Source organism: Streptomyces sp. NPDC107581 (genome assembly GCF_055657175.1).
In genome coordinates, this window is sequence record NZ_JBVKBH010000010.1 from 1 (window position 1) to 55,464 (window position 55,464).

51 protein-coding genes and 5 pseudogenes (1 of these 56 only partly in view) are annotated in these 55,464 nt (G+C 70.6%); 22 read left to right on the plus strand and 34 right to left on the minus strand.

The genetic code is table 11. The features are described from left to right. Positions 1-195 (plus strand): annotated as a pseudogene (locus ACZ7P3_RS25015) (hypothetical protein); the annotation flags it as partial. 9 nt (positions 196-204) lie between these two features. On the opposite strand, the gene ACZ7P3_RS25020 reads toward ACZ7P3_RS25015, so the two are convergent. Then, the gene (locus ACZ7P3_RS25020; RefSeq protein ID WP_472085245.1) at positions 205-1,083 is read right to left on the minus strand and encodes a helix-turn-helix transcriptional regulator; all 879 of its coding nucleotides are present in this window, start codon (positions 1,081-1,083) and stop codon (positions 205-207) included. A gap of 151 nt (positions 1,084-1,234) precedes the next feature. On the opposite strand from ACZ7P3_RS25020, the gene ACZ7P3_RS25025 reads away from it, so the two are divergent. The 4 genes from ACZ7P3_RS25025 to ACZ7P3_RS25040 all read left to right on the plus strand — a co-directional run bounded on the left by ACZ7P3_RS25025 (position 1,235) and on the right by ACZ7P3_RS25040 (position 4,521). Beyond that, positions 1,235-2,629 carry a DHA2 family efflux MFS transporter permease subunit gene (locus tag ACZ7P3_RS25025; RefSeq protein WP_472085247.1) on the plus strand — a complete coding sequence of 465 codons (1,395 nt, stop codon included), beginning with the start codon at positions 1,235-1,237 and terminating at the stop codon, positions 2,627-2,629. An 86-nt stretch (positions 2,630-2,715) separates the two neighbouring features. Continuing rightward, a complete protein-coding gene (locus ACZ7P3_RS25030; protein WP_472085249.1) occupies positions 2,716-3,039 on the plus strand; it encodes a carboxymuconolactone decarboxylase family protein in 324 nt (107 codons plus the stop codon). A 31-nt stretch (positions 3,040-3,070) separates the two neighbouring features. After that, positions 3,071-3,469 carry a (R)-mandelonitrile lyase gene (locus ACZ7P3_RS25035; RefSeq protein WP_472085251.1) on the plus strand — a complete coding sequence of 133 codons (399 nt, stop codon included), beginning with the start codon at positions 3,071-3,073 and terminating at the stop codon, positions 3,467-3,469. 35 nt (positions 3,470-3,504) lie between these two features. Beyond that, positions 3,505-4,521, plus strand: coding sequence for a zinc-dependent alcohol dehydrogenase family protein (locus tag ACZ7P3_RS25040; protein ID WP_472085252.1), 1,017 nt, complete (start codon positions 3,505-3,507; stop codon positions 4,519-4,521). 257 nt (positions 4,522-4,778) lie between these two features. Here ACZ7P3_RS25040 and ACZ7P3_RS25045 read toward each other — a convergent pair. Continuing rightward, a pseudogene (locus ACZ7P3_RS25045) lies at positions 4,779-5,003 on the minus strand (aminoglycoside phosphotransferase family protein); the annotation flags it as partial. 632 nt (positions 5,004-5,635) lie between these two features. Here ACZ7P3_RS25045 and ACZ7P3_RS25050 point away from each other — a divergent pair. Then, complete coding sequence (locus ACZ7P3_RS25050; protein ID WP_472085254.1) at positions 5,636-7,189, plus strand: alpha/beta hydrolase; 1,554 nt, start codon at positions 5,636-5,638, stop codon at positions 7,187-7,189. 164 nt (positions 7,190-7,353) lie between these two features. On the opposite strand, the pseudogene ACZ7P3_RS25055 reads toward ACZ7P3_RS25050, so the two are convergent. Then, positions 7,354-8,121 (minus strand): annotated as a pseudogene (locus ACZ7P3_RS25055) (transposase); the annotation flags it as partial. Between the two features lie 94 nt (positions 8,122-8,215). Here ACZ7P3_RS25055 and ACZ7P3_RS25060 point away from each other — a divergent pair. Next, positions 8,216-8,770: a hypothetical protein gene (locus tag ACZ7P3_RS25060; RefSeq protein WP_472085256.1), complete on the plus strand. Its 555-nt coding sequence runs from the start codon at positions 8,216-8,218 to the stop codon at positions 8,768-8,770. Positions 8,771-9,121: 351 nt separating this feature from the next. On the opposite strand, the gene ACZ7P3_RS25065 is transcribed toward ACZ7P3_RS25060, so the two are convergent. Continuing rightward, positions 9,122-9,751 (minus strand): hypothetical protein, encoded by a 630-nt coding sequence (locus tag ACZ7P3_RS25065; RefSeq protein ID WP_472085258.1) that lies wholly within the window; start codon positions 9,749-9,751, stop codon positions 9,122-9,124. A 583-nt stretch (positions 9,752-10,334) separates the two neighbouring features. On the opposite strand from ACZ7P3_RS25065, the gene ACZ7P3_RS25070 reads away from it, so the two are divergent. Then, positions 10,335-10,898 carry a TetR/AcrR family transcriptional regulator gene (locus ACZ7P3_RS25070; RefSeq protein WP_472085260.1) on the plus strand — a complete coding sequence of 188 codons (564 nt, stop codon included), beginning with the start codon at positions 10,335-10,337 and terminating at the stop codon, positions 10,896-10,898. Positions 10,899-10,947: 49 nt separating this feature from the next. On the opposite strand, the gene ACZ7P3_RS25075 is transcribed toward ACZ7P3_RS25070, so the two are convergent. Continuing rightward, complete coding sequence (locus ACZ7P3_RS25075; RefSeq protein WP_472085262.1) at positions 10,948-11,595, minus strand: TetR/AcrR family transcriptional regulator; 648 nt, start codon at positions 11,593-11,595, stop codon at positions 10,948-10,950. A gap of 121 nt (positions 11,596-11,716) precedes the next feature. Here ACZ7P3_RS25075 and ACZ7P3_RS25080 point away from each other — a divergent pair, with 121 nt between their 5' ends. Both ACZ7P3_RS25080 and ACZ7P3_RS25085 read left to right on the plus strand, forming a co-directional pair. Then, a complete protein-coding gene (locus tag ACZ7P3_RS25080; RefSeq protein ID WP_472085264.1) occupies positions 11,717-12,628 on the plus strand; it encodes an alpha/beta fold hydrolase in 912 nt (303 codons plus the stop codon). 167 nt (positions 12,629-12,795) lie between these two features. After that, on the plus strand, positions 12,796-13,569 hold the full coding sequence (locus ACZ7P3_RS25085; RefSeq protein ID WP_472085266.1) for a VOC family protein: 774 nt from the start codon (positions 12,796-12,798) through the stop codon (positions 13,567-13,569). Here the strand turns inward: ACZ7P3_RS25085 and ACZ7P3_RS25090 are convergent. After that, positions 13,570-14,472 (minus strand): annotated as a pseudogene (locus ACZ7P3_RS25090) (DUF6424 family protein); the annotation flags it as partial. It lies immediately after the preceding gene. 599 nt (positions 14,473-15,071) lie between these two features. Further along, positions 15,072-15,995 carry an SDR family oxidoreductase gene (locus ACZ7P3_RS25095; RefSeq protein ID WP_472085268.1) on the minus strand — a complete coding sequence of 308 codons (924 nt, stop codon included), beginning with the start codon at positions 15,993-15,995 and terminating at the stop codon, positions 15,072-15,074. A 106-nt stretch (positions 15,996-16,101) separates the two neighbouring features. Here ACZ7P3_RS25095 and ACZ7P3_RS25100 point away from each other — a divergent pair, with 106 nt between their 5' ends. From ACZ7P3_RS25100 to ACZ7P3_RS25110, 3 genes and pseudogenes are all read left to right on the plus strand, one after another. Then, a complete protein-coding gene (locus ACZ7P3_RS25100; RefSeq protein WP_472085270.1) occupies positions 16,102-16,668 on the plus strand; it encodes a TetR/AcrR family transcriptional regulator in 567 nt (188 codons plus the stop codon). Positions 16,669-16,684: 16 nt separating this feature from the next. After that, a pseudogene (locus ACZ7P3_RS25105) lies at positions 16,685-16,918 on the plus strand (IS5/IS1182 family transposase); the annotation flags it as partial. Positions 16,919-16,955: 37 nt separating this feature from the next. Further along, complete coding sequence (locus ACZ7P3_RS25110; protein WP_472085272.1) at positions 16,956-17,441, plus strand: hypothetical protein; 486 nt, start codon at positions 16,956-16,958, stop codon at positions 17,439-17,441. A gap of 132 nt (positions 17,442-17,573) precedes the next feature. On the opposite strand, the gene ACZ7P3_RS25115 is transcribed toward ACZ7P3_RS25110, so the two are convergent. After that, complete coding sequence (locus tag ACZ7P3_RS25115) at positions 17,574-17,900, minus strand: hypothetical protein (protein ID WP_472085274.1); 327 nt, start codon at positions 17,898-17,900, stop codon at positions 17,574-17,576. Between the two features lie 132 nt (positions 17,901-18,032). On the opposite strand from ACZ7P3_RS25115, the gene ACZ7P3_RS25120 reads away from it, so the two are divergent. Continuing rightward, a complete protein-coding gene (locus ACZ7P3_RS25120) occupies positions 18,033-18,422 on the plus strand; it encodes a cupin domain-containing protein (protein WP_472085276.1) in 390 nt (129 codons plus the stop codon). 359 nt (positions 18,423-18,781) lie between these two features. Here ACZ7P3_RS25120 and ACZ7P3_RS25125 read toward each other — a convergent pair whose 3' ends face one another. The 6 genes from ACZ7P3_RS25125 to ACZ7P3_RS25150 form a co-directional block, all read right to left on the minus strand. Next, a complete protein-coding gene (locus ACZ7P3_RS25125; RefSeq protein WP_472085278.1) occupies positions 18,782-20,329 on the minus strand; it encodes a PH domain-containing protein in 1,548 nt (515 codons plus the stop codon). Then, positions 20,326-20,817: a PH domain-containing protein gene (locus tag ACZ7P3_RS25130; protein ID WP_472085280.1), complete on the minus strand. Its 492-nt coding sequence runs from the start codon at positions 20,815-20,817 to the stop codon at positions 20,326-20,328. Before ACZ7P3_RS25130 ends, ACZ7P3_RS25125 begins: the two co-directional genes overlap by 4 nt. Positions 20,818-20,885: 68 nt before the next feature. Next, the gene (locus ACZ7P3_RS25135) at positions 20,886-21,242 is read right to left on the minus strand and encodes a GNAT family N-acetyltransferase (protein ID WP_472085282.1); all 357 of its coding nucleotides are present in this window, start codon (positions 21,240-21,242) and stop codon (positions 20,886-20,888) included. A gap of 38 nt (positions 21,243-21,280) precedes the next feature. After that, positions 21,281-21,922, minus strand: a complete 642-nt coding sequence (locus ACZ7P3_RS25140; RefSeq protein WP_472085284.1) for a transposase — start codon at positions 21,920-21,922, stop codon at positions 21,281-21,283. A 36-nt stretch (positions 21,923-21,958) separates the two neighbouring features. Then, entirely contained in the window at positions 21,959-23,074 is a 1,116-nt protein-coding gene (locus ACZ7P3_RS25145) for a sensor histidine kinase (protein ID WP_472085286.1), read from the minus strand. Further along, positions 23,071-23,736, minus strand: coding sequence for a response regulator (locus ACZ7P3_RS25150; protein WP_472085288.1), 666 nt, complete (start codon positions 23,734-23,736; stop codon positions 23,071-23,073). The genes ACZ7P3_RS25145 and ACZ7P3_RS25150 overlap by 4 nt, the downstream gene beginning before the upstream one ends. Before the next feature lie 397 nt (positions 23,737-24,133). Here ACZ7P3_RS25150 and ACZ7P3_RS25155 point away from each other — a divergent pair, with 397 nt between their 5' ends. Next, complete coding sequence (locus tag ACZ7P3_RS25155; RefSeq protein WP_472085289.1) at positions 24,134-25,423, plus strand: DUF418 domain-containing protein; 1,290 nt, start codon at positions 24,134-24,136, stop codon at positions 25,421-25,423. A gap of 91 nt (positions 25,424-25,514) precedes the next feature. Here the strand turns inward: ACZ7P3_RS25155 and ACZ7P3_RS25160 are convergent, their stop codons facing one another. Both ACZ7P3_RS25160 and ACZ7P3_RS25165 read right to left on the minus strand, forming a co-directional pair. Next, a complete protein-coding gene (locus ACZ7P3_RS25160) occupies positions 25,515-26,729 on the minus strand; it encodes a glycosyltransferase (RefSeq protein WP_472085290.1) in 1,215 nt (404 codons plus the stop codon). Then, complete coding sequence (locus tag ACZ7P3_RS25165; protein WP_472085291.1) at positions 26,726-27,604, minus strand: MerR family transcriptional regulator; 879 nt, start codon at positions 27,602-27,604, stop codon at positions 26,726-26,728. The genes ACZ7P3_RS25160 and ACZ7P3_RS25165 overlap by 4 nt, the downstream gene beginning before the upstream one ends. A gap of 345 nt (positions 27,605-27,949) precedes the next feature. Between ACZ7P3_RS25165 and ACZ7P3_RS25170 the strand changes: the two genes are divergently transcribed. After that, a complete protein-coding gene (locus ACZ7P3_RS25170) occupies positions 27,950-29,167 on the plus strand; it encodes a serine hydrolase domain-containing protein (protein ID WP_472085292.1) in 1,218 nt (405 codons plus the stop codon). A gap of 201 nt (positions 29,168-29,368) precedes the next feature. Here the strand turns inward: ACZ7P3_RS25170 and ACZ7P3_RS25175 are convergent, their stop codons facing one another. From ACZ7P3_RS25175 to ACZ7P3_RS25200, 6 genes are all read right to left on the minus strand, one after another. Next, positions 29,369-30,235 carry an RNA polymerase sigma-70 factor gene (locus ACZ7P3_RS25175; protein WP_472085293.1) on the minus strand — a complete coding sequence of 289 codons (867 nt, stop codon included), beginning with the start codon at positions 30,233-30,235 and terminating at the stop codon, positions 29,369-29,371. Next, positions 30,232-30,810, minus strand: coding sequence for a carboxymuconolactone decarboxylase family protein (locus tag ACZ7P3_RS25180; RefSeq protein WP_472085294.1), 579 nt, complete (start codon positions 30,808-30,810; stop codon positions 30,232-30,234). Before ACZ7P3_RS25180 ends, ACZ7P3_RS25175 begins: the two co-directional genes overlap by 4 nt. Positions 30,811-30,904: 94 nt before the next feature. Continuing rightward, the gene (locus ACZ7P3_RS25185) at positions 30,905-31,330 is read right to left on the minus strand and encodes an ester cyclase (RefSeq protein ID WP_472085295.1); all 426 of its coding nucleotides are present in this window, start codon (positions 31,328-31,330) and stop codon (positions 30,905-30,907) included. 157 nt (positions 31,331-31,487) lie between these two features. Further along, complete coding sequence (locus ACZ7P3_RS25190; protein ID WP_472085296.1) at positions 31,488-32,411, minus strand: RNA polymerase sigma-70 factor; 924 nt, start codon at positions 32,409-32,411, stop codon at positions 31,488-31,490. Continuing rightward, positions 32,408-33,340 (minus strand): NAD-dependent epimerase/dehydratase family protein, encoded by a 933-nt coding sequence (locus ACZ7P3_RS25195; RefSeq protein WP_472085297.1) that lies wholly within the window; start codon positions 33,338-33,340, stop codon positions 32,408-32,410. The genes ACZ7P3_RS25190 and ACZ7P3_RS25195 overlap by 4 nt, the downstream gene beginning before the upstream one ends. A 366-nt stretch (positions 33,341-33,706) precedes the next feature. Next, positions 33,707-33,922, minus strand: a complete 216-nt coding sequence (locus tag ACZ7P3_RS25200) for a hypothetical protein (RefSeq protein ID WP_472085298.1) — start codon at positions 33,920-33,922, stop codon at positions 33,707-33,709. 1,686 nt (positions 33,923-35,608) lie between these two features. On the opposite strand from ACZ7P3_RS25200, the gene ACZ7P3_RS25205 reads away from it, so the two are divergent. From ACZ7P3_RS25205 to ACZ7P3_RS25230, 6 genes are all read left to right on the plus strand, one after another. Further along, entirely contained in the window at positions 35,609-37,093 is a 1,485-nt protein-coding gene (locus ACZ7P3_RS25205) for a UbiD family decarboxylase (RefSeq protein WP_472085299.1), read from the plus strand. Between the two features lie 49 nt (positions 37,094-37,142). Continuing rightward, on the plus strand, positions 37,143-38,840 hold the full coding sequence (menD, locus tag ACZ7P3_RS25210; RefSeq protein ID WP_472085300.1) for a 2-succinyl-5-enolpyruvyl-6-hydroxy-3-cyclohexene-1-carboxylic-acid synthase: 1,698 nt from the start codon (positions 37,143-37,145) through the stop codon (positions 38,838-38,840). Positions 38,841-38,846: 6 nt separating this feature from the next. Beyond that, positions 38,847-40,478, plus strand: coding sequence for a DHA2 family efflux MFS transporter permease subunit (locus ACZ7P3_RS25215; protein ID WP_472085301.1), 1,632 nt, complete (start codon positions 38,847-38,849; stop codon positions 40,476-40,478). Continuing rightward, complete coding sequence (locus ACZ7P3_RS25220; RefSeq protein WP_472085302.1) at positions 40,475-41,518, plus strand: methyltransferase; 1,044 nt, start codon at positions 40,475-40,477, stop codon at positions 41,516-41,518. The genes ACZ7P3_RS25215 and ACZ7P3_RS25220 overlap by 4 nt, the downstream gene beginning before the upstream one ends. Before the next feature lie 188 nt (positions 41,519-41,706). Next, positions 41,707-42,852, plus strand: coding sequence for an alpha-hydroxy acid oxidase (locus tag ACZ7P3_RS25225; protein WP_472085303.1), 1,146 nt, complete (start codon positions 41,707-41,709; stop codon positions 42,850-42,852). Between the two features lie 93 nt (positions 42,853-42,945). Next, complete coding sequence (locus ACZ7P3_RS25230) at positions 42,946-43,983, plus strand: helix-turn-helix domain-containing protein (protein WP_472085304.1); 1,038 nt, start codon at positions 42,946-42,948, stop codon at positions 43,981-43,983. Positions 43,984-44,051: 68 nt separating this feature from the next. On the opposite strand, the gene ACZ7P3_RS25235 is transcribed toward ACZ7P3_RS25230, so the two are convergent. From ACZ7P3_RS25235 to ACZ7P3_RS25290, 12 genes are all read right to left on the minus strand, one after another. After that, complete coding sequence (locus tag ACZ7P3_RS25235) at positions 44,052-44,876, minus strand: maleylpyruvate isomerase family mycothiol-dependent enzyme (RefSeq protein ID WP_472085305.1); 825 nt, start codon at positions 44,874-44,876, stop codon at positions 44,052-44,054. A 5-nt stretch (positions 44,877-44,881) separates the two neighbouring features. Further along, positions 44,882-45,631: a maleylpyruvate isomerase family mycothiol-dependent enzyme gene (locus ACZ7P3_RS25240; protein WP_472085306.1), complete on the minus strand. Its 750-nt coding sequence runs from the start codon at positions 45,629-45,631 to the stop codon at positions 44,882-44,884. A 77-nt stretch (positions 45,632-45,708) separates the two neighbouring features. Next, a complete protein-coding gene (locus ACZ7P3_RS25245) occupies positions 45,709-46,497 on the minus strand; it encodes a DUF3050 domain-containing protein (protein WP_472085307.1) in 789 nt (262 codons plus the stop codon). Between the two features lie 75 nt (positions 46,498-46,572). Then, complete coding sequence (locus tag ACZ7P3_RS25250) at positions 46,573-47,832, minus strand: acyltransferase domain-containing protein (protein ID WP_472085308.1); 1,260 nt, start codon at positions 47,830-47,832, stop codon at positions 46,573-46,575. A 33-nt stretch (positions 47,833-47,865) separates the two neighbouring features. Then, on the minus strand, positions 47,866-48,573 hold the full coding sequence (gene fabG / locus ACZ7P3_RS25255) for a 3-oxoacyl-ACP reductase FabG (RefSeq protein WP_472085309.1): 708 nt from the start codon (positions 48,571-48,573) through the stop codon (positions 47,866-47,868). Between the two features lie 288 nt (positions 48,574-48,861). After that, positions 48,862-49,755, minus strand: coding sequence for a prephenate dehydrogenase (locus tag ACZ7P3_RS25260; RefSeq protein WP_472085310.1), 894 nt, complete (start codon positions 49,753-49,755; stop codon positions 48,862-48,864). 12 nt (positions 49,756-49,767) lie between these two features. Next, on the minus strand, positions 49,768-50,691 hold the full coding sequence (locus tag ACZ7P3_RS25265; protein WP_472085311.1) for a phytanoyl-CoA dioxygenase family protein: 924 nt from the start codon (positions 50,689-50,691) through the stop codon (positions 49,768-49,770). 34 nt (positions 50,692-50,725) lie between these two features. Next, positions 50,726-51,802 (minus strand): 4-hydroxyphenylpyruvate dioxygenase, encoded by a 1,077-nt coding sequence (hppD, locus tag ACZ7P3_RS25270; RefSeq protein ID WP_472085312.1) that lies wholly within the window; start codon positions 51,800-51,802, stop codon positions 50,726-50,728. Next, positions 51,799-52,308, minus strand: a complete 510-nt coding sequence (locus ACZ7P3_RS25275) for an L-2-amino-thiazoline-4-carboxylic acid hydrolase (protein WP_472085313.1) — start codon at positions 52,306-52,308, stop codon at positions 51,799-51,801. The genes hppD and ACZ7P3_RS25275 overlap by 4 nt, the downstream gene beginning before the upstream one ends. After that, a complete protein-coding gene (locus ACZ7P3_RS25280; RefSeq protein WP_472085314.1) occupies positions 52,301-53,584 on the minus strand; it encodes a beta-ketoacyl-[acyl-carrier-protein] synthase family protein in 1,284 nt (427 codons plus the stop codon). Before ACZ7P3_RS25280 ends, ACZ7P3_RS25275 begins: the two co-directional genes overlap by 8 nt. Continuing rightward, positions 53,581-55,236: a class I adenylate-forming enzyme family protein gene (locus ACZ7P3_RS25285; protein WP_472085315.1), complete on the minus strand. Its 1,656-nt coding sequence runs from the start codon at positions 55,234-55,236 to the stop codon at positions 53,581-53,583. Before ACZ7P3_RS25285 ends, ACZ7P3_RS25280 begins: the two co-directional genes overlap by 4 nt. Positions 55,237-55,353: 117 nt before the next feature. Then, positions 55,354-55,464, minus strand: the 3' portion of a protein-coding gene (locus ACZ7P3_RS25290) for an acyl carrier protein (RefSeq protein ID WP_472085316.1). Its footprint extends 138 nt past the window's final position; the window shows 111 of its 249 coding nt (coding positions 139-249); its start codon lies beyond the right edge, outside the window; its stop codon occupies positions 55,354-55,356.

Genomic DNA, 55,464 nt, shown 5'->3' on the forward strand with positions numbered 1-55,464 from the left:
CCCCAAGCCTGCACTCGGATGGCCCAACGAGACCGGTACCCGCACGGCCACGGAACCGATTCAGGCATCACCCGAAGGTGTCCAGATAAGGAGATCCTTGGCCGCTATCTGTTCAACATCCAGGACAGCGGCCCCGGGCAGGGCCTGCGCCCCTTCCGTGACCCGGACGCGATGGAAGACGCCGACGCGGAGTGACGGGCGGCGTCATCGTGGTGGGCCGCTGTCGGCAGCCGGACTCGGTGTCTCGGAAAGCCGCAGGAATGCGGTGGCGTGGGGCGCGGTGGCGGCGAGGGTGTAGGTGACGACGGTGAGGCCGGGGTCGGCGGGGACTTCGAGGGCGTCGTAGTCGAGGTCGAGGTCGCCGGCGTCGGGGTGGTGGAAGCGCTGCCGGCCGGAGCGGTAGTACTCGACGTCGTGGTCGTCCCAGCGCTGGGCGAACTCGTCGCTGCAGATGGCGAGTTCGTCGATGAGGTCGGCGAGGTCGGTGTCGGCGCGGTTGCGGGCAGCTTCGGTGCGCAGGCTGCCGACCGCGTCGTGGGCGATGCCCTCCCAGTCGCGGTAGAAGCGTCGGGCGCGGGAGTCGCAAAAGACGAAGCGGGCCAGGTTGGGGGGCTGCTCGTCGCAGTCGAGGGCCTCGGTGTATAGGGCGCGGGCGAGAGCGTTGGTGGCGAGGACGTCCAGGTGGGCGTTACGGACGAAGGCTGCGGCCCCGGTCATGGCGTCGAGGATCTGCTGGAGGCTGGGCCGTACGTAGCTGGCGCCGCCGTCGCGGTCGGGGACGCGGTGGGGGTTGCCGGCGGCGCGGACGAGGGCGGCCAGGTGGGCGCGTTCGACGTCGTCCAGGTGCAGAGCGCGGGCGAGGGCGTCGAGGATGTCCTCGGAGACGCCGCCGACGTTGCCGCGTTCGATGCGGGTGTAGTACTCGACGCTGATGGCGGCGAGCTGGGCGACCTCTGAGCGTCGCAGCCCGGCCACCTGCCGCCGCCCGCCGAAGTCGGGCAGGCCGGCCTCCTGGGGGGTGATGCGCGCCCGGCGGCTGGTGAGGAAGGTGCGGATGTCCTCGCGGACGGTATCGGCTGGCACGGCTCAAGCGTAGGCCGGTGCCGTTCGCGAGGGTCCCTGCCAATACCCCTCCCAGCAAGGACTCCCAGCTCAGAGGCGGTGCGTGGTTCTGTGGATGGGTGACCGGACCGTCTGGCCCGGCGCGTTTCCACTGGAAAGGATCACGCCCGTCATGACCGTCACCGCTTCTTCGCGCCGCTCCCGGGATGTGGGCACGGCTGACAGCGGCCGGCACGCCACGGCGACGCTGGCCGCCGCTGTGCTGGGGTTCTTCGTGATCACCCTGGACGCGACGATCGTGAACGTGGCCCTGCCCTCGATCCGTGACGCGCTCGGCGGCGGGATCACCGGCCTGCAGTGGGTGGTCGACGGCTACACGCTGATGTTCGCCGCCCTGCTGCTGTCCGCGGGCGCCCTGTCGGACCGGATCGGTGCACGCAAGGCGTTCGCCGGCGGCCTGGTCCTGTTCGTGGTCGCCTCGCTGGCGTGCGGGTCGGCCCCGTCACTGCCGGTCCTCATCGCCGCCCGGGTGGTGCAGGGCATCGGCGCGGCTGTGACCATGCCGACCTCGATGGCGCTGGTCCGTCACGCCTTCCCCGACCCGGCCCGCCGGGCCCGTGCGGTGGGTGTGTGGGCGATGGGCGGCGCCGTGGCCGCCGCTGCGGGCCCGGTGCTCGGCGGTGTGCTGAGCCTGGCCTCCTGGCGGATGATCTTCTTCATCAACCTGCCGGTCGGCCTGTTCACCCTGGCACTGCTCGCCCGCAGCCCGCAGTCCCCGACGCGCCCGGCGCCGTTCGACTGGATCGGGCAGATCACCGGCATCCTCGCGATGGGCGGGCTGACCTTCGGCGCGATCGAGGCCGGCGAGGCCGCGTTCACCGCCCCGCAGGTGCTGATCTCACTCGGTATCGCGGTCGTGGCGCTTGCCGCGTTCGTGCTGGCGCAGGCCAGGGTGGCGCACCCGATGGTGCCGCTGGCCCTGTTCCGCGTCCCCACGGTGGTGATCGCCACCGGGATCGGCTTCGCGTTCATGGTCGGCTTCTACGGGCTGCCGTTCGTCTTCAGCCTCGACTTCCAACAGCAGCATGGTCTGTCCGCCCTCGGTGCCGGCATCGCGTTCCTGCCGATGATGCTGCTCAGCGCCTGCCTGACCCCCTTCTCCACACGGATCGCGGAGCGCACCGGCCCCCGCGTGCCGGTCATCGCCGGGCTGGTGCTGATCGCGACCGGATCGATCGCCCTGGCCGCATTGCCCGCCTCGGCACCGGTATGGGCCAGCGCTCTGCTGCTGATCCCGGCCGGGCTGGCCGGCCCGCTGGTGATGCCGCCGACCACCGCGGTGCTGCTGGAGCACGTACCGGCCGAGCAGACCGGCACCGCCAGCGGGGTGTTCAACACCAGCCGCCAGATCGGCGGCGCCCTGGCCGTGGCCGTCTTCGGCGCACTGATCTCCGGCACTGCCGGCTTCCAGCACGGCCTGCGTATCAGCCTCACTTTGGCCGCCGTCATCGCTCTGGCAGCGGCGCTGGCCGCCCCCCGCATGGTCGCCGCCCGGCATCGCGCCTGACCCAACCCATGCCGACCGCGCGACCGTCCGGCAAAACCCATAGCTCACCGCCCCGCCGTTGCGGGGCCCGACGACAGGAGCCACCCATGTCCGCCACCGAACAGCCCTCGGGCGCAGCGAAGATGTTCGGCGACTTCGCCCCGCAACTGGTGCACTTCACCGACGACGTCCTGTTCGGCGAGGTGTGGCAGCGCTCCGGCCTCGACCCGCGCGACCGCTCGCTGATCACCGTGGCGAGCCTGGTCACGAGCGGCAGCGCCGAGCAGCTGCGCCACCACCTGGGGCGCGCCAAGGACAACGGCGTCACCGAGGAACAGCTGATCGAAGCGATCACCCACCTCGCCTTCTACACCGGCTGGCCGCGCGCCATGTCCGCCATGGCCGTCGCAAAAGACCTCTTCATCGACTGACCCACCGCTACCTCGTTCAAGGAGCTATCTGATGGAACTGCGCACCCGTCCCGCCACCCGCAAGCTGCCCGACACGATGTTCACCGGCGACGCCTGGGCCGACGTCATCTACCGCGGCGAGGAGCCCTCCAGAACGCGGGCCAACGCGGTGCACTTCGCGCCCGGCGCCCGGACCGCCTGGCACTCCCACGGCATCGGCCAGACCCTCTACATCGTCGAGGGCATCGCCCTGATCCAGTCCCGCGGCAGCAAGATCCTCGAAGCCCACCCGGGCCAGGTGATCTGGACCCCGCCGGGCGAGGAGCACTGGCACGGCGCCGCCCCCGACCACTTCATGACCCACATCGCTCTGTGGGAAGGCGACGACGTCGACTGGCTCGACCACGTCACCGACGCCGAATACGCCAGCCCCCGCACCCGCGAACTCTGATCCCCCTCCCCAACGACAGCAAGGTGCACCCCGCCATGCGTGGAGCCATCCTGTACGGACCCGGCGACGTCCGAGTCGAAGAGCGCGACGCCCCTACCATCCTCAAGCCCACCGACGCGGTGATCCGCACCTTCGCCACCTGCGTGTGCGGCTCGGACCTGTGGGACTACCGCGGCATCAACCCCGCCAAGGAACCCGCCCCCATCGGCCACGAGTACGTCGGCATCGTCGAAGAGGTCGGTGACGACGTCACCACCGTGCGGCCGGGCCAGTTCGTCGTCGGCTCCTTCTTCGCCAGCGACGGCACCTGCGCCAACTGCCGCAACGGCTACCCCAGCAACTGCCTCGACCGGGAGTTCGTCGGCGGCTGCCAGGCCGAGTACATCCGCATCCCATGGGCCGACGGCACCCTGGTCGCCACCCCCGAACTGCCCACCGAGGCTCAAGTGCCCGACCTGCTGGCCTGCTCCGACGTGATGGGTACCGGCTGGTGGGCCGCCGTCGCCGCCGGCGTACAGCGCGGTGACACAGTCGCGGTCGTCGGTGACGGAGCCGTCGGCCTGTCCGCCGTCCTCGCCGCACGCGAGCTCGGCGCCGAGCGCATCATCGCCATGTCCCGTCACGAGAGCCGCCAGAAGCTCGCCGTCGAGTTCGGCGCGACCGACATCTTCGCCGAACGAGGCGAGGAAGGCGTGGCCCGCATCAAGGACATGACCGGCGGCATCGGCGCCGACCGCGTCCTGGAATGCGTCGGCACCGAACAGCCCACCCAGCAGGCCCTGGACTCCACCCGGCCCGGCGGCGGTGTGGGCATCGCCGGTGTCCCCCACGGCGTCCAGATCGACGGCACCGCCCTGTTCTACTCCCATGTCACCGTCCAGGGCGGCCCCGCCCCCGTGCGCCGCTTCCTGCCCGATCTCATTGACCGCGTCATGACCGGCCGCATCAACCCCGGCCGCGTCTTCGACCTCACCCTGCCCCTCGACCAGGCCGCCGAAGGCTACAAGGCCATGGACGAACGCCGAGCCATCAAGACTCTTCTCAGTCCCTGACCACCACCGGAGGCAAGAACCCCTCCCCGCGGTCCGCCGAGGTTTGGTCAGAGGGACCGCGGGGGCTCCACCGACCGCCAGCTCCTTCAAAAGACCTTCGTTTTCTGAAGATCACGCTGCGGGCCCGCCCGGACCCCGCAGGACCTTCAAAACCCCCCGCGCCCTCCCCCGGCAGCTCGACGCTCGTACTAGGTAGGCGAACCCCCAGCAAGATCGTTCTCACCGGGATTTCCTGTACCTCAACTACTCACACCCGCGGTCGACGGCCCCCCGAGGCGCCCAAGCGTGGTCCCCGGAAGTGCGGCGATCGCGAGCACGGGCGGCTTGCGCCACAGGACCTCCGGGGTCGGGACCGGCGCCAGGGACATCGCCTCGACCTCGACGTCGATGCGCGCCTGATCGGCGTCCACCTTCAGGAACACGTCGCCGACGCGCAGAGTCGCACGCTCGGAATGGGCGACGACGACTTCGACCTCATCCATGGGCGACCAGTATCCCGGGGATGATCGCCGACGTCGCCAAATTTTCGCCTGCGATTACGCGGCCGGCCGCGTCCCGCCAAAGGCTGTCCCGCAATGATCAACTGGCTCTGGCGGTCATGGTCGGGGTGTCCACGTTCGGCCTGACCATCCCGCAGAGGCGGCGGTCGCGGCTCTCCACGATGCGGGAGCGCAGGCAGAGGCGAGGGCACAGCCGGAGCCGGAATCCTCGAGCCCTGACGGCCCGGTCAAGCAGCAGACGGCCCAGAGACGGCCCAAGGCCATCGGAAAGCCCCCTACCAACGGAGAACTCGCAGGTAGGGGGCTTGATCAGTCCGTGTTACTTCTTCTTGCCCCGGGTCTGGTGGGCCCGTCTTTCCGGCCTGGCCACGGGAGTACACACCTCAATTGACCATTGGTTGAGCAGTTGTTGACGGTCGTCATTGGTCGTCGTCGGTCGTCGCGGGAGGTTCCCCAGAGGTTCGCCGACTTGGGCCCCGGACATCGCACGCCGGGCGTCCGGCCGTGCTGTCGGAGGCGGCTTGTATCCTGCACGCATTCGACGATCGGACGATCACGGATACGGGCATGCGGGCACGGGGTGGGCGTCCAGGGGCGGGAGCGCGGGGATTTCGATGAGTGACGCACATCCGATACAAAGCCATAGACCGGGCCTCTCGGTCGGCGCGCGCATCATCGCGGGGGTCGTCCTCGCCGCGATCGGGGCCGTCGGCGCCTGGCTCCAGCACGACGCTCCCGGCCGGAGTGCGGAGCCGCGTACGGAGTTCACCGCGAACAACCCGCCCGCCGGTCTGCCCACCGCGCTCACCACCGGCCAGCACCTCCACTGGTCCAGATGCACCTCGCCGCCCACCGCGCGCACGGGCTACGGCTGCGCCACCATGAAGGCCCCCCTCGACTACCGGAAACCGGACGGCAGGACGATCGACGTCGCCCTGATCCGCCGCAAGGCCACCGGCCCGAACGCCCGGCGCATCGGCTCGCTCGTCCTCAACTTCGGCGGCCCCGGCGTGTCCGGCGTGAGCGGACTGCCCGAATTCCTCAACCAGTACGAGCCGCTCCTCGACCGCTACGACCTGGTCTCCTTCGACCCGCGCGGCGTCGGCGCGACCATCCCCGTGCGATGCGGGAAGACCGCGGAAGACACTGGCTACGACGGGGCCGACGCCTGCGCCGAGCACTCCAGGGCGCTCCTCCCGTACATCGGCACCACGCACACCGCGCGCGACCTCGACCTGATGCGCTACCTCCTCGGCGACGAGCGGCTGCACTACTTCGGCGTCTCGTACGGAACGGCGCTCGGCGCGGTCTACGCCCACCTGTACCCGTCGCACGTCGGACGGCTCGTCCTCGAAGCGTCCGTCGATCCGACCGAGGACCACGACGAGGAGAAGGTGTCGCAGGTCAAGGCGGTCCAGGGGGCGTTCGACCGGTTCGCCGCGCACTGCGCGGCCCGTATCCCCCACTGCCCGACCGGCGACGGACCCGAGGAGGCCGCGCGGCGCATGGCGCGCCTGGCCGACCGCCTGAAGAAGAAGCCCGCCCCGGCCGGCGCCGGAAGGAACCTCGACGCCGACGACCTCGCGTACGCCGTCAGCGACCATCTCGACCTCGGCACGGACGGCTGGACGCCGCTCGCCAAGGCCCTCACCGCGCTGATCGACCACAACGACGGCCGTCCGCTGAGCAAGGGCGCGGACGACATCGGCTCCGCCGACCGCGCGGCGACCCCGCTCGACAACAACAGCGCCGCCCGGACCGCGATCACCTGCGCGGACTCCAGCCTGCGTCCCGGCTTCGAACGCCTCGACCGGGACGAGGCCCGCGTCAAAGCCGCCTCACCCGTCTTCGGCGCAGCCTGGTCCACCGGCGTCTACCTCTGCTACGACTGGCCGTTCGACGGCGAGCACGCCACGCTCCAGGTGAACGCCGACGGCGCTGCCCCCGTCCTGGTGGTCGGCGGCACCGGCGACCCGATCACCCCCTACCCCGGCGCCCGCCACATGGCCCGCGCCCTGGGCGACGGCGTCGGCGTCCTCCTGACGGCCGAGGAGGAGGGCCACGGCACATATCCGCAGAACCGCTGCGTCACGGAGACGGTCGACCACTACCTCCGCACGGGCCGCACCCCGGCCCCGGGGACGGTGTGCCGGGGCAGCATGTCCTGAGGCTCGTACGGATCCGCCGGGCGGCTCAGCAACAGCGCGAGCGTCAGCAACGACCCCTAGCGCAGGGGCAGGTGCCGCAAACGTCAGCGACCCCGCTGAGGGTTGTCCCATGAAGATCTCTGAGTCGCCTCGGGCATGGGGCCACCGTGCTGCCTGCCGGTCCACCCGGCGAGAGCGAGGTTGTGCATCCGGGCGATGCCGAGCATGGCGTGGTGGACACCGTCGCCTTTGAGGCGGCAGTCGCGGAGGGTCTTCCAGGCCTTCATGCGCGCGAAGACGTGCTCGACGCGGGCCCGAACCTGCTTGCGGGACTTGTTGTGGTCCTCTTTCCAGGCCGGGAGCTCGGTCCGGCCGCACTCGCGGCGGTGTGGGATGATGAGTCCGGTGCCCGGGTAGCCGCCGTCGGCGATGGCAAGATTCTTGCCGACGGCAGCCTTGGCGCCGGACTCCTCCCATGCCTCGCAGTCGATGCGGTTCCCGGCGAGCGGCCGGCCGACCACGACGACCAGGCGGGTGTCAGCATCGATGACGACTTGGTGGTTGGTGGAGCATCGGTAGTTCTTCGCCCGCTCGGCGATGGTGTGGTCGCGGGTGGGGACCAGGGTGCCGTCCACGATGAGCACGGTGTCCTTGGCGAACCGCTTGCGGGGCCGGAGCGCGAGCAGGGGGCCGAGGCGTTGATGACTCGGTCGGCTGCGGACTGCGAGACGCCGAACAATGGGGCGAGCTGGCGCAACGTCAGGTTGGTACGCCAGTAGGCCGTGACCGGCAGCACCCGGTCCTCCAGCGACGGACTCCACGGCCGGCCCCGGTGAACCACATCTGCTCCGTCGCGCCGCAGCCTGGTCATCAGCTTGCCGAAGCAGCGCGGACTCAGCCCGGTGAACGGGACTGTCCCAGGACGGCTCAGATGCCGTGATCACAGCCACCACATCGTGATCACCAATCAGGCCGACCCAACGCCGAGGCGATCTCGGCAGCTACGCTTCTCGGGGCAGTCGACAGTGAGCAAGACCGGGGGAAACCGTGAACCGACCACTGCTGTTCCTCGACGTGGACGGACCGCTCAACCCTTATGCGGCCAAGCCGGAGAAACGTCCCGACGGCTACACCACACTCAGAGTGCCCCAGGACGGCGGGGCCCATGAGGAGGACAGGGGCCTCTCGTCCCGGCGACGCCCCCTGCGGGTCTGGCTCAACCCGGAACACGGACGATTCCTGCTCCGGCTCGGTTTCGAGCTGTGCTGGGCCACCACATGGATGGACGACGCCAACCGGTGGATCGCACCGGCGCTCGGCCTTCCGGAACTTCCCTTTGTCGACTTCGGTGACGCCTTGCTCCAAGAGCGCCCTGATGGAGTCCACTGGAAGACCGGCCCGCTGGTGAACTACGCAGGCGGCCGCCCTTTCGCCTGGGCGGACGACGAACAGAGCGAGCTGGATCAGACCTACGTGACCGCCCACCATCGCGGGCCCGGGCTTCTGCACCACGTCAACCCGCGGATCGGCCTACGGGAGAACGACTTCCACACGCTCGCCGACTTCGCCCGATCCCTGGACACTTCACGAGCCACCTGCTGAGCACGTCATTGGCTCTTCAGGCGGCGACGTACTCGGAGCCGCGATCATTTGCGGGACAGTCCTTGGCCTGCGGACGCGTGCACGACACCGACCTCCAACCAGTCAAGCCCACCACTTTTGTCCGCAGTCCCAAGTGCAGTTGCCCGTCGCACGGGGACTGTTCGGGCGAGGGCAGTGCATGAAGTCGGGATCTCCTGGCGGTTCGGCGGTGCAAGTCGAACCGCGCCGCACCAGCTCCATGTTGAGTCAGCGGATCAACTTTCCGCTGTCGAAGTCGTTCTGCACATGCACGAGTCCGGTGCGACAGGTCCCTGTCCGCCCCCTCGCACCGGACATCGGCGGGACCGCTGCTCAGGCGGTCGCGGGCTGCGTCTCGGCCGCCGCCGTGGCGGAAGCCGCCGAATAGAAGACGGACTTGCCCTGCTTGGCGCGACGGACATGTCCCTTGGCGACCATGGCCTCCAGGGTGCTGCGCACCACCGTGATCTTGATCCCGCGATCCGGATGGGTGCCGGTCAGGGCGTCGGTGACTTCGAGGGCCGAGCGGGGCTCACCCTCCCGGCTCAGGTGATCGACCACGAGATCGCGCAGAGTCGGGCCGTCGTCACCTTTGGAGGCGGGCGCGGAACGGACAGCGGGCACTGCCTTCGTCGTCGACTTTGCCGTCGACTTCGCCGCGGGCTTTGCCTTCTTGGTGCGGCTCGTCTTTTCCTTGCCCTGCTGCGGAACAGCCGCGGTCTGACGGGGAAGGGAGGCTGTGGCCGTGGATGCCGGTTCGCCGCTTTCCTCCGCGCTGTTGAGTGCCTGCCGCATGGTGTTCAGGAGGGCCTGGTCATGGCGCAGCGTCTCCAGCTTCTCCTGAAGTGCGGCCACTTCACTGCTGAGACGTTCCTGTTCTTCGGCATTGTGTTTCAGGTCTTCTGCCAGACGTGTGGCGTACAACGGCTTGAGGCTGGTCATATTGTCCCGGTTCTCGGTCACGGTGACTCTCCCAGAAGGTGTGTGCCGTTGGTTTGCTGAATAGTACGCACAACAATTCCGGTTGGCTTGTCCGTGTACTCAATCTGCGATGGCAGATATGTTCGGAAGGTCGGCACCGTCGCACTGCGAACGGCACTTGGTTCGCCGGACAAGTCACTCAACCCGCAGCGGAGCAAGGGGTGTTCGGGGTGCTGAGGTGAGTGGCGGCGTGCGGGGCCGCCTTCGACGGCGTGTGCCGCTTCCTGAAGAGCGGGGCCAAGGTCCGGCCGCCCGCAGTGACCGTTCTCTGCCGATCCTGGCGGACGGCGTTCTCGACACGGCCGTGCCTGCTGGACGACAGTCGACGCGCCCATGCCTGCGCGATGCGACAGCCGGCATGCTCGTGTCTGCTGGACGACAGCCGGCGCCCTCATGCCTGCGCGATGCGACAGCCGACATGCTCATGCCTGCCGCACCTCGGCCGACGACCCCCGGTCGTGCCTGCCGGGCGACGGTGAACGACGGCCGTACCTGTCCTCTCGCGTACCCTGGGAGAACGACGGTTCTCATGGCTCTCACACCAGGACGGCAAGGGCGGCCCACGATGCAGGACGACCCGATCCGGACGCGGATCCTCGACGCGGCCGAAGATCTCTTCTACGGTCAGGGGATCCAAGCGGTCGGGATGGACGCCGTGCGCACCGCCGCAGCAGTCACCCTCAGACGCCTCTACCAGCAGTTTCCCTCCAAGGGGGTACTGGTCGAGGAGTATCTGCGGCGGCGGGACGCCCGGTGGCGAAAGGATCTGACGGAGTACGTCGAGGCGGCGGATGTGTCGCCGCAGGAGCGTGTCCTGGCGGTCTTCGACTGGCTGCGCATCTGGTTCGAGCAGCCGGACTTCCGCGGGTGCGCCTTCATCAACTCGTTCGGTGAGCTGGGTGCCACATGCCCGGAAGTCACCGAAGCCGCGCGCCATCACAAGCAGATGTTCCGGCAGTACGTGGCCGACCTGGTCCGTCGGGCCGGTGCTCCTGCGGACGTCACCGATCATGTCGTACTGCTCGCCGAAGGGGCCATGACCACCGCGGCCATCTCCGGCACGTCTCACCCTGCCGCTCAGGGCAGGTCGGCTGCGGCGGCTCTCCTGCAGTCGGCACGGGTCGACTGAGGGGCTCTCCCCGGGGTCGGCGCTTGTCGGCTGCGGCGGCCCCGTTGCGTCAGCGGCCCACGTCGACGGCATCGCTCGATGCGCTCGGGAGGCGGTCGCTCCGGAAGATCCGGTTCAAGTGGTGGTCCAGGACCGCTGCCGCCGATCCGGGGCTGCGCTGGCCGACCAGGATGCTGGTGCCCAGCCCCGCGGACATGGCGAGCAGGCCGATTGCTTCCAGCTCCACGTCCACACCGGGCTGAACCAGGTCACTCTCCTGCGCCTGCCGCAAGAATGCGACCAGTGCACCCTCGGCGGCCTCGGGATTCTTGATGAAGGGCTGGTCGGCAAGTGCCCGGTCGGTGACCGACAGGATGGCGTACGAGGTGTAGACGAGGTGGAAGGTGCGGCTCTCCTCGTCCGTCGGCAACGCCGCCGTGAGCATGGCCTCGATCAGAGCGCGCGGTCCGGGACGGGGGCCTGCGGCCTGCACCCGGGCGACGGCTCGCTGCCCGAATCTCTCCGCCAAGTGCTGCAGCCCGTAGAGCAGCAGCTTCTCCTTGGTTTCGAAGTAGTACTGCACCAGGCGCAGGGACACGCCTGCCTCCGTGGCCACATCGCGCATCCCGACGGCATGCAGCCCGCGCCGCGCCGCGACCCGCAGGAGAGCCTCGGCGATCTCGGTGCGCCGGGCCGTGTGATCCACGCGTTTGGGCATCGGCCGTTCCTCCGCTTGATGTCTTCCCCGGTCGGGTTCGCCCCGGCCTCTTGATGGTACAGCCGTACCATCATCGTGATACGTTCGTACCATAAAGAGTTCCACCCACACGGAGGTGACCATGCCCCAGACCGCGACCCGCTCCCGGGCCGATGTCGGCCGATACGTGAGCGATGCCTGGCGAGACCGCTACTTCGAGGCCTGCGACGCTCTCTATGCGATGGGAGCGACCGCTCATGCGGAAGCGGACGTGGAGACCTCCTTCGGCACCACGCACGTCTACCGGTACCGACCCGCCGACCCCGCCGCCGCGTCCCGCACCCCCGTCGTCCTGGTGCACGGAGCGGGCAGCTGCGCTGCCATGTGGTACCCCAACACCCCCGCCCTCAGCGCCGACCGCCCGGTGTACGCCATCGACACCCCCGGCGATCCCGGACGCAGTATCCAGCGCGAGCCCATCCACCAGCCCGAACGCGCCGCACAGTGGCTGGAGGAGACACTGGCCGGGCTCGGACTCGAACGCGTACACCTGGTTGGCTCCTCCTACGGTGGCTGGCTCGCCGTGAACCAGGCACACCGCAGGCCCGAACGCCTCGCCTCGGTCACCCTCCTCGACCCCGGCGGCCTGGAGAAGGTGGGCTTGCGCTTCTTCGTCTGGATCTTCGTCAGTCTCTTTGCGACCTTCGCGCCCAAGGTCTTTCGCCCACGGCTGGCAGCCTGGCTGGAACAGCCGGTCCTCATCGTGCCGGAGCTGCGCACCATGGTCAGGCTCGGCGTGCGCTCCTACCGCATCCGCCGGCCCGCCCCCCTGCCCCTGTCCGAGGAAGAACTGTCCACCATCCGCACACCGCTGTACCTCGTGCTCGGCAAGCGAAGCCTTCTGGTGCACCCACGGCGGCAGGTCGAGCGCATCCCCCGTCTGATACCGGGCGCCCGCGCCGAGATCATCTCCAACACGGGCCACGGGCCCCAGATCGACCATGCGGACGAGACCAACCGCCGGATGCTCGCCTTCATGGACTCGGTCGGCTGACACCTGCCGAGCCGGACGACGCGGGGCGGGGAAGCCCGAAGCGGCAGGGCGAGGCCTGGTTCCGCACCTCGGGTGAAAGACCCGGGCCGGCCGGGGCGGTGTGCCGAGCCCTGCCTGCGGGATCGGCATAGTGACGGGTCCCGTACCGGACTCGCAGGAGGAATCCCATGCTCGGCACCGACTTCCGCACCGGATCACCCATCTGGATCGACCTCGGCAGCCCGGACACGGAAGCGGCCACCTCGTTCTACGGCGCCGTCTTCGGCTGGCGGTTCGCGTCCGCGGGACCGCAGACGGGCGGCTACGGCTTCTTCCAGAAGGACGGGAAGACGGTCGCCGCCCTCGGACCGCTGACCGAGGAGGGGGCCCGGTCGGCCTGGACGACGTACTTCCGCAGCGACGACGCGGAGGCCGCCGCCCGTGAGGTGGTCTCCGCCGGCGGCAGCGTGCGTGTCGAACCCATGAGCGTGGGCGAGGGACGGCTGGCCCAGTTCACCGACTCCCAAGGCGCCCAGTTCGCCGTCCTGCAGTCCGCGATGGGTCTGCAGAGGGCATCCGAGGACGACACCCTGGTGTGGGTGGAACTGCACGTGGCCGACCCCGAGGCGGCGATCGGCTTCTACCAGAAGCTGTTCGGCTGGCGCTCACAGGAGATGCAGGCGCCCGGTATGACGTACCGGGTCCTCAGCATCGCGGACGGCGACCAGCAGCAGGGCTCCTTCGGCGGTGTGGCCCAGTTGCAGGGCGAGCAGCGGGAGGCGCGCTGGGTGCCGTACTTCGCGGTGGCGGACGCCGATGCCGCCGTCACGGCGGTGCAGGCCAACGGTGGGACGGTGCTCATGCCGGCCGCGGACGTGCCCGACGTGGGACGCATCGCCTGGCTGGCGGACCCGGGCGAGGCGGTGTTCGCCGTACTGAAGCCCAATCCGCGGCAGGGCTGATCAGCCCACGGAGTTACGGTGATCGCGCCGTGCCGCACTGGTGGACAGCGGACCGGAGGCGGTTCGCTGTCCGGGTTCGATCTGCCGGGCGAAGGCCTGCATCGCCACGTCGCTGTTCGCCGGCAGGACGGCCATCAGACCGCGGTCCTGTGCCTCCGCGATCGTCGTGGCGGCGACGCTGCCCTCGGGGACGAAGGCCAGGCGGACATGGCCGTCACCGGAGCCGCGGCGGTCCACCGGGGCGACGGCGCCATGGGTGCCGTCGGGCAGGGTCACCCACAGCTGGAAGTCGTCGTACCGGACGAAGTCGGCGCCCTTCACCGGCCACGGGTAGTGGTGTTCACCGGGCACCTTGGGAAGGATCCCCTGGTGGTTGCCGCGGCTCAGCGGCACACACGCGTTGAACAGGGAGTCGGTCCAGGCCTCGACACCGTCGGCGTCCTTGATCGGTGTGCGCAGCAGGTCGTCGGCACGCTCGTAGCCCACCTCGGCCAGGGCGGGCAGGGTGAGGGGGAAGGCGTCGACCAGAACGGCGGCCTCCTGCCGCAGCCGGTCCACCTTCTCGGGATCGGCGCAGAACTGCATGCTCCACTCGATGCCGACCCGGGCGCGGTACATCAGCCAGTGGTCCGGTCCCTTGACCCACAGGCTGCCGCCGTGGTGCATCTCCCATTGCTCGGAACGATTCGGCCCCGCGCCCGTGGCGACGGGTCTGGGCCCGTAGGGCAGGTCGGGGTCGTCCATCGTGCGGAGGATGCCTTGTGCCGTCTTCTTCGCGGCGCGGAAGTGTGATGACTCGAACCGTTTTGGATGTTCGACGAGGCGGATCTTCCACGGATGGTTCTCCGATTCCACGCCGCCCGGCCGGAGTTCGGTGTGGGCCATGGCTGACCTCCTCGGCCCGGCCCCACGGGCTGGTCATCGACTCGCGGGGTGGAGCCCCTTCGCGGGGTGGCCGCCCGCTCGCGGGGCGCAGTCCCTTCGCGCGGGGCGGAGTCCCCCTGCCTCCATGCATCCATCGTGCGCTTCGAACCGGTCGGCCGCGAGTTGAGCGGAGGTATCGTCAGATCGCGGCCGGGACCGGCCGACTTCCTTGCCGCCTGACGCTCCACGACCGGCTACGGCTACTGCGCGGACCGGCTACTGCACGGACCGGATGCGGTGCGGATCGGCTACTGCGCGGACCGGATGCGGTGCGGGCCGGCTGCGGTGCGGATCGGCCGCGGCACCACGGCGTGCACCGGCTACTGCGGCACGAACCGGCGTCGCCGCCAAGACCGGCTACTGGGCCAAGAGCGGCTCCACTCCGAGGAAGTGGCCGTACCGCACGAGGAGTTCGCCGAGGCCGGCTGGACCGTGTCTGTGCGGAAGCCGACTCTCGCGGTCTCCTGGCCGGTGCTGAACCGGTCGAGGGGTTGCGTACCGCGCCCGGAGAGGCGAGGCCGGCCGCAGGCGGCGCCACGGCACGCTCACCGCACGAAGGGTGTCTCGAAAGGGGCTGGTCAGGCGGTACTGGCAGGGATGTGGAAGTAGTGCCCCTTGTCGAGGTCGGGGAGGAGGTCCGGGTGGGTCGGCTCCCAGCCCAGCAGTTCGCGGGTGAGTGAGCTGGACGCAGGGACGTCCATGCCGAGGAAGCCACTGAGCCACGTGAAGTGGCCGGCCGCCGCCTCGGGGGCCACGGAAGCCACCGGAACGTCGAGGTGACGGCCGATCACCTCGGCGACATCGCGGATCGCGACGCCTTCTTCGGTGGCGCCGTGCAGCACCGATCCGGCGGGTGCCTTCTCGACGGCCAGGCGGAACAGCCGTGCGGCGTCGAGGCGGTGGGTCGCCGGCCAGCGGTTGGCCCCGTCGCCGATGTAGCCGGAGACTCCCTTGGCCCGGGCGATGGCGACCAGGGTGGACATGAAACCGTTGTCCCCCTCGCCGTGGCAGGTGGGGGAGAGCCGCACCACGCATGAGCGCACCCCGCGTGACGGGAGGGCGAGTACCGCTTCTGCGGTGGACGACCGGATCGAGACCGGTGAGCCGTCGATCGCGGGCATGTCCCGTTCGGTCGCCACACGTCCGGGCGTGAGGCCGGCCAGGCCGGAGGCGAGGACGAAGGGGCGGTCGGTACCGGCGAGCGCGTCGCCGAAGGTGTCGACCGCTCGGCGGTCGGCCTCGGCGGCGCCCCGGAAGTCGCCGCTGAAGGCGATGTCGTGCTTGAAGGCGAGGTGGATCACCGCGTCCGACGCGGCGGCCGCGTTCCCCAGGACGTCGAGGTCGTCGACGGTGCCCCGGACGACCTCGGCGCCGGCCGCGGAGAGCGAGGCGGCGGACGCGTCGGAGCGGGCGAGCCCGACGACCTGGTGCCCCGCGTCGAGGAGCTCGGGTACGACGGCCGAGCCGATCCAGCCGGACGCGCCGGTGACAAAGATGCGCATGGGAGGCCCCCATCTGTTGATGTCAGCTACTGTCATCAACGTACACCTGATGTCAGCTGCTGTCATCACCTGATGGCAGTCGCTGTCATCGCGTAGGATCTGCCGCATGGGTAGATGGGAGCCGGACGCGCGCGGACGGCTGGCGAACGCGGCGCTGGAGCTGTACAGCGAGCGTGGGTACGAGCAGACCACCGTGGCGGAGATCGCCAAACGGGCCGGGCTCACGGAGCGGACCTTCTTCCGGCACTACGCCGACAAGCGCGAGGTGCTGTTCGCCGGCTCCGGCGAGCTGCAGGAGCTGTTTGTGCAGGCGGTCGCGGGCGCTCCGGAGTCGGCGGCACCGGTCGACGCACTGGGGGCGGGTCTCGACGCGGTCTCCGAGGTGTTCGTCGACCGGCGCGAGTACGCGCGCAGGCGATACGCGGTGATCATGGCGAACGCGGAGCTCCATGAGCGCGAGCTGATCAAGTTCGCCACGCTGTCGGCCGCGCTCGCCGAGACCCTGCGCCGACGCGGCGTTGCGGAGCCGGCCGCCGGCCTGGCCGCCGAGGCGGGCGTCGCCGTCTTCAAGATCGGCTTCGAACGCTGGATCGAGGCGACCGGGGAACTCACGATGTCGCAGTTCATGCGGGAATCGCTGGACGAGCTCAAGAGCCTGGCGTCGGGCGGCTAGAGGGAGCTTTTTCGGACCGGAGGCCGTTCTCGCCGTCCGCGCACACTCATCGCGCGCGATCCGCGGGCATCTCCGCCGACGTGGCATCCGGGCAATCAGCCCGCGGCCCGGAGACCAGATCGGGCACCGTCTGGGGCGAGGCCGCGCGGGAGGTCGCCCGCCCCACCTCGACGTCGTGGCATGCGAGCAACGCAATATCGTCGCGCGGTGCATCAACCGCCACGAGGAGTGGCGCGGCCGGCGTATGCGGCAGGTCGGCCGCCGGACGGGCGTGACAGCATGCGGCCATGCCCTTCCCGCACCCCGACGGCGATTACGCGATCACTGCCATGTACTCCGTACCCGATGACGCCTGGTACTTGGAGCTGGACCTCGTCGCTGAGCAGCGAAATCTTGTGACCGCGATCGTTCCCGACGAGGACCCGGAACGGGAGCCGACGGTGTGTTTCAACCCTCATGGGCGACACCTGGACGTGCCGTACGAGGTCATGCGCTGGTTCATGGACCAGGTTGAGCAGGAGATCCGCACGTCCCGCGCCTGGATGCGGCTGCGCCCCGAGCTTGTCGAGGTCATCCACCAACTGCGCCAGGAGTACCTGGGTGCCATCGACGATGACGATTTTCGTCATGTCCTGGCGGAGGTGCGCGCAGCAGTCCCCCGGGCAGACCTCCCCGCCGTGCTCGAGGCCGCCTTCGGGCGGAAACCCGACGGCACCACCGTTGACCAAGGACAAGCGCTCCGGCTGCCGGATGACCAAGGAGACAGAAGCTAGACCGTTTTCCATGGGGCACCTCGCCGACCAGATGAGGATGGCGGCGAGGCGAGGCCCGGATGTGGGGTCCGGGGAGGTGGACGGTGGCGGCGATGCGAGTCCGGTGAGGTGAAGGGTGGCGAGGCGGATCCGTCAGGCGAACGTCACGCTGTGCGGTACGGGTTGACCGAAGTCGCGCGTGGAATGCGGTGCCAGCGGCGCGCCCAGGGCGTCCTCGCACCCTTGGTCCGAGTAGACGGTCGCCACGGAGTCGGTGCCGTTGTCGACGTGCACCGCTCCGGCCACCAGGAGGAAGCACTCGCCGCTGCCCGGGTTGTCGGTGGTGAACTCGTCGCCGTTGACATTGGTGTAGTGCAACGCCCCGTTGGCCGCCTGGGCGTCGGCCGAGACTCCGGCCACCAGTGCGAGAGCGGCGACGACGACTCCGGCCATCCGCGCCAGGTGCCTGAATGCATCCATGTGTGTTCCCCTCGGGTTGACGGCACACCCGGACCAACGACCGGCCGCTCCCGACGAAACGGCCTGGCCGCATGGCGAAAGCGCTGGTCGCGTCAGGGGAGGCCGGACGGGCGGGTGTTAGCCTCCGGGCGTATGGACGACAGTGTGTACGTGGGCAACGCAGGCCGGGATGCGGCACTTGACCGGGGCTGGCTGCTGGGGCACTTCAAGGGTGCCGGCGATCCTCGCCACAGCGACGCGGTGGAGATCAAATGGGGTGTCCACCCGCAGGGCGACAGACGCGCGCAGTGGGTGCAGGATGAGAAGCGCACGGCCCTTCTGGTGCTCATCAGCGGTCGCTTCCGCGTCGAACTTCCCGGCCGCAGCGTGCTGCTGTCGCGCCAAGGCGACTACGTCGTCTGGGGGCGGGGCGTGGACCACTCCTGGGGCGCGGAGGAGGAATCCGTGGTGCTGACCGTGCGATGGCCGTCCGTCCCCGGCTACGCGCTGCCGCAGCAGGCGGAAGGACAGCTCCGTGGGTGAGCCGGACCGGAAAGCCGACAGAACGCATGCGGGCGCTGCGGGCACTGAAGGAGGCTCCGGCTGAGCTTCGCCGGTGCTACCGCCCAACTGCCCCGACGTCACATCTGCGTTGAACACGTATGGCCCTGCCCTTACCGTCTACCGTCCTACGTCATTGACCTTGATCAAACGGGGTCGTCACGGGGGAGGCTGGAGGAGCTGGCGGGCTGAGCGTGTGAAGGCCAAGCGGTAGGGGCCGTATCCGGAAGTCGTTTCCGGGTACGGCCCCTACCGTGTGCGGGGCGATGGGTGTGAGGTGGAGGGACGGCACGCGGGGTGCCGCCCCTCCACCTCTCGGGGGATCGCCAGTTGGTCTGAGGTCAGCCGCGCGGGACGCGTTCGATGAACGGGGCGAGCAGCTTGGGTACGGCCTCTTCGGCGTAGGTGAGGCCGACGCCGACGGATACGTCCCGCACCTTGTAGCAGCCGACACCCGCGGTGGTGGCGCCGATGGTGAGCAGTCCGTTGCGTCGCTGGAAGTAGGAGCGGGTGATGTTCCAGCCGATGACGCCGTCCCGCTGGAGGGCGACGGTGCGGCGGGTGAAGGTGCCGGCACGGACGACGAGGTAGCGGTCGCGGATTCCGTGTCCGAGGGCACGGTGGGCGTCGTTGGCGAGGGCGATGACGACCGGCAGGCCGACGAGTGCCGTGATCCAGGCGGTGTGCACCAGGACGGGGGTGAGCCACAGCCCCAGGCCCAGCGGGATCGCGACGACAGGCACGAGGAGCAACAGGCCGCGGTTGATGCGACGGCGCAGGGCGGCGCGGGAGTGCGGGACGAGTTCGGTCAGCTCCGTCGGGGACTGTTCCTCGGCGAGGACGTCGGCGGCGACCCGCAGGGCCTCGTCCCGGGGCACGGGCGGGGTGAGGGAACAGCGGTTTCGGTTCTCGTCGCTGTTGCTGAGGCCGCCGGCTATGGCGCTCAGGGTGGCGCCGCCCGCCCAGCGCAGCAGCATCGGCTCGGCGACCTCGACGCCGCGCAGCCGGCGCTCCTCGATGGTGACGGAGCGGGAGATGAGCAGTCCGCGGCGGATTCGGAAGCTGCCGTCCTGCTCGCGCTCCAAGCGGTAGTCGGTCCAGGCGTCCACAAAGGTGGCGGTGGAGATCGCGGCACCCGCGACGGCGGTGATCACGACGGCGACAAGGATGCCGAACCACAGGGGTACGGAACCGCAGCGGTCCTCGATGTCCTTGACGATGCCCAGTTCGAGCGGGTCGACCTTCATCTCGTGCAGGATGCGGTAGGCGGTGCCGACACCGGCGAAGACACTGCCGACGCCCCAGACGGTGAGCGGCGCGTACCGCAGCCAGGCCCAGTCCATCTCGGCGATGGTGACGTCTTGGTCCTGGCCGGTGGCGCGGCCGCTGCCACGGCGGTCGATGAGGAGCCTGCGCAGCTCGCGCGCCTGATGCCTGGTGATGCCGTCGAGGCAGAGCTTGCGGCTGGAGGACGAGCTCTGTTCGCCGGTGCCGATGCGCAGCGAGGTGAGGCCGAAGAGGCGGTGCATCGGCTTGGCTTCGATGTCGACACTGCGGATCCGGTCGACGGGGACCGAGCGGCGGCTGCGGAAGAGCAGGCCGGAGCACAGTTCGACGCGGTCGCCGGTGACGCGGAAGCGGGTGGTCAGCAGCCGCATCGTGCTGATCCCGGTGATGACCAGGAAGGTGATCACCAGTGAGCCGAGCGAGATGAGGGCCTGGAGGTTGGCGCCGGTCAAGGCGACCGTCACGGCGAACAGGGCGAGCGGTCCGGCGAGCATGCTCAGGTTGACCCACAGCAGTCTGGGGCTGAGCCCGCTCCACTCGGGGCCTTCGGCGGCCCCGTTGGAGGTCCCGGTGGCCTCCCGCTGTCCGGTGTCGTGGCTCATGTCGCGTCTCCCGGCATGGCCTGGGTCACCCTGGTGAGATGTTCGACCACTTCCCGCGCGGTCCGGTGGTCGATTCCCTTGATCTTCACGGCGCCGGAGTAGGAGGCGGTGGTGACGGTGATGCCGGAGAGACCGAAGAGCTGCTGGAGAGGCCCGCGCAGGGTGTCCACGGTCTGGATGCGCGACAGCGGCACGACCCGCCACTGCTGCCAGAGCCAGCCGGACGCCGCGTAGACGGCTTCGTCGGTGGTCTCCCAACGGTGCACCCGGTAGCGCCAGACGGGCATGACGGCCATGTAGGCGAGACCCGGTACGAGCGAGATCACGAAGGCCCAGCCGAAGAACGGCCTGGCGGACGGGATGAAGAGATACAGCACGCCGAAGACGATCGGCAGGGGCAGGGCGAACATCGCAGACTGAAGCGTCCACCAGCCCACTGCCCGGGCTTCGACACGATTGCGCGGGGGCCTGAGCCTGACATCATCCATGTGTTCCACCGCTTCACCCTAGTTCTGAGACGATCTTGCACCAAAACCGGATCTGACGTTCCGTCATGTCAGTGCGTACTGGCGGAACTCGTCTCATCTGCCGTCGTGTTGCCAGCCGCAGGAGTCTGCCCGTCGCGCAGCCGACGGCGCTTGGCAAATCGAGTTTCGGCGGTGTGCCGGTAGGCGGGCTTGGGACGCCAAGGGGCCGCGTAGACGTAGCCCACGACTTCACCGGACAGTTCGGCGACCAGAAAGGGCAGACCTTGGGCGGTGAGGTCGTCGTGCCGCTGGTGCCAGACGGCCTTCGGTGGCGGGGTCACCTCGAAGGTGATCACGGTGTGGCGAACGTAGTGCGTGAAGATCTCGGCCACGGCGTCCAGATCGGCCGGGACCGCCGGGCGGATCACTGGCTCCATGGCTGTCACAACGCAGAGGGTGGGCCCGTGCTGTGCCGGTCACCGTTTCAGGTCTGTGGCCAGCGGGTTTGTGTGACTTCGATGCCGAGGAGTTCGAGGAGGTGGAGTTGGACGCCTCGGGTGATCTGCACCGTCGGCGGATCGGTCACGCTCCCGATCCGCAGGCTCAGCTCGCCGAGGTGCTGGAGGATCACCCGGCCGGTCGGCCGGACCCGGCGGTTGTCCGGGCAGAGTCCGGCCATGGTCTGCTGCGGCCCCAGGGACTGTCTGACCTGGCGTTCGATCAGGCAGAAGACCAGCAGCGCCAGGCAGATGTCCTGGATCAAGGCGGCGGCGCGGCGGTTGTGCTGGACGAAGACCGCGGTGACCGCGAGCGGGCCTTTGAAGTCCGCGTAACGGCGTTCGACCACGCCTTGACCTTTGTACTGGATCAGGACCCGTGCTGGGGTGGCCTGCTCGGCGGTGAGCGGGGTGATCGGCGCGTACCAGCCGTCGGCGTTGGCTTCGGCGCTAAGGACGTGCTGGTCGAAGCCCCATTCCGGCGATGGCAGGCCGGCGTCGTCCTGGCGGACGTGCCAGCGCAGGCAGGCGGTCACGCGGCGCTTGGCCGCGATCCCCCCGGCCCGGGCGGCGATCTTCTCGGCGGTCTTGTAGTGCCGTCCGCCCGCGGCGCGGGCGAGCTTGTCCACGTCCTCGGCCGCCTTGGCCCCGGCCGGTAGTACTGGTCACCGGTTCTGCTCGATGGGCAGCTCCAGATGGAGCACGTAGCCGCCGTCGGCTGTGGGACCTGAGCTGACGGTGCCGCCGAGGAGTTCGGCGCGTTGACCCAGGCCCGCGAGGCCGTGCTGGGCGCTGGGCAGAGCGAGTGAGGGGCGCGTGGGTGCGGTGTTGGTGACGGTGACGCGGACGGCGCCGTCCTTGCACAGGACGCCGACGGTCGCCGTAGCCCCCGCCGCATGCTTGCGCACGTTGGTCAGGGCTTCCTGGACAGTGCGGTAGACGGCCCGCTGGACCGTGGGCGGCAGGTCTTCGGGCAGGTCCGTCTTCAGCTGCGCTTCGATGCCGCTGCCCTCGACCAGCCGCTGCAGGTCGGCGAGGGACGGCTGAGGGGTCAGCTCCGTGGGGCGGCTTCCTGCGGCGCGCAGCACGCTGACCATGTGCCGCAACTCGTCCAGGGTCTGCACACTGAGGCGCCGGATCGTGGCCGCGGCCTGTCTGGTCTCCGCGTCCCGGCTGCCCACCTGGAGCGCTCCGGCCTGTACGGCGATGAGGCTGACCTGGTGGGAGACCACATCGTGCATCTCCCGGGCCAGCTCCGCGCGTTCCTTCGCCAGGACGCCCTGAGCCGTCAGCAGCCGTTCGTGTTCGCGGGCCTCGGTGATCTCGGTGAGCCTGAGCGACAGCTCGCGCTGGGCCTGGACGAGTTGGCCGAGGAAGACAGGGGCGGCTGCGGTGGCCAGGGTGTAGCTGAGATGGACGATGTTGTGGGTACCGGAGAGCTCGTCCGTCTTCAGGGACGACCAGGGCCAGGGGAGGAAGTCGGCAATTGCGTAGACCAGGGCGCAGCCGGCCAGCAGGACGCGGTGACGGCTGTACGACGAGAGCGTGTACAGCGCTGCCACGGGAGCGACCACCGCGTCGGTGATCATGGCGGTGGGGAGAGTCAGCACGTAGGTCAGCAACGGCACCCGGCGTCGCAGGGCGAGAGCGAAGGCGCCGAGCAGCGCGCAGGCCGGAGCCGCCACCTGGGTCTGGAAGTCGACGTTGACCCAGGCGTCGGCCAGCGCGACACAGACGAGGGCGGCGTCCAGCAGCCGGGCCGGCGGCCGTCGGGACTTCACTGGGTGTCCCCGTCGTGCGACGGCGCGAGCAGGCCCGCGCGTTCGGCGATCAGGGCGGCCTGCACACGGCTGGTGACCCGGAGTTTGCTGAGCACGGCGCTGACGTGGCCCTTGACGGTGCCCGTACTCAGACACATCCGCTTGCCGATGTCGGTGTTGCCCAGCCCTTCGGCCATGAGCACGAGTACGGCTCGCTCGCGATCGGTGAGGCGGGCGGCGAGACGGATGGCGGGCTCACGCACTCCCGTGTCGAGGTATCCGTCCACCACCCTGCGGGTGACCTTCGACGACAGCACGGTCCCGCCGTCGGCCAGTGCCCTCACGAGATGCGGAAGCTGCTCGGGGTCGGTGTCCTTGAGCAGGAATCCGGCGGCGCCCGAGCGCAGCGCGGTCGTCACGTATTCATCGGCGTCGAACGTCGTGAGCATGGCCACCACCGGAGGGTCCGTCATGCGGCGGAGCTCGGCCAGGACGGTGAGCCCGTCCACGTCGGGCATGCGGATGTCCAGCAGGACGATGTCCGGATGCGACTCGTGCACCGCCCGGACGGCCTGGCTGCCGGCGACCGCCGCAATGACCTCGATGTCGTCCGCCGTGCTGAGGATGTGTGTGAAGCCCCCGCGGATCAGGGCCTCGTCGTCGACCACCAGTACCCGGATCACGTGCGCTCCGCTCGTCGCATGCCCGCGATTGGATGCCTACCACGCCGGGAGCCGTCCACGAACGGGCCGGAGGCGTTTCCGCCGATCGGCCGCACGGTCCCGGCCGGCCGGGCGACCCGGGGCGGCCGACGGGGGTGACTTCGGCCCGACCCCGGGATGGCTTCGGCCTGCCGGCGAGGTGGCTTCGGTGTGTCGGCAGGGGGATGGCTCCGGTCTGTCGCCGGGCGGGGCTTCGGTGTGTCGGCGGGGGCTTCGGTCGGGCGGTGGGCGTCGGTTCGGTCTGCCGGCGGGCGGCCGACGTCGGCCGGGTGGCGGGGGTCGGCTTCGGCCGGGTGGCGGGGTGTCTTCGGAAAGGCACCCGGTGAACCGTGACGGATGTTCGGCACAGACTCGAAGCATGACGCCGCACGCATCGCTCGCCGTGCCGGCCGAGGTGTCGCCCGAGGTCGGGAGGGGCTGTGCCCTACCCGAGGCGGGGAGGGGCTGCGCCGCCACTGCATCACGTACGGCGTCGACGGGGCGGCTGATCGGGATCGACCTGGCCCGCGGCCTGGCGGTCTTCGGCATGTACTCCGCTCATGTCGGTCCCGACGTGAGCGTGGGCGGACCGGTGGGGTTCCTGCTGGAGCTGGCGCGCGGTCGCTCCTCCGCGCTCTTCGCGTTCCTCGCCGGCTTTTCGCTGGTCATCATCTCCGGCCGTCCGGATCCCAGGACCGGGCCCGCCGGTCGTCAGGCCATGGGAAGGATCGCGATCCGCGCCGTCGCCCTCATGGTGCTCGGTTACGCTCTGACCGCTCTGGACACCACGGTCGACGTGATCCTGAGCTTTTACGGCATGCTCTTCCTGATGGTTCTGCCCCTGCACCGGATGCGGGCCCGAACGCTTGCCCTCATCGCCGTAGCGGGAGCGCTGATCCTTCCTCAGGTTCTCCACCTGGTGCAGAAGTCCATCGAGGACGGGAACTGGGCGGACGCCATCATCGCCGGGGACCCGCTGGCCCGGACCACCGGCAGCGACGGATTGATCGAACTTTTGTTCACGGGGGAGTATCCGGCCCTGACCTGGATGCCATTTCTGGTCGCGGGGATGGCGGTGGCCAGACTGGACCTCGGGCGGCCCGGCGTGCGCTCCCGGCTGGCCCTGGTGGGCGGGACGTGTGCCGTGCTCGGCTACGGCGGGTCCTGGCTGGCCCTGCGTCTGGTCCCGCATGCCCTGTCCGCTGTGGCGGCCGCGACGGATGGCGGTCCGGCCTCCTCCGCGTGGTGGTCCGACACTGTCGGGGAGCCCGGGGATTCCACTCCGCCCGCCTGGCTCCTGGTGGCCGCACCGCACAGTCAGACGACCTTCTCCATCGTCGGCAACACGGGCGTCGCCCTCGTGGTGGTCTCCGCATGCCTGGCCGTCGCCGCCGGCATGCCGCGTCTCCTCCGTCTGACCACACCGGTCGCGGCGGTCGGCAGAACGGCGCTGACCCTCTACGTCCTGCACATCGTCGCCCTGTGGTTCTTCTCCGACGTATGGCATGTGGCCGCCGTCGAGGACGGAACCATGGCCGCGCTGCCGGTTCTCCTCGGCTTCATCGCGGCCGCGATGCTCCTGGCGACCGCATGGGCTCACCGGTTCCGGCGTGGCCCCCTGGAGTACGTGCTCCACGCCGCGACCCGGCTCGCACTCCGCATCCGGTGAGACAGCGGAGGTCCCGCGCTGTCCGACGCTGTGAGGACATGGCGTGTGTGCGGGAGCGGGTGGTGGCGGACCGGGGGACGTCGGCGAGCGATCATCCCTTGGTGACCTGCTGGATCACCTTCAGGGCCTGGCATGCTCCGTCCTCGGCCGCCATGTGCCGTGCGGCTTGTGCGGCGGCTCGGGTGTATGGCTGCTGCGTCACGACCTGGCCGAGTGCGGCGGCGAGCCGTTCGGCGGTGAGGGAGCGGAAGGGTATCGGGTCCGCGGCGGCGCCGAGGGCGGCGAGTCGCCCTGCCCAGAACGGCTGGTCCGCGGTCACCGGTACGGTGACCGCAGGCACGGCGGCACGCAGTGCGGCGGCCGAGGTGCCCGCCCCGGCGTGATGGACGACCGCGGCCAGCCGCGGGAACAGCAGGGCGTGCGGTACGTCCCCGATGGTCAGGACGTCGTCACCGTCGGCCGCGAGCCCGGCACTGCCGGCCTGGAGTACGCCGCGCAACCCGGCACGGCGCAGCGCACGTACGGCGATCTCGCTCAGCCGCGCCCCCTCTCCGGCCGCCATGCTCCCGAAGCCGATGAGGACGGGCCGAGGCCCCGAGCGAAGGAAGTCCTCCAGGACCGTGGGCAGCCGTTCGGCCGTGGGGTGATGGGGCCACCACGTCCCGACGACCTTCATGCCGGAGCGCCAGTCGGAGGGGCGTGGCACCAGCGCTGTGCTGAAGCCGTGCAGGATCGGCCAGTCCGCCTTTTCCTGCCGCCGGCGCATCGCGGAGGGGGAGGCCGGGGGCAGCTGGAGCCGACGGCGGAGCGTGGTGACCGCTTCCTCGAATACGCGGTCGGCCATGCGGAGCGCGAGGCGCCCGGTTGTACGGTTGGCAAGGCGGCCCAGCGAACGGGAGCCGGTGACGACGGGCGGGAAGTCACCGGTCGGCGCGGTGGGTTGGAGGTACACACCGATGCTGGGTGTGCCCGTGGCCTCGGCCAGATGCCAGCCGAGCGGGGCCGTGGTGGTCGACAGCAGGAGCAGATCCGTACCGGCAGTCACCGCGTCGGTGAACCCCTCGCCCAGTTCGGTGACGAACGCGGCTGCGGCGCGCATCAGGTCGCGCTTTCCCCTGACGCCGCCGTGCGTCCGGGTGTCGGCGGGGAGACTGCGGAATTCCAGCCCGGCGTCGCGCACCAGGGGAGCGAAGGTGGCCGTGGTGGCGAGGGCGACGTCGTACCCGGCCCGTCGCAGCTCGGCGCCCAGGCCTGTGTAAGGCGCGACGTCACCGCGCGATCCGGCCGCGGCGATGAGAATTTTCATGAGGTCTCCTGGGAAGCCGCAGGGCCGCCGGTGAGGCGGGCTGCACTGGCGTGGACGGTCTGGCCTTCAGTGAGGCGGGCTGCACTGGCATGGACGGTTTGGCCATCGGTGAGGCGGGCCGCGTTGGCGTGGACGGCCTTGCACATATAGGCGGCCAGGCCCGGGCGTTGCAGGGACGGCGGTACGACCAGGGCGAAGGCGCGCGGGTCGGCGAGGAAATCGTCCGCGATACGCCGGTGCATCTCGGGCGGGCAGGAGGCGAACCAGCGTGAGATGTGCAGACGGTGCTCCTCGGCCAGGTCCATGGCCCGCTCGCCGTCGCTCGGGTCCCCCTCGTCGAAGGCCGACAGCAGCTCCGCGCGCCAGACGGCGGCCTCGCCCATGAGCTGCCGCCAGTCCTCCTTGGTGTGGGCAGCCGCGCGCGCCATCGCCTCGCGCCGGCCCTCCGAGTGCGCCCACTTCAGCTCCGCCTGCGTGGCGTAGCTCAGATCGAAGGCGATCTCGCCGAAGACCTCGAAGCGTTCCTGAGGTGTGAGTGACACCCCGGTCTGCTGGACCTCGATGGCACGTTCCGCCACCTCGGCGAGCTGCTGCAGCCTGGTGATCTCCGCACTCAACTGTCGCTGCCGGGCCCTGAGATGCTCCAGGGCGTTTGCCTGTGGATCACTGAGGATCGCGGCGATCTCATCGAGGGAGAAGCCGAGTTCGCGGTAGAAGAGGATCTGCTGGAGACGAGCCAGGTCGGCATCGCTGTAGAACCGGTAGCCGCTGCGACTGCGTCCACTGGGCGAGAGCAGACCTGCCTTGTCGTAGTGATGCAGCGTGCGCACGGTCACCCCGGCGAAAGCCGCGACCTGCCCCACGGAGTAACTCATCCACCTGCCCCTTCGTCGGTGTACAGCCTCAAGCCTGACGTAAGGGGAGAGTCAACCCGCCAAGGCCGCCGCCAGGGGCTTTCGCCGGTTGGTCGCGGTCATGTGACATCCCCTCACCCCGAGGTCGTGCCCGGCGGCTCAACAGACGTCGCTGTCAGGTCGCTGCCTGGTGGCCCATCAGACGTCGCTGCCCGGCGGCTTCGGCTCGATCGGGGTTCGCCCGTATGCGGGTACGGGTGGCGTCAGGGGCGGGTCAGGGGCAACCCCGATGACCGGAAGGCCCTTGAGTACGCAGGATTGATCACGCGGGAATGACCACGCTGTCACGGAACCACGAGGTGCGCTATGAAGCTGTTGATCCGACGTGTCGCCGCCCTGGGGCTGGTCGGCTCCACTCTTGTCGGGCTCGGAATCGGTATGGGCGGGCAGACGTTCGCTGCGAGCGGGGGCCGTTCCGGCGCCATGCATGCCCTCCCCGCGCTTGACCCGGCTGCGCTGCAGGCCGCCATAGAGACACGGCCGGCGGACGGGGCCTCCGGCGCGATCGCCCGGGTCGGTGAGCCGCAGCAGTTATGGAAAGGCTCCACCGTCGACAGCCAGACGGGGCGGAAGAACCCGGCGAACGGGCACTTCCACATCGGCAGCATCTCCAAGGTCTTCGTGACGACCGTCGTCCTGCAGCTCGCCGCCGAGGGACGGATCGACCTGGACCGAACCGTCCAGGAGTACATGCCGGACCTGCTTCCGGACACGTTCCAGCCGATCACCGTCCGCGAGCTGATCGACTACACCAGTGGGCTGCCGGACGTGGACGAAGGCAAACCCGCCGGCAGCGTCGACGAGACCATCGCCCACCGCTACGACCACCGCACCTTCGACGAGATCATCCGGTCCACCCTGCGCCCCGTCGGCCGCCCCTGGCCCGGACCGCACTTCGCACCCGGCACCGAGCAGGAGTACAACTCGCTCGCCTTCCGGATCGCGGGGATGCTGGTCGAGCAGATCACCGGCCACTCGTTCGAGCAGGAGGTCACCGCACGCATCCTGAATCCGCTGCGGCTCAAGCAGACCTCCGTGTCCGATGACGACCCCGCGATACCGCGGCCGTATCTGCATGGATACCTGACCAACAGCCAGGGCAAGCCGGTGGACGTCAGCGAGCAGGGCGGCGATCCGTCGAGCATGATCTCCACGCCGGAGGACCTGGACCACTTCATCACCGCGCTGTTCCAGGGCCGCCTGCTGCCCGCCGCACAGCTGAAGGAGATGTTCACCCTGCCCACGGACACCGCGGGCAAGCCCGTTCCGTTCATCGGCACCAGTTGCACCGAGGTGGCCTGCTTCGGCGCGGGTCTGATGTCCACCCCGCTGCCGCAGGGGGGTGTGCTCTGGGGCAAGACCGGTCACGACCTCGGCTACGCCAACGGCATGTTCGCCACCCGCGACCTGTCCCTCCGTGGTGTCTACTCCGTCTCCAACATGAGCCTCAACACCGGGGCACCGACCCCGCTGGCCAACCGCCTGCTGACCGCGGTCCTCACGCCCACCGCCCCGCAAGGCTGATCCGGCGACAGCCGGTCGAAGACCCGCACAGCAGCAGCGGCCAGCGGCTCCTGCCACCGCGGTGGCGATGGCCCTGAGCGAAGTGTGTCCGCAGGGGTGCGAGTTCGCCGGGGCACTGCGGTGTTCGACGGTTCCGTGGACACGGGTGTTGCGGGCGGTCGTAACGGCCCGCAACACCCACTGTGCCGGAACTCAGTACACCTACCTGCTGAGCTGGGACGGTTCGTCGAGCCGCGTGAGCTTCCGGGGGTTTCTCACCACGTAGATCCGGGTGATCCGTCCGTCCTCCACCACGAGGCTCACCGCGGACGGCTCGCCGTCGAACTCGATCCGGCCCGCAGGCGCGCCGTTGAGCCATACGGCCGTCGTCCCGAAGTCGGCCACGACCTGGTTCGCGCGCGCGAGCAGCTTCGCCACGACATCCGCGCCGTGAACCGGAGCCAGAGCGGCGGCCACCAGCCCGCCACCGTCGGCGATCATGACGACGTCCGGCGCCATGACCTCCATCAGCTCCTGCAACTGCCCGGTGCGCAACGCGACCAGGAACCGGTTCACCACGGCCTGCTGCTCCAACCGGCTCACCTGCGCCCGCGGACGACGGGCCGCCACATGCTCGCGTGCCCGTCGCCCGATCTGCCGCACGGCTGCCGCGGACTTCCCGATGGCCTCGGCGATCTCGCCGTACGGCATCTCGAAGACCTCGCGCAGTACGAACACCGCCCGCTCTGTCGGCCCGAGCGTTTCCAGCACGGTCAGCATCGCGATCGAGACGCTCTCCGCGAGTTCGACGTCATCGGCGACATCAGGGCTGGTCAGAAGGGGTTCCGGCAGCCACTCGCCCACGTAGTCCTCACGGCTGCGGGAGAGCGTTCGCAGGCGGTTGAGTGCCTGGCGTGTGACGACCCGGACCAGGTACGCCCGCGGGTCACGCACCTGCGCGTGGTCGACGTCGGCCCACCGCAGCCAGGACTCCTGGAGCACGTCCTCCGCGTCGGCCGCCGACCCGAGCATCTCGTAGGCGACCGTGAACAGCAGGCTGCGATGGGTGACGAACGGATCCTCGGTCATGCGGTGGACGATATGCCGGAGTTCGCCGGACCCGCAGCCGGCGGAATCTCGCATGCGTCGGAGTAGCCCTGCGATGTGATCCCGTGCGCCGTGTTGGTCCTGGCCGACAGGTTGGCAAAGGCGATGAACACGGTGAGTTCGACCATCGCCGCCGGGCCGAGCCGGTCGAGGAGACCGGCCGACAGCTCGTCGGTCACGGTCGGCGGCGTGTTCGTCATGGCCTCGGCGTACTCCAACACGTCGCGCTCCAGCGGCGTGAACACATCCGACTCCCGCCACCGGGGCACCTGGCCGGCCTTGGTCGGGTCCAGGTGCTGGTTCAGAGCCTGGAAGTAGCCGATGTCCAGGCACCAGCTGCACCCGACCTGCGCCGCGACGGCCATGTGCGCGAACGACTTCAGGCTCGCGTCGGCTGCGTTCCACTCGGCCACCTTCGCCGAGAACTCGAGGTTGGCAGTGGCGACAGCGGGGTTATTGAACGCCACCTCCACGGGCTCGGGCACGGCACCGAGCTGCTTGACCATGCTCTCTCTCATCTCAGGGCTGAGCTCCGCCTTCGGTATACGTACTGCCATGGTGTCCTCCTGGTGTGCTTGCTCGTTCGGCATGAAGACACCAGCGGGCCCGGGAATGTGACAGCCGCCGCCGCACACAGCGAAGAACGAGCTGTCAATGAGAGCCTTCGGGAACCATGCCGAGCTGTCGAAGCTGGGAGAAGACGTCCACGACCCCCCAGATCTCGGTGATTCGGCCTTCTGCCATGCGGAAGACGAAGATCTCGTTGTAGGTGACGGATCTGCCGGTCGGCGGGAGGCCCCTGTACTCGCCCAGGTGGGTCCCCGTAACGGTGTTCCGGGAGACGACCTTGTCCCCCTCGGCGATCACATCCTCGGCCGCGACGTGGACGTCGGGAAACGCCTGAAGAAGCACCGACCACACTCGCCTGAGTGCCTGCGCCCCTGTCGCACTCATCGGTACCGGCGCGTGGAACAGTACGTCCGGGTGCACGAACTCATCGATCGCCTTCGAGATCACCTCCGCATCGCCGGTGTTCACGGCGTCATGGAAGCGGATGAGTGTCGCCTTGTTGCTCATCGGCTGGGATGTCGACATGCGGGTCCTCCTCGAGGTGGCCGGGAAATTCCGGGAGTTTCACACTGACGACGGGAACGGCAGGGCGATCGGAGCAGGGCATCCATCGGCCGTTCCGGGGTCTCGCGTCACGCAGGTACAGTCGGCTCTCTGCCGCCGGTCAGGACGCGTCCCGGCGAGCCCGCTGTGTTTCGCGCAGCACCGCCCAGGCGTCCGCGACGGGGCCTACGTGCGCGAGCTTGTCGGGGTTGAGTACCGTGCGGATCGCCTGGATCCGCCCGTCGAGAATGTCGAGCGTCCAGGTGTTGACGACCCTGCCCTCCCGGTCGCGGAAGACCGCACCCGGCTGGCCGTTCACCCGGTGCTGCTCCACGACGCCGCCGATCCGGAAGAACGGCGGGAGGAGCCCGGCCAGCATCCGGGACACATGGTCGGTGCCGAAGAAGCCCCCGGCCCACTGCGGGGCCTTGCCTCCGCTGTCCGCCACCATGTGGACATCGGAGGCGAGCAGGTCCCGCAGCCCGTCGACGTTGCCCTCCCGGAGGGCGTCGAAGAACCGCCCGGCGAGCTCCTCGCGCTCTCCGCGGTCGGCCTCGAAGCGGGGCCGGCCCGAGTCCATGTGGCGGCGTGCCCGCACCGCGAGCTGACGGCATGCCGACTCCGACCTCCCCACAGCCGAGGCGATCTCCGGGAAGCCGAAGGCGAACACCTCCCGCAGCACGAAGACCGCCCGCTCGAGCGGGCTGAGCCGCTCCAGCAGCAACAGGGCTGCCATCGACAGCGAGTCGGCCAGCTCCGCCGAGCGCTCGGGGTCGTCGTAGGGGTCGGTGAGCAGCGGTTCGGGGAACCACGGTCCGACGTACTCCTCCCGCTGCAGGCGGGCCGAGCGCAGTACGTCGATCGAGATCCGGGTGACCACGGCCGAGAGGAACGCCTTGGCCGACGCGGGCCGGGTCGGGGAGAGCTCGTAGCGCAGCCAGGTCTCCTGGACCGCATCCTCGGCCTCGCTCACGCTGCCCAGGATGCGGTAGGCGATCGAGAACAGCAGCGGCCGCAGCTGTTCGAACTCCTCGACGCGCGTCACGCCAGCCCTTCCTTGAACCCCTGCCGCCACGACGGATGGCGCAGCTCCCAGCCGAGCTCCCGCTTGGCCTTCGCGTTGGAGAAGCCGCGCCCCTCGGTCATCATCGTCACCACCACTTCCCCGGCGAGCAGCCGGGCCAGCCACTCGGGGATCCGCATCGGCCGCTTCGCTCCGGCGCACGCCGCCAGATGGGGCAGCCACTCGCTCTCCGGGGCCGGTTCGTCATCGACGATGTTGAACAGGCCTCTCGCCTTCTGCTCCACCGCCAGGACGGTGGCGGCGGCCGCGTCGTCCAGGTGCACCCACGAGGCGTAGCCGGTGCCGTCCCCGACCAGCGGGAACTGGCGCTTGCGCACGAGCACGACCTGGTCGTCGGTGGCGCCCGGCCCGTAGAACGCGCCGTATCGCATGACCGCGCCGCCGGCCCGGAGAACCACGTCCTCGACATGCCGGAGGGCCTCCATCGCAGGCTGCGCTGCCGTCCCCTCGTGCAGGTCCAGCGGGTCCTCCTCGGTCTTCACCCATCCACCCTCGCGCAGGCCGTTCCAGTTGGCGTAGCCCTGCGCGACGAAGTGCAGCACGCCGGTCGCCTCGGCCGCAGCCAGCAGGTGATCGGTCCCCTCGGTGCGCAGCCGGATGGTGGGGACGGACCACCGGTCGAAGTGCTTGAGATCGGGCTTGCCGGCGTGGGCGCGACTGATCCCGGTCATCTGATGCACGATCACGTCCGGCCGCGCACCGCTCACCGCTGCATGGACGGAGTCCGCGTCCAGTCCGTCCATGACGACCCCGTCAGCGCCCGACCGGGCCACCGAGCCCAGTTTGGCGGCGCTCGTCGTCGTGGCCGTCACCTGGTGGCCACGAGCCATGAGCTGCGGTACCAGCCGCTGCCCCAGAACCCCGGTTCCCCCTGCCACGAACACCCGCATGACGATGACCTCCCCGGTCCCGAAACCCCTTGTCGAGACCTGAGACGAGACAGCCCCGCCGTTTGTGACATCGGGGGCGGGGAAGGTCTGTCATCCGGCGGCTCCGGGCGACCCACCGGATTCGTGTCTCAGTGCAGCCGCAGTTACCCCGACGCCTGGGCTCACATGACGACTCGTTCGCTTGAATGCGGGGATTCCCCGGAGCCACGATGCGAGTCCCCGTGTCCCGAGCGGAGTCCCGCGAGTCCCGTTCCGGGTGCCCCAAATCCCGGGCATCCCGTTGACCCCGTCGGAAAGGCGATCGTGGCCATGCCTCGAAAGAGGCGGCGTTCTCGTCGGTTGCGTGAGGTGGTCCGGGAGAGATGCCTAGTCGGCCTGGCGGTCCAGGACGCGGCGGGCCGCCTCGGCCTCTGCCGCCGACGGGGACAGCTCGTCGAGGGTGTCGAGATCGGTATCGGCTTCCAGCTCCCGTTCCCAGGCTGCCGCCAGCCGTTCCTGTTCCTCGGGAGGCTTGGCGCCGACGGTCTCCCGGTGATCCGGGTCCAGGGCCGCCAGGAATCGTCCCACCGGATCCGTCGGCATACCGTGCTCCTTGTCGCCGGGTATCGTGCCGTCCCGGCCCAGGATGGCCAACCGGGCCCGGGCCGACTGTCCGACACGGCTTGGGAACACCCTGATGGCCGTGCGGCTCCGTACTGCTGCCTGCTGCCTGCTGCCTGCTGCCTGCTGACCGCGCCCGCTGCCCGTTGCCGGCCGTCACGAAGGACGGCAGGGGCCTCGGGCGGGGTGAGTTGGGGCTGGAATGGTCATCTGATGAGTGGCGGTGACAGAGCGATCACCGCCCGCCCGTACACCTGGCGGCGGACCGGGCAGGCGGTGACTTGACCGCTGCCACTTCAATGGGTCGGCTGTATGAATTGCCTCCGGCTGCCCGTCAGTGGCAAAGGAGGACGATGAGGCCGTCGCAGTCGTCACCGCCGTCATGGCCGCCGAATCTGCCATGGGCGCCGGCGCCTGATCCACCATGGTGGTAGGCCGGGAACGACCGGGCATCCGTGGCCTTGGTGACGACGTGCGGTAGGGGCGTCGCTGCCAAGGCAGGTGCGGTGGATGCCGCCCCTGCCGCACAGGCAATGCCCAGGACTGCACTCATCGCGACTATTCGGGGAATACGGGAAACGATGTACTTGCAGTGAGTGTTCATGCAGTCACCATGCACGTCCTCGCCGTCAATCTCGCCTCGAGCGCAGCCGATTAGGTGAGTGACGGGGAATGGGATACGACGGCCGAGTGGCAGTCACCTCTGAGCCGCGTCGCGTGAGGGTCCGGGGCGGAGGGACGAGGTGGCGGCAGCCGACCTCGTACGGTGTGACCGCTTCGGGGGCCGGAGCCATGCCGTGGGCCGCATCGATCGTGTTCGGCCGGTCCGTCCGACCGTCTCACCGACGTGTGGGCATGCACCTGCACCGCTCTGCAGAGGCCGTCCCTCACATGGACGCACTTGCCGTCGCCCGTGCGCCTCATGAACCAGCCCGCCGAGGGGACCTCCGCGGCATCGATGTCTGCGGCCGTCCGGGTGGCAGTGCACACCGTGGGCGGGTGGACGGTGATCCGCCGGGCCGTCCTTGACGGTGTCACAGGGGACAGGTGCTGTGCAGCCGTGTAGCCGTACGGCGCCGAGCCGATGACGCGCCGCCAAGTCGACCCCGAGCCGATGACGTGCCACCGAGCCGACTCCGGTCCGATGACGTGCCCCGGTCCGATGACGTGCCCCGGTCCGACGACGCGCCGCCGAGCCGATGACGAACCAGTTCTCGTCCGGGACCGGCGACTGGGCAGACGTCACCACCCGCGTGCCCAGTTGTACTTGGTGCGGCCCAACAACGTTGAAAGGCCGGGGAGTTGCCCGCCGGGCCGGCGGTGCTCGCGCTGGTGGCGGTCGTCCCCACCGTGCCGCCCGGGGCCGTCACCCTCGTCCCGTCGTGGGCGGTTCCGCGCAGCCTCGGAGACTTACCTGCGGGAAGTCCGGCACTTTACCTGAGGGAATCCTGAGGGAATGCGGGAGGTCTTGAGGCGCGCAGGACCAGGTCGTTAGCCTCTTCATTGCGTGCCGAAACCGTGAGTTCGCGGGAACGCCGGAGGCCCACCGTAATGGACGACAATTCCGGGTCCTTGGCTGAAACCTGACTGGAGTACACCCGGGAAATCTTGTAGAAGTCCAGCGGCACGGCAGGAGCGAACCGAGCGGCCACGAGGTGCGAATCCGGTATGAAGACACACCTGACCAGCCTGCGAGACTATGTAGACGCGCTGCGGAAGCTTGGTGATCTGCGCGAATTCGACGAGGAGGTCGACCCCCACCTGGAAGTCGGCGCGGTCGTCCGGCACGGTGTGGAGAACCGGCTGCCCGCGCAGCTCTTCAACCACCTGTGCGGACACGGCCCCGGCCGCCGCATCCTGGGCGCTCCCGCAGCGCTCAGCTCACTGCCGGAGGCGCCCTGGGCCCGCGTGGCCCTCTCACTCGGCCTCGACCCGTACACCGGTCCGCTCGACCTGGTCGAGGAGATCGCCACGGCTCTGGACGCCGAGCCGGTCCCGCCGGTGACGGTGGCCGACGGTGCCTGCCAGGAGAACGTGCTGCTCGGCGAGGACGCCTCACTGGACGCCTTCCCCGTGCCCCTCGTGCACGCGGGCGACGCCGGCCGGTACGTCAACACCTGGGGCAGCATGGTCGTTCGGACGCCCGACGGCTCCTGGACGAACTGGGGCATCACGCGGGTCATGGCCGCCGACAGCCGCCGGATGGTCGTCATGATCAATCCGCCGCAGGACATCGGGAAGATCTACGCCCAGTGGAAGCAGCGCGGCGAGCCGATGCCCGCCGCGCTGGTGCAGGGCGGGGATCCGGCGATCCCGTTCGCCGGGGGCATGGCGCTGCCGTCCGGGTGCGACGAGGCCGGCTTCCTCGGCGCCTGGTTCGGCGAACCGCTCCGGGTGGTGCGCTGTCGCACCGTGGACCTGGAGGTACCCGCCGACGCGGAGATCGTCATCGAGGGCACGGTGTCGCTGGAGGAGACCCTGCCCGAGGGCCCGATGGGGGAGTTCTACGGCTACATCTCCGGACAGCCGCGCCCGCGCCCGGTGTTCCACATCAGCGCCATCACCCACCGCGACGACCCGATCCTGCCGGTGGTGTCGGCGGGCAAGCCCGTCGAAGAGGTGCACACCGTCGTCGGCCCCACGCATTCGGCCGAGGTGCTGCGCAACCTGCGCGGAGCCGGACTGCCGGTCAGCGCCGTGTGGCTGCTGCCGGAGGCGTGCTGCACGGTGGCCGCGGTCACCGTGCCCCGCCAGTGGCGGCAGTGGGGCGGCGGCATCCACACCACCACCCGCATGCTGACCAGGGCGATCGCGAGCGTGGTGCTGCGGCCCAAGGTCGGCTTCTGGGTGACCCGGGTGCTCGTCCTGGACGACGACATCGACCCGACCGACCTGCGCGACCTGTCCTGGGCCGTGGCCACCCGCTGCCATCCCGTCGCGGGCCAGGTCCTCTTCGAGGACCAGCTGTTCACCCCGCTGCACATCAACTACACGCCCGAGGAGTTCCGCACGCTGAGCGGGCCCAAGATGGCCCACGACTGCCTGCTGCCGCCGGACGAGGAGCGCCGCCCGGTGAACACCGCCTTCGCGCAGAACTTTCCCGAGCACGTCCAGGAACGGGCGCTCGCCCTGTGGCACGGCGCGGCCCGCTGACCGGCCGCCGTCCGCGCCCCCGACCCGCCTCCACGAGAACCGGGAGACCATGAACCTCTCCGACCAGCTCAGCGCCGTCGTGGCCGACGAACTCGCCCAGTGCTCAGTCACGGACGCGGTCATCTCCCCGGGCCTGCACTCGGGGCTGCTGGCCGCCGCCCTCTACCACCACCCGCTGCTCAGGCTGCACGTGCGCATCGACGAGCGCTCCGCGGGCTTCCTCGCCCTGGGCCTCGCCCGCGCCAGCGCCCGCCCGGTCGTGGTGACCTGTACCTCGGGCACCGCCGCGGCCAATCTGCACCCCGCGGTCCTGGAGGCCCGCCACGCCCGGATTCCGCTGATCGTGGTGAGCACCGACCGCAAGCCGATGTGGCGGGGGACCGGGGCCAACCAGACCACCGACCAGGCCCGGATGTTCGGGCAGGCCACCCCGTTCTTCGCCGAGCTGGACTCGGTTCCCGGCGATGCCGCGACGACCCGCTACTGGCGCTCCGTGCTCTCCCGCGCCGTCGCCGAGGCGGCGTCCGGCGGGCCCGTGCAGATCAACCTGACGCTGCCCGACCCGCTGGAGAACACCGCGGAACCGGGTGGCCCGGACTGGCCGAGCCCGGACTCCACCGAGCGGCGGCCCGCGGTGCGCATCACCCGGACGCCCCCGCAGCCGGAGCCGCTCGAGGTGCCCGCGCGCGGGGTGGTGGTGGTCGGCGACGCCGCGGCGGACCCGCAGGCCGCGGTGGCCTTCGCCGAGCAGGCCGGCTGGCCGCTGCTGGCCGAGCCGCAGAGCGGCGCGCGCCAGGGCCCGAACGCCGTGACCAGCTACGGCTATCTGCTGGCCCATCCCGGCTTCCGGGCCGTCGCGGCACCGGAGATGGTGGTCAGCGTCGGCCGGCCCGGCGTGAACCTCGCCCTCCTGAACTTCCTCGGCTCCGCCGGACGACTCGTCGTGGTCGACCCCGGACACGACTGGGCGGACCCGGCCCGCACCGCCACCCGGGTCGTGTCCCGGCTGGGTGCGCCGCAGCAGCCGGAGAGCGACCCGGACTGGCTGCGGCTGTGGCAGGACGCCGACAAGGCGGCGCTGGAGACCCTGGACCGCACCCTGGACGAGGGCGGCCTCACGGAAGCCCGCGTGGCCCGTGACCTGACGGCCGCCCTGCCGTCCGGATCGCTGCTGTTCGCCGGCTCCAGCATGCCGGTGCGGGACGTGGAGCGCACCATGCGCCCGCGCGCCGACCTGAGGGTGCTGGCCAACCGGGGCCTGAGCGGCATCGACGGCGCCGTCTCCAGCGCGCTCGGCGCCGCCTACGCCCACCAGGAGCGCGGCACCGGACGTGCGGTCGCGCTGCTCGGTGACCTGTCCCTGCTGCACGACCAGAACGGCCTGCTCACCGGGGCCGCACCGGAACGGCCCGACCTGACGCTCGTGGTCATCAACAACGACGGCGGCGGCATCTTCTCGATGACACCGCGCACCGCGTCGGCCGACTGCTTCGAGACCATCTTCGGCACCCCGCACGGTGTACGGGTGGCCGATGTGGCGCGCGCCGCCGGCTGGCCGTGCACCCGGGCGGAGTCCGTGGCCGAGGTCCTGGCGGCGGTGCGCGAGCCCGGACCACGGCTCGTGGAGGTGATCACCGACCGGGAGGCCAACGGTGCCTTCCACCGGGTGCTGGCCGAAGCGGTGATGCAGAGCGTGACGGAAGCGCTGACCCACACCGCGGCCTCCTCCGCCGCCGGTTCGGACTGAACGGCCGTGGCGCCGGCGCGCTCGTGGCGCGGCAATCCGTGGGCCGTGCTCACCGTGGTCTCCGTGGGGTACTTCATGCCCCTGCTGGATCTGACGATCGTCAACATCGCCATTCCGGACCTGGTGTCCGACCTCGGCATGTCCCTCGACCAGATCCTGTGGGTCGTCAACGGCTACACGCTGGCGCTGGCGGCCCTGCTCATCACCGCCGGGAGAGTCGGCGATCTGCGCGGTCCACGGCTCGCCTTCGCCGCCGGGACCGTGCTGTTCACCGTCGCCTCGGTGGCCTGTGCGCTGGCCGCGGACCCGGCGCAGCTGATCGCGTTCCGTACCGTCCAGGGCATCGGGGCCGCGGTGCTGATCCCGCAGACCCTGACCATCCTGGCGCACACCTTCCCGCCCGAACGGCGCGGCACCGCCTTCGGCATCTGGGGTGCGGTGGCGGGCCTCGCCGCGATCGCCGGACCGACGCTCGGCGGGCTGCTGGTCACCGCCTTCGGCTGGCGGTGGATCTTCCTCATCAACCTGCCCATCGGCATCGTGGTGCTCTTCGGTACGTTCGCCGTGATCGACGAGATCCGCGAGACCCAGCCCCGGCGGCTCAACCCGCTCGGGGTGCTGCTGTGCACACTGGCTCTCACCGCGCTCTGCTACGGGCTCGTCGAGGGCCGCCGCTACGACTGGGGCACCATCACGTCGTTCGTCAGCATCCCCCTGGTGCTGGCCGCGGGCGTGGTGCTGCTGGCGCTGTTCCTGTGGACGCAGTCCCGCGTCCAGGACCGCGATCCGCTCATACCGTTCACGCTGTTCAAGGACCGCGAGTACACGCTGATGAACATCGTCGGCGGTGCCGTCAACGTCGGGATGCTCGGCTTCCTGCTGCTGTTCAACATCTATCTCCAGGCCGCCCTGGGCATGAGCGCGCTGCGGGCCGGACTCACCCTCGCCCCGGCCGCCCTCGTGTCGATGCTGCTGGCGCCGCTGACCGGGAGACTGACCGACCGGATCGACGGGCGCTGGATCCTGTTCGGCGGCCTGCTGCTGTTCGCCGCCGGCATGGCGTGGATGGCCGCGGTCGCCACGACCGACTCGGCCTGGTACACGTTCCTTCCCCCGCTGATCGTCGCGGGCGTCGGCATGGGCGGCACCTTCGCCCCGATGCCGGCCATCGCGATGCACGGAGTGCCGCCCGAACTCAACAGCGCCGCGTCCGGGGTGTTCAACTCCAACCGGCAGTTCGGCTCCGTGCTCGGCACCGCAGCGGTCGGCGCGCTGCTGCAGAGCCGGCTCGCCGCCGCGGTCGGCGAGCGGGCCACGGAACGGGCGCGGTCGCTGCCGCCCGGCTACCGCCGGCCGTTCACCGATGCCCTGAGGCACGCCGCCGACAGCGCGATCGAGGCAGGGGGCGACGGTTCTTCCCTCGCGGCCCCGCCCGGCGTCCCGCGGGCGGCGGCCGCGCAACTGCGCGAGGCGGGACGGTACGCGATGGCCCACGGACTGGTGGACGCCGTACAGCAGACCGTCGTCCTGCCCGTCGCGATGACCGTGCTCGCCGCCGTGTGCTGTCTGGCGGTGCGCTCCGCCGCGCGCCGCGTGAAGGATCCCGACGACCTCCGAGTGGAAGTGACCTCCGTATGAACGACACGCACGCCGCGTCCGCCGCCGCACCGGCGCCCGACCCGCAACGCACCCTGCTGGGCGTGCTCACCGGCTCCTGGACGGCGCAGGCGCTGTACGCGATCACCGCGCTCGGCGTCCCCGACGTGCTCGCCGACGGGCCCCGGTCGTCCGCGCAGATCGCGCGCGAGTGCGGAGCCCACGCCGACGCGGTGCACCGCGTGCTGCGCGCGCTGGCGTCGGCGGGCCTGCTGGAGCAGCAGGGCGAGGACGTCTTCGCGCTGACACCGGCCACGGCGCTGCTGCGATCCGATGCGCCGCGCTCGCTGCGCGAGACCACGCTGATGCTCGGCGAGGAGGTCTTCCGCTCCCTCGGCGGGCTCGTGGAGGCGGTGCGCACCGGGACGCCGGCCTTCGACCATGTGCACGGCACGTCCATGTACAGCTACCTCGAGGAACGTCCCGACGTCGCCCGCACCTTCAACGCCGCGCTCGGCAGCCGCGCCGCGGTCCCCGCCGCCTGGGCGGCGGTCGACCTGACCGGCGTCGGCACCGTGGTGGACGTCGGCGGCGGCAACGGCAGCCTGCTGGCCGAGGTGCTGGCCGCCCGTCCGGGCCTGCACGGTGTGCTGATGGAGCTGTCCGAGGCCGTCGCCCAGGCCCGCACCCGGTTCGCCGAGGCCGGTCTCGCGGACCGGGTGACCCTGGTCGAGGGGAGCTTCTTCGAGCGGGTGCCGGCGGGCGGCGATATCTACGTCCTCGCGCGCTGCCTGCACAACTGGAGCGACGAACGGGCGCTGGACATCCTGCGGACGGTACGGGCCGAGCTGCCGGCCGGAGGACGGCTGGTGATTCTGGAGAAGGTCATCCCCGCGGGCCCGGGCCCCAGCCCTGCCAAGCTGTACGACCTGCTGATGCTGACCATGGTCGAGGGCCGCAACCGCACGGCGGCGGAATACCGGGCGCTGGCCGAAAAGGCAGGGTTCCAGGTCGTCGCCGTCCATCCCGCACCGGCCGTCGACCCGTTGGGCGAGAGCGCGCTGGAAGTGATGGCCGTCTGAACCATTCCGGACGTGCGGCGTTCACCCCGCTGCAGCCCTGTGGCGTGCCGTCATATGCCGGGTGAGAGTGAAGTTTTCCCAGCGTTTTGCTGCACCCCGCCCATAATCCAACGGAACCTTATCGCGGGCCAGTCGGAACTCTCCAATCTTTACCTTATCGTTCGATATCGACTGGTAGAGTTCCTGGCATGACCCGCGAACGCGCACTGGTGCACGTCAGGGAATTGGAGGATGCCGCTCGGGAGCGGTTACCCTCGCCCGTTTGGGACTATCTGTCGGGCGGCAGCGGCGACGAATCCGCCGTCCATGCGAACCAATCCGTACTCGATCATCTGTGGCTGCGTCCCAGCGTCCTGACCGGCGCGGCCCGACCGGATCCGGCCACCGTCCTGCTGGGCCGCCGGCTCCGACTGCCGCTGGGTATCGCGCCCATGGCACACCACTGTCTGTTCCACCCCGAGGGTGAGACGGCCACCGCCCGTGGCGCGGGCACCGCCGGTGCGCTGTTCGTCACCAGCATCTTCGCCAACCGCACCCTGGAAGACATCGCCGGACAGGGCTCCGGTCCGCTGTGGCTCCAGCTCTACTGGCTGCGCCGGCGCGACCAGTTGGAGAAACTGGTGACACGAGCCGAGGAAGCTGGATTCACCGCCCTCGTGCTCACCGTCGACGCGCCCGTCGTGGCCCGCAGACCACGGGACATCCGCAACGGCTTCACCGTGCCCCGGCACGTGCGCGCGGTCAACCTGGACGAATCCGTGACGGCGGGGGTGCACCGGGCCACCGCGGGCACCTCCGCGCTGGCCGCCCACTCCGAGGAGCAGTTCGACGCGACGATCACCTGGCGTGACCTGGAGTGGCTGCGCGGCCGGACCCGGCTCCCGCTCGTGCTGAAGGGGGTGCTGACGGCCGAGGACGCCGTCCGGGCGGTCGAGCACGGCGTCGACGGCATCGTTGTCTCCAACCACGGCGGTCGCCAACTGCCCGGTGCCGTACCGGCGGTCGCCGCGCTGCCCGAGATCGCCGCGGCCGTGGCCGACCGGTGCGCCGTCCTCGTGGACGGGGCGTTCCGGCAGGGCGGCGACGTCCTCAAGGCCCTTGCGCTCGGCGCGCACACGGTGCTCATCGGCCGGCCCGCGCTGTGGGGTCTGACGTGCGCGGGGGCCGAGGGGGTCGCCGAGGTGCTCGGGCTGCTCGGGGCCGAACTGACCGAGGCGATGATGCTGTGCGGCCTGGACGCGCTGGCCGGCGTCGACGCCTCCCTGCTGTGTGCACCCCACGCGGGCCCGCTGAGACCGGCGCCGCTCGGACGGCCGTACCCGGCCCAGCTGTGACACACCCGCACCACCATCTGTCCGACCGTGCGTCGGATCACCGAGAAGCACACGGCACGCACACTACGTATGTCCACGGGGGGCACCACAGCCATGCGTATCAGCCATGACGTCAGCCAACTCTTCGTCCGCCGCCGGGAAGCGATGGGACTGACCCAGGAGGACCTGTCCCGGCTCAGCGGGCTGAGCGTCCGCATGATCAGCGATCTGGAACGCGGCCGGACCCGCAAGCCGCACCCGCGATCCCTTCAACTCCTCACCAAGGCCCTGGGGCTGGACAAGCAGGCGCTGGACCGGCTGGTCGAGGAACAGGCCCGCGCCACCGACCCCTTCATCCCGTCCCAGCGCACGTCCGAACCCTCCGTCGGCCCTGTCGTGGTCCCGCAGCAACTGCCCATGTCGCCGCGCCACTTCGTCGGACGCAAACGCGAACTCCTGTCACTGGACACACTGTTGGAACAGCAGGCCACCACGCCCGGCCTTGCCGTGGTCAACGGCCAGCCCGGAGTCGGCAAGACCGCCCTGGTGGTGCGCTGGGCCCATCAGCTCACCGACCGCTTCACCGACGGCCGGCTCTACGTCGACCTGCACCGCAACGGCAACGAGCCGCTCACACCCGGCGAGGCGATCCGCGACTTCCTGCACGCGCTGGGGGTGCCGGACGCGCGCATCCCGGGCGGCCTGCATGCGCAGTCGGCGCTGCTGCGCAGTGTGCTGGCGAACAAACGGGTACTGATGGTGCTCGACGACGCCGAGAGCACGGAACAGGTCACCCCGCTGCTGCCGGGCACGCCCGGCTGCGTCGCGGTCGTCACGAGCCAGCACAAGCTCACCTCTTTGGTGGCCCACCACGGCGCGCAGACCATCGGCCTGGACGTCCTCCCCTTCGAGGACGCGCGGGCATCGCTGGAGCGACTCCTCGGCCGCCGCCGGGTGGCCGCCGAGGAGGAAGCCACGACCCGGCTGATCGAGCTGTGCCGGCGCTCCCCGGGGACACTCTCGGTGGTCGCGGCGCACGCGGCACTGCACCCCGGCCTGCGGCTGACGACACTGCTCGCCCAGATGCCGGACCACTCCACGCCCCCGCTGACCGATTCGAACCTGTGCGGCCGCGCCACCGCGAGCTGCTGACCGGAGCCCGGCGTCGACCACGCCGGGCCCCTGCGGAGCCGTCCGGCCACCCACCCCCACCACTGCGGCTACACGCTGGTCAGCAGGTCGGCGAAGCGCAGCCCCAGCCACGGCCGGCGTCCGCCCGCCACCAGCCGCCCGCGCAGCACCTGGCTCCACTGGCCCGTGCGGCCGTAGCCGACCAGCAGAAAGGCGACCGGGTCGGCGGTGATGACACAGTCCACCGGGTCGCCTGCCGCCGTCACCCGCGCGGTGCCGTCGTCCACGGCGAACCGGTGGCGGGGGCCGCCCCGGAAACGCAGTTCGTAGCTGACGTGCATCCCGGCGGTGCGCCGCCGGTCCACATAGCCGGCGGCCATCGCGAGCACACCCTCGATGACCAGCTGCGCGTCGCGCCGCTCGATCCGCCAGGGGGCCCGCCGGGCCCGCGCGACGTCGAGACCGTGCACCAGCTGTTCGCCCAGCAGGCTGGCCGTCATCACGGGTACGGTCATGGTCAGTCCGTTGGTGGTGAGGATCGGTTCCTCGGGCGACCGCCCGGCCGCCGCCGCGGCGAACTCCTCCACACCTGCCTCGAGTTGCCCGGCGAGCACGGCAGGGTCCCGCTCGGTGAACTCGGCCAGCGCCCGTGCGTTGGCGGCGGCGTTCACCTCTCCGGGCGGGGCCCCTGGACCGACGGCCAGTACGGTGAGGACGTCCTCGGCCTTCGCCGTACCGGCGGCGTACCCGGTGTAGTGGCGTACCTCCGCCACCAGGTGCGCGGCGGTCTCGGCGACCGTCCAGTCGAGCCCGGGCACCGGGGCGCCCGGGTCGGGGACCGTGCGCAGCAGGGCCGCGGTGCGGGCGGCCTCCCGCCGCAGATCGGCGGTGGTGGGGGTGAACCGCGGGTCCATGACGCTCACCACACCCGCAGCCCGTGCAGCACCGGCTGCTGCCGCGGATCACCGAAGAAGGCGACGCCCGGTGCGTCGGGCTCGGCACGCCCGGTGATCCAGCGCACGAAGTCCACCGCGCCGGCGACCACCCGGGCGGTACGGCCGCCCGTACCGAGCCGGATGGTGCGCCGTGCGGCGCCCTCCACCACGAAGTCCACCGAACCGATCAGTTCCGCCACGGCCACGGTGTTCTGTTGCGGCAGCGCCGCCTCGATCCAGTCCAGCGTCGGCCCGAGGCGCAGTTCGTCGATGGGCGGCGGCGGCCCGGTCAGCGGCCCGCGCGGGCCGAACAGGTCGTACCGGATGTGCACGAAGTGATCGAAGACAAAGGCACAGGGCAGCGTCGCCGCCGGATAGGTGCCAAGGTCGCCCAGGTCCACCTCCCGGGCGCCGTCGCGGGCGAGGCCGGCCAGGGCGGCCGAGGCCTGCTCGCCGGCCTGCGCGTAGTCGGCGACGATCCGCTCCGTCGGCCAGGAGCGCCGTGCCTCGACGTAGACGTCCTGTGCGCGTTCCGTCGGCAGTCCGGTGGTGTCGGGCAGGGACGCGGGGGCCACCACCTTGGTGAACAGCGCCCCCAGATGGATGACGACGTCACGCACCGACCAACCGGGACAGCCGCTGTCGGCCTTCCAGTCGGCGTCGGTGAGCCCCGCGCAGACCTCCAGCAGGGCGTCGCGGTCGGCCCGCAGCGCCGCCATCACGTCCGTGGACATGTGCTCCTCCTCGGTGGGACCCGACCGGTCCCTCGCACCTGTGTGGAACTGCCTGGATGCAGGTCCAGGTCTATCAATCAGCCCTTGATCGCCTCCAGTACGCCGTCCCACAGGCGGGTCCGGGCCTCCAGCGCGATGGCGACCGTCTCCTCGCACTCCCGCCATTTGTCCTGGTCGTCGCCGCACAGATCGGCCAGCATCTGCATGGCCATCGGTGTGTGCTCCTCGCCGTCCACCTCGATGTGCCGCTCCAGGTAGTCGACGAAGGAACGAAGCCGGTCGCCCTCCTTCTTATTGACCGCGACGACCTTGTCGAACATGTCCGGGATCAGGTCCTCACGGCCGAAGGCGAACGCCGCCGCCTGGCAGTGCACCGGGGCGTTCTCGATGAAGTCCCAGGTGGTGGTGGCGAATTCGACGGCGGGTGCCGGAGCGCCCGCCTCCTTCAGCGAGGGCAGCACCGGGCGGCCGTCGCGCAGCAGCTCCAGAAGCGTCTCGATCGGGCCGGTGTCGGCCCCGGCCTCCGCCATACCGCGCAGGTACAGCTCGAAGTGGCTGAGGAAGCCGTCGCCGAGTTCGTCGCTCTCCTCGACCAGCACGATGTCGTTGATGAGCCGGCGGCTGGCGGCCGGGCCGGTCGGCAGCCACGGCACGGTGGTGCAGGTCAGCTTCTGCTGAAGGGACTTGAGCAGCGACATGAAGTCCCACACCGCGAAGACGTGGTGCTCCATGAACGTCGTCACCGCGTCGAGCCCGTCCAGGCTCCGGTAGAGGGGGTGGGCCACCACACGGCTGCGGGCCGCGTCGGCGGCCTGCTCCAGGCGGGCGATCCCGGGGTTGTCGATCTCCCAGTCGTAGCGGGACATGGTTCTCCTCAGAGACGGGCGGCGCCGCTGGGTGTCGCTGCGCCGCGCGGGTTCGGGTCGGGGTCGGTGGGGTGGTCAGGCGGGCAGGGCAGTGGACCAGTCGACGGGGGCGCCGTGCGTCCAGGCGGCTGCCACGGAGCGCAGGAAGCGGTCCGTGCCCCCGTCGTTGCGCCGGAGGGACTCGGTCACATGGCTGCCGGGCACCTCGCGCAGGATGCGCTGCAGGCCCCGGACGAGCACCGGGTGCGGGCTGCTCTCCACGAACCGCACGTGTCCGTCGGCCGCGGCGGCTCGCACCGTGGCCTCGAACCGCACGGTGTGACGCAGATTGCGGAACCAGTACGCGGCGTCGAGTTCGGTGCCGTCGACCCGGCCGGCGGCCACCGACGAGTAGTAGGGCAGCCGGCCCGGCCGGGGTGTGATCCCGGCGATCCCGGCGAGGAGGTCGTCGCGGATCCGGTCGATCTGCGGCGAGTGGGAGGGGTAGTCGACCTTGACCATGCGCGCCCGCAGCCCCTCCTCGGCGCACACCCGGACCAGTTCCTCCAGGGCCGGCACATCACCGGAGACCACCAGGTTGCCCGGCCCGTTCTCGGCGGCGATCGCCAGCCGGTCGGACCGCTCGGCGACGTAGCCGGCCGTCCACTCGTACGGCATCGGCACCGAGAGCATGCCGCCGCAACCGGTCAGGCTGCGCAGCACCTTGCCCCGCATGACGACGATCCTGACCGCGTCCTCCAGGCTCAGCACCCCCGCCACATGGGCCGCGGCCAGCTCGCCCTGGGAGTGGCCGATCACGGCCGTGGGCGCGACGCCGTACGCCTCCCACTGCGCGGCCAGCGCCACCATCATCGCGAACAGCGCGGGCTGTACGACCTCCACGCGCTCCAGAAGCTCGTCGCCCGCCTCGCCGGAGATGGCGTCGAGCAGTTTCCAGTCGGTCCAGCGGGACAGCTCGGCGGCCACCGCGTCGATGCGCTCGCGGAAGACCGGGGACTGCTCGTACAGGTCCGCGGCCATGCGCGGCCACTGGGACCCCTGGCCGGGGAACACCAGCGCGGTACCGGCCCCTTCGACCGCCTCGCCGGTGACCAGGCCGTCGTGGGTGCTGCCCTCGGCGAGGGCGTGGAGACCGTCGGCCAGGGTGTCGCCGTCGCCGGCGAGGACGACCGCGCGGTGCGGTCCGGCCGGGCCCGCGGCCAGAGCCTGGGCCAGCCCGGCAGGGGCGAGCCAGGGATCGGCGGCGAGCCGGGCCGCGGCCCGGGCGGCCAGCGAGGCCAGCTCCGGCGCCGTGGGAGCCCCCAGGGGGCACGGGAGGATGGACGGGGTGGACAAGGGGACCTCCGGTGTGCTCGATGGGTCGGTCGGTCAGTGCCCCATGCCGAGGCCGCCGTCGACCGGGACCAGGGCGCCCGTGATGTAGGCGGCCTCGTCCGAGGCGAGGAAGGTGACCGCGGCGGCCACCTCGGCCGGTTCGCCGAACCGGCCGGCCGGGATCTGGGACACCAGGTCGGCCCGGAACTCCTCGGACAGTCCCGCGTTGATGTCGGTCGGGACGAAGCCGGGCAGCACCACGTTGGCGGTGATCCGGCGCGAGCCCAGCTCCCGGGCCATCGCGCGGGCCATGCCGGTCATCCCGGCCTTGCTCGCCGCGTAGTTGACCTGCCCGGGGGCACCGCGCACGGCGGCGACCGAGGAGATCAGCACGATGCGGCCCCAGCCGCCGCGCAGCATGCTGCGCACGGCCCGCCGGGCGACCCGGTAGGTGCCGGTGAGATTGGTGTCCAGCACCCGGCTGAAGTGCTCCTCGCGCATGCGCAGCAGCAGCACGTCGTCGATGATCCCGGCGTTGGAGACCAGCACTTCGACCGGGCCGTTCGCCTCCTCCGCCCGCACGAAGGCCTCCTCGACCTGTTCCGGCACGGTGACGTCGCAGCGCACGGAGAGCAGATCCGGGTCGGGCGGGCCGGACGCACGGCAGGTGACGGCGACGCGATCGCCCCGGTCCCGGAAGGCGCGGGCGACGGCGAGACCGATGCCGCGATTGCCGCCGGTGACCAGAACCGACCTTCCCATCGGGTGCTCCCTCGTGTGGTGACGGCGTACTGACGGTGTGAGCCGTGCCGTGACGGCGTACTGACGGTGTGAGCCGTGCCGTGACGGTGTGCTGACGGTGTGGGCCGTGCCGTGACGGTGTGCTGACGGTTGGGGCCGCCCGGCGACGGTGTGGGCGAGCCGCGCGGTGGCGGTGTGCTGACGGTGCGGGCCGCGTGGTGACGGTGCGGGCCGCGCGGTGACGGCTTCGGTCGCCGCGAGCCGCGCCGTGGCGGTACGGCCCGTGACGTGGGCGGGGTCGCGTGGTGATCAGGCGAACGACGCGATCTGGTGCGGCAGTCGGGCGGCCGGGCCCGGCTGTACGGTCATGATGCGGGCGCGGCCCTCGCCGCCCCGGTCGAGCAGGTCGGCCAGTACCCGGCGCGGTGACCCCGGTGATGTGGCCGCGGCCTGCTTCAACTGGGCTACTGCGGACGAGAGTTCGTCGACCAGGGGTTCCAGGGCGGCGGCGACCGCCCCCGCGTTGCTGCCGAGGATGTCGCTCCACAGCCCGGTCTCACCGGCCGCGATCCGGGTGGTGTCGCGGATGCCCGCGCCGCACAGGTCGACCACCTCCTGCGGTGCGGCACCGAGTGCCGAGGCCAGCGCGCTGGCGACGACATGCGGGGCGTGCGAGGTCAGGGCCACCGCGCGGTCGTGCTCGGCAGGGGTCATGACCACCAGCCGGCCCCCGCACGCCTCGACCAGCTCCAGCGCGGCGGCCAGCGCCGCGGCACCGGTGCAGCGGTCCGGGGTGAGCACCCAGGGGCGGCCCACGAACAGCTCGGCGCGCGCCGCGTGCGGGCCCGACTGCTCCGAGCCGGCCATGGGATGCCCGCCGACGAAGCCGTCCAGCGTGCAGCCGGCAGCCACGGCGGCCCGGTGCACCGACTCCTTGGCGCTGCCCACGTCCGTGTAGCAGTGGGCGAGCCCGCGGGCCTGCTGCTCCCGCAGGACCTGGGCGATCTGCCCCGGCGGCACGGCCAGTACGGCAAGATCGGCGGGCTCGCGGGGCGGCCCCGCGTGTCCCCCGCACCGCACGGCGGCCTCCGCCTGCCGCGCCGGGTCACGGTCGAGCACATGAACCGCGGTACCACGGACGGCGAGTGCCATACCGATGGAGGTCCCGATCAGACCACCGCCCACGACGGCCACAGTGCGCATCGCCCGTCCCCGTCAGTCGTCCGCGCCGACGGCCCAGAGCGTGGGGCAGTAGGCCGGGTCGGCGTAGTCGGGCCGGCCGTCGGGCGTGCGCCGCACCAGGACGTCGTGGTTGTAGACGACCTCGTTGCCGTCGCTCAGCTCGTGCCGGACGTAGGTGTTGGCACCGTCCTGGAGGTGCAGCGAGATCGCCCGGCGGGGCCAGCCGCTGACGTTGGCGCCGCTGCCGTGGTAGGTGCGGCAGTGGTGGAAGCTGACGTGTCCCTTGGGAAGGCGCATGGGCACCTTGGTGACCCGGGCGCCGTTGTGCCGTGCGTTCTCCTCCAGCATGGCTTCCAGTTCGGAGCGGTCGCGCTCGGCGAAGTGCCGGGTGGCGCTGTCCCGGCCGCCGGTCTCCTGCCACCGGTGACTGCCGTCGATCATGGTGATGGTGCCCATCTCGTCACCGCAGTCGTGGAACGGGATGAACGCGGTCAGCATGCGCTGCGAGGAGCAGGTCGCCCAGTAGTGCTTGTCGAAGTGCCAGGGCACCACATTGCTGGCCTCGTCCGGCCGCGGCGGCTTGTAGATCATGGTCGCCTGGAAGACACGTATCTCCTCGGCCTGCGCGAGCCGTGCCGCGACCGCTCCGATCAGCGGCTTGCGCAGGATGGAGGCGATGCGGTCGTCCTCGTAGTGCACGTAGTCGTGATGGCGCTGGACATCGCCGTCCTCGGGCGTCCAGTACGCCAGCCGCGGCGGCCGGACGGGCAGGGTGCGGTCGCGGTGACCGGCGTAGAAGCGGTCGCTCGCGGCGGTGAGCATGTCGATCTCGTCGTCCGTGAACAGCTTCCGCGACAGGTACCAGCCGTGCTCGGCGTAGTCGCGGACCTCGTCGTCCGTCGGCAGCAGTGCCTTCTCTTCCTCGGTGAGTTTGAAGTCCGGCTGTGCGTGGCTCATGAGCCCTTCTTCCGATCTCTGTGTCTCGTCCCGGTCAGACGCCGGCCTGGGCGGGGCGGGCGCTGTCGCGTTCCACGGCCTCGTACAGGGCCCGGATGTTGCCGCTGCCGAAGCTGCGGGCCCCGCGGCGCTGGATGACCTCCATGAAGTAGGTGCGCCGCACGTGCATGGACTGGGTGAAGATCTGCAGGATCTCGCCCCAGTGGTCCCGGTCGATCAGCACGTTGTGGCGGCGCAGCTCGGCGAGGTCGACGTCCGTCTCGCCGACGCGGTCGGTGACGGCGTCGTAGTAGCTGCCCGGGGTGGTCAGGAACCGGGTGCCGCGCCGCTCGAGACGGCCCACCGTGGTGAAGATGTCGTCGGCCAGGAACGCCAGGTGCTGGACGCCCGCCCCGCCGTGCCGGCTGATGAAGTCGTCGATCTGGCCGGGGGAGTGGGTGGTGTCGGGCTCCAGGATGGTGAAGGTGACACCGCCGGAGTCGGACTGCACCACCTTGGAGTTCATGGCCTGCGCGCCGACCTCGATGTACTCCTCGAAGATCTGCGTGAACCCGAACGCCTTCTCGTAGTGCTCGACCGTGGAGTCGAGTTCGCCGGCCGGAACGCACACCGCGATGTGGTCGACCAGCCGCAGCAGGTTCTCGCCCTCCTCGGGGTCGGGCGCCAGGTACTGGGTCACGCCCGGCAGGAAGGCCTCGGGGTCGCCATGGCGCTCGACGAACCGGTGCGTGACATCGCCGAACCCGGCGACCTCCGCGACCACCACGCGGGCTTCGGCGTCCGTGTACTCCACCGGTTCGCGCACCGGCCGCGCACCGCGGGCCACCGCCTCGCGGAACTCGCTGCGGGCGTCGTCCGCGCCGAAGGCGATCACCGCGGCGCCGTCGCCGTGCCGGGCGACGTAGCGGGCCGCCTCCGCCTCCTCGGTCAGGGCCGAGGACATCAGCAGCCGGATCCCGCCCTGCCGCAGCAGCAGCGAACGCTGCCCGGGCCGCCCGGCATCGGCACCGGTCTCCGCGCACAGCCGGAAGCCGAGGGCGCTGCAGAGGTAGAACGAGGCCTGCCGGGCGTCGCCGACGTAGAACTCGACGTGGTCAATTCCTGTGATCATGGCGTTGAATCTCCCTGCTCGGGACGGCGTACGGTGGCGCGGAACCGGCAGACGGCATCTCCCTGGGTCATGCAGGCGCTGCGGCTGTCCTGGACGTCGAGGCCCATCCCCTCGAACCAGCCCGCCCGCATCTCCAGACAGGGGCAGCGGTAGTCGTCGAAGGAACGGGCGGCCTTGAGCATCTTCAGCGCGAAGTGCTCGGTGACCACCGTCTCGAAGGTGTCGTCGTCCACGGGGGTGTGCTGATAGTTCGTCATCTCCTCGGGCCACATCGCCCGGGGGATCTCCTTGAAGTACTCGACGAACTCGTCCATCGGCAGCTTGGCGTGGTCGACACCGTGCCGGGCCACGAACCAGCGGGCTACCCGGCGGGCGACGAACTTCATCGCCTCCGCGTTGATCTCGTTGGCCGCCTCCTGGCCGTACCGCTTCTTCACCCCCTGGTACCAGCGGGCGTCGTGCAGCCACCAGAAGGTGTGCAGCGGCAGCTCGCCCCGCTCAGTCATCGGCGCTCCCCTGCACACGGTGCTCCCGGGTGGAGGGCGCGCCGAAGGCGAGCGAGATGTTGTGGCCGCCGAAGCCGAAGGAGTTGGACAGCGCGGCCCGCACCTCGGTCTGCACCGCCTTGGAGCGCACGTGGTTCAGCTCGCAGTGCGGGGCGACGTTGTCCAGGTTGTGGGTGGGCGGCAGCGTGCCGTGGGCCACGGCCAGCACGGTGGCCGCGGCCTCGAAGGCGCCGGAGGCACCCATGAGATGGCCCGTGACGGACTTGGTGGAGCTGACCGGAGGGGTCTCGTCGCCGAACAGCGCGCGGATGGCACGGGCCTCGGCCACGTCACCGAGGCCGGTGCTGGTGGCGTGCGCGTTGATGTAGCCGATGTCGGCGGGCGCGAGCCCGGCGGAGGCCATGGCCCGGCGCATGCACTCGGCGGCACCGGAGCCGTCCGGACGGGGCTTGGTGACGTGGTAGGCGTCGGTGGTGGCGCCCCAGCCGATGACGTCCGCGTACCCGGCCGCGCCCCGCGCGTCGGCGTGCTCGGCGCTCTCCACCACGAAGAAGGCGGCGCCCTCCCCGAGGACGTAGCCGTTGCGGTCCCGGTCGAAGGGGCGGCTGGCGCGCGTCGGGTCGTCGTGGCCGTGGGCCAGCGAGTTGGCGTTGACGAACGCGGCGGCCACCGTGGGGTGCAGCGGGGCGTCGGAGCCGCCGCACACCACGACGTCCGCCTCGCCGCCCCGGATCAGCCGCAGCGCCTCGGCGAGCGCCTGGCCGCCGCCCGCGCACGCGGTGGACAGCAGCAGGCTGTAGCCGCGGATGCCGTATTTGATGGCGATGCGCGCCGCCGACATGTTCGGGATCATGCCGGGGCACAGATACGGGCTGACCGCCTGCCGGCCCCGCTCGCGGCGGGCGGCGGCGTGCTCCTCGTACGTGCGCAGCGGACCGCCCGCGGTGGAGGCGACGACCGCGGTGCGGTCCGGGTCGCTGTTCTCGCCGACGGCCAGTCCGGCGTCCCGGACGGCCTGCTCGGCGGCGGCCATGGCCAGCACCAGATAGCGGTCGACGCCGGGGTCGATCGGCGGCTTGAGCACCTCGTTCGGGTTGATGTCCGGGGCCTGGGAGACCACTTCGACGTTCGAGGCCTCGGCCAGTTCGGGGGTGGGCCGCCGCAGCCCGGAGGCTCCGGTGCACAGTGCGTCGAAGGTCTCGCCGAGGTCCCGGCCCAGGGAGCTGACCACCCCGATGCCCGTGACGACCGCTCCGGTGCGTCCTTGCGTGCTCATACGGTCTCCGCCTTTCCGCCGGTCGACGCGGCGGCCCGCGCGGTCCGGTCCTTGTAGCGCTCGCGCAGGATGGCCTTGCGTACCTTGCCGGTGGGGCCGTGCGGGATGTCCTCGTCGGCGACGACGGTCACACCGCGCACGGTGGCCGCGACGTGTTCGTCCAGCGCGGCGCGCACCCGGGCCACCAGGTCCTCGGGGGCCGGGCCGCCCGCGGCCAGGCTGACGAGGATCTCGGTGGCGACGGTGGACTCGTCCTCCGCGACGGCGATCACCGTGCAGTCCAGTACCTCGGGGCAGCGGGCGAGGATCTGCTCCTCGGACTGGGCGGTGTGCAGATACCGCCCCCCGCTGAGGCTGACGGTGTCCACCACCCGGTCGACGTGGTAGTAGTAGCCGGCCTCGTCGCGGTAGACGAGGTCGCCGGTGAGGAAGAAGCCGGAGCGCCGGGTGCGGTAGGTCGTGACCGAGTCGTTCCAGTAACCCGGGGACAGCGTGGGCGACTTGACGCCCAGCTCACCGATGCGGCCGGCCGGCAGCGGCAGACCCAGCTCGTCCAGGACGGCGACCTCGGCGAAGGCGTGGGGCTTGCCGATGCACCGGTTGTAGCGGTCGGTCTCGGGCGTGTGCGTGATGAAGAACATCGAGTGCCCCATCTCGCTGGAGCCGAGCCCGTCCATGAAGGTGGCCCCCTCCCGGCGCTCGGCCCCGCCGCGTGCGGGCACCACCCGGTGGCCCACCGAGACCAGCTTCCTGATGTGTGCCTCGTGGGCGGCGTCGCCGGTGTTCCACCACATCTGGACGGTGTCGAGCCGGTACCCGTCCAGGTCCTCGGCGACCAGCTGCGGCCAGGTGGCCGCGAAGCCGAAGACACAGGACGGCTGCCAGCGGTCGATGGCCGCGAGGACGCCCTTGCCGTCCTGGTCGGAGAGCATGAGCAGTTCGATACCGCTGCACAGTGCCAGCGTCACCGCGATCACCATGGCCGCGTGGTTGGCGGGCAGTGCGCTGAGCATCCGGTCGATGGTGCGCGGCCGGGGCAGCGACAGCCGGTGCCGGGTGGCGGCGAACAGGCTGGCGTGGGTCGCGGTCACCGGCTTGGGCAGCCCGGTGGTGCCGGAGGAGTGGGTGATGACGGCGGCGTCGCTCGGGTGGAAGCGGTACTGCGGCGGGGCCTGCGCCGGATCACCGCCGGCGGCGTCGGCGATGTCGCAGTGCAGGATGCCGGGGAACGGCTCGGCGCCCAGCCGGGCGCGGTGCGCGGCGTCGGTGAGCAGGGCCCGCGGCTGCACCTTGCCGAGATAGGCGCGTGCCGTGGTGCCGTCCATGTTGGTGTTGAGCAGGGCCGGCACGGCACCGAGGCGGGTCAGCGCGAAGAAGACCAGGACCTGGTCGGCGGCGGTGGTGGCGTAGACCGCGACCGGGTCGCGGGGCCTTACCCCGACGCCGTGCAGCCAGGCGGCGCGGGCGGCGACCGCACGGTCCAGGTCGCGCAGCGTCAGCCGCTGCCAGGCCGGGTGTGCGTCGACCTCGGAGTCGAAGGTGATGCCGGACTCCGCGTCGTCGCCGACGCGGGCGACCAGCGTGCTGAGCACATTGCCGACGCCCAGCTCCTGGTCGGCGGCCAGCTCGGCGCGCAGTTTTCGAAGGGTCATGGGGGCAACTCCCTGTGATGACCGGGCAAGTGGGGTGGGAAGGCGCGCGGGTGCCGTGGGGCCGGGCGGGCCGCAGCCCGGCGGCGCGTGGCGCGCGGATGCCGGGTGCCGGGTGCCCTATGCGGCCGGGATGCGGGAGGCCGACTCCTTGGCGATCTGATCGATCGTCATCATGGCGAAGCGTTCGGTCTCGTCCTCGTCGATGTGCACACCGAACCGGTCCTCGAG

Coding starts and splice junctions, on each gene's coding strand:
- ACZ7P3_RS25095 (WP_472085268.1), bottom strand. CDS start 15,995: ATGCGCATCTTTGTCACCGGCGCGTCCGGCTGGATCGGCTCGGCCGTC.
- ACZ7P3_RS25175 (WP_472085293.1), bottom strand. CDS start 30,235: ATGACCGAGGATCCGTTCGTCACCCATCGCAGCCTGCTGTTCACGGTC.
- ACZ7P3_RS25155 (WP_472085289.1), top strand. CDS start 24,134: ATGACGCCGCACGCATCGCTCGCCGTGCCGGCCGAGGTGTCGCCCGAG.
- ACZ7P3_RS25285 (WP_472085315.1), bottom strand. CDS start 55,236: ATGACCCTTCGAAAACTGCGCGCCGAGCTGGCCGCCGACCAGGAGCTG.
- ACZ7P3_RS25225 (WP_472085303.1), top strand. CDS start 41,707: ATGACCCGCGAACGCGCACTGGTGCACGTCAGGGAATTGGAGGATGCC.
- ACZ7P3_RS25230 (WP_472085304.1), top strand. CDS start 42,946: ATGCGTATCAGCCATGACGTCAGCCAACTCTTCGTCCGCCGCCGGGAA.
- ACZ7P3_RS25235 (WP_472085305.1), bottom strand. CDS start 44,876: ATGGACCCGCGGTTCACCCCCACCACCGCCGATCTGCGGCGGGAGGCC.
- ACZ7P3_RS25075 (WP_472085262.1), bottom strand. CDS start 11,595: ATGCCCAAACGCGTGGATCACACGGCCCGGCGCACCGAGATCGCCGAG.
- ACZ7P3_RS25205 (WP_472085299.1), top strand. CDS start 35,609: ATGAAGACACACCTGACCAGCCTGCGAGACTATGTAGACGCGCTGCGG.
- ACZ7P3_RS25165 (WP_472085291.1), bottom strand. CDS start 27,604: ATGAGTTACTCCGTGGGGCAGGTCGCGGCTTTCGCCGGGGTGACCGTG.
- ACZ7P3_RS25195 (WP_472085297.1), bottom strand. CDS start 33,340: ATGCGGGTGTTCGTGGCAGGGGGAACCGGGGTTCTGGGGCAGCGGCTG.
- ACZ7P3_RS25085 (WP_472085266.1), top strand. CDS start 12,796: ATGCTCGGCACCGACTTCCGCACCGGATCACCCATCTGGATCGACCTC.
- ACZ7P3_RS25030 (WP_472085249.1), top strand. CDS start 2,716: ATGTCCGCCACCGAACAGCCCTCGGGCGCAGCGAAGATGTTCGGCGAC.
- ACZ7P3_RS25100 (WP_472085270.1), top strand. CDS start 16,102: ATGGGTAGATGGGAGCCGGACGCGCGCGGACGGCTGGCGAACGCGGCG.
- ACZ7P3_RS25260 (WP_472085310.1), bottom strand. CDS start 49,755: ATGCGCACTGTGGCCGTCGTGGGCGGTGGTCTGATCGGGACCTCCATC.
- ACZ7P3_RS25240 (WP_472085306.1), bottom strand. CDS start 45,631: ATGTCCACGGACGTGATGGCGGCGCTGCGGGCCGACCGCGACGCCCTG.
- ACZ7P3_RS25110 (WP_472085272.1), top strand. CDS start 16,956: ATGCCCTTCCCGCACCCCGACGGCGATTACGCGATCACTGCCATGTAC.
- ACZ7P3_RS25050 (WP_472085254.1), top strand. CDS start 5,636: ATGAGTGACGCACATCCGATACAAAGCCATAGACCGGGCCTCTCGGTC.
- ACZ7P3_RS25070 (WP_472085260.1), top strand. CDS start 10,335: ATGCAGGACGACCCGATCCGGACGCGGATCCTCGACGCGGCCGAAGAT.
- ACZ7P3_RS25180 (WP_472085294.1), bottom strand. CDS start 30,810: ATGGCAGTACGTATACCGAAGGCGGAGCTCAGCCCTGAGATGAGAGAG.
- ACZ7P3_RS25280 (WP_472085314.1), bottom strand. CDS start 53,584: ATGAGCACGCAAGGACGCACCGGAGCGGTCGTCACGGGCATCGGGGTG.
- menD (WP_472085300.1), top strand. CDS start 37,143: ATGAACCTCTCCGACCAGCTCAGCGCCGTCGTGGCCGACGAACTCGCC.
- ACZ7P3_RS25220 (WP_472085302.1), top strand. CDS start 40,475: ATGAACGACACGCACGCCGCGTCCGCCGCCGCACCGGCGCCCGACCCG.
- ACZ7P3_RS25275 (WP_472085313.1), bottom strand. CDS start 52,308: ATGACTGAGCGGGGCGAGCTGCCGCTGCACACCTTCTGGTGGCTGCAC.
- ACZ7P3_RS25080 (WP_472085264.1), top strand. CDS start 11,717: ATGCCCCAGACCGCGACCCGCTCCCGGGCCGATGTCGGCCGATACGTG.
- ACZ7P3_RS25170 (WP_472085292.1), top strand. CDS start 27,950: ATGAAGCTGTTGATCCGACGTGTCGCCGCCCTGGGGCTGGTCGGCTCC.
- ACZ7P3_RS25130 (WP_472085280.1), bottom strand. CDS start 20,817: ATGGATGATGTCAGGCTCAGGCCCCCGCGCAATCGTGTCGAAGCCCGG.
- ACZ7P3_RS25035 (WP_472085251.1), top strand. CDS start 3,071: ATGGAACTGCGCACCCGTCCCGCCACCCGCAAGCTGCCCGACACGATG.
- ACZ7P3_RS25040 (WP_472085252.1), top strand. CDS start 3,505: ATGCGTGGAGCCATCCTGTACGGACCCGGCGACGTCCGAGTCGAAGAG.
- hppD (WP_472085312.1), bottom strand. CDS start 51,802: ATGATCACAGGAATTGACCACGTCGAGTTCTACGTCGGCGACGCCCGG.
- ACZ7P3_RS25025 (WP_472085247.1), top strand. CDS start 1,235: ATGACCGTCACCGCTTCTTCGCGCCGCTCCCGGGATGTGGGCACGGCT.
- fabG (WP_472085309.1), bottom strand. CDS start 48,573: ATGGGAAGGTCGGTTCTGGTCACCGGCGGCAATCGCGGCATCGGTCTC.
- ACZ7P3_RS25125 (WP_472085278.1), bottom strand. CDS start 20,329: ATGAGCCACGACACCGGACAGCGGGAGGCCACCGGGACCTCCAACGGG.
- ACZ7P3_RS25160 (WP_472085290.1), bottom strand. CDS start 26,729: ATGAAAATTCTCATCGCCGCGGCCGGATCGCGCGGTGACGTCGCGCCT.
- ACZ7P3_RS25265 (WP_472085311.1), bottom strand. CDS start 50,691: ATGAGCCACGCACAGCCGGACTTCAAACTCACCGAGGAAGAGAAGGCA.
- ACZ7P3_RS25185 (WP_472085295.1), bottom strand. CDS start 31,330: ATGAGCAACAAGGCGACACTCATCCGCTTCCATGACGCCGTGAACACC.
- ACZ7P3_RS25245 (WP_472085307.1), bottom strand. CDS start 46,497: ATGTCCCGCTACGACTGGGAGATCGACAACCCCGGGATCGCCCGCCTG.
- ACZ7P3_RS25115 (WP_472085274.1), bottom strand. CDS start 17,900: ATGGATGCATTCAGGCACCTGGCGCGGATGGCCGGAGTCGTCGTCGCC.
- ACZ7P3_RS25120 (WP_472085276.1), top strand. CDS start 18,033: ATGGACGACAGTGTGTACGTGGGCAACGCAGGCCGGGATGCGGCACTT.
- ACZ7P3_RS25200 (WP_472085298.1), bottom strand. CDS start 33,922: ATGCCGACGGATCCGGTGGGACGATTCCTGGCGGCCCTGGACCCGGAT.